Source organism: Nonomuraea sp. NPDC049695 (assembly GCF_040674955.1).
Lineage (GTDB): Bacteria > Actinomycetota > Actinomycetes > Streptosporangiales > Streptosporangiaceae > Nonomuraea > Nonomuraea helvata.
In genome coordinates this window covers 1-55,468 of the sequence record NZ_JBFANV010000067.1, presented here as the reverse complement: position 1 = coordinate 55,468, position 55,468 = coordinate 1, and the positions used below count along the sequence as shown (strand labels likewise).

The window sequence follows — 55,468 nt, the reverse complement described above, 5'->3', positions numbered from 1 at the left end:
GCCTGCACGCTGGGATGTCCACGGAGAAGGCTCGATGACATCCTGGACGATGGTGAACTCACGCAAGCTCGCCCGCCAGGAGCGCAGGCGGCGGCTCGGCCCGCTCGGGGTGCTGACGCACGTCGCGCTGCTGATCTGGACGCTGCTGGTGATCGTGCCGATCCTGTGGACGTTCCTGGCGTCGGTGAAGAGCGAGGACGAGATCTTCGGCGATGCCTGGTCCCTGCCCGCCTCGCTGCACTGGGACAACTTCGCCAGGGCCTGGGAGCAGGCGCACATCGGGCAGTACATGCTCAACAGCGTCATCGTCGTGTCGTTCAGTACGTTCGGGACGATGCTGATCGGGTCGATGGCCGCGTACGTGCTGGCCCGCTACCCCTTCCGCGGCAACCGGGCGATCTACCTGCTCTTCGTCTCGGGCCTGGCCTTCCCCGTCTACCTGGCCCTGACCCCGCTCTTCTTCGTCGTCCAGAACATGGGCAACGTGCCGGTGCTCGGCCCGTTCATCGGCCTGAACACGCACGCGGGCCTGGTCCTGGTCTACATCGCGTACTCGATGCCGTTCACGGTCTTCTTCCTGTCGGCGTTCTTCCGCACGCTTCCCACCGCCGTCGGGGAGGCCGCGATGGTGGACGGCGCGTCGCACACCAGGGTCTTCTTCCAGATCATGCTCCCGATGGCGCGGCCGGGCATCATCAGCATCACGATCTTCAACATCCTGGGCCAGTGGAACCAGTACCAGCTGCCTCTGGTGCTGCTGCAGGAGCGGGACAAGTGGGTCCTCACCCAGGGCATCGCCGACATCTCCACCGCCGCCGGATACGACCAGGACTGGTCCGCCCTCTTCGCCGCCCTGACCCTGGCCATCCTCCCGATGCTGGTGGTCTACACGGTCTTCCAGCGCCAGATCCAGAGCGGCCTGACCTCGGGAGCCCTCAAATAGCTCGCGCGCCCGGCTCGGGGGGCTTACCCTGCGGAGTGTGAACGGCGACATCCGCACGTTGCTGTCGCGCCATCTCCCCGACTACCGGGTGCGCTCCATCCGCCCGCTCGGCCAGGGCCTCGACAACATGGTGTACGAGGTCAACGACGAGCTGCTGGTACGGCGCAACAAGGCGACGACCCCGGACGAGAACCGGCAGGAGGTCGCCCGCCTGGCGGCCCTCAGGGAGCTCTCCCCGCTGCCGGTCCCCGAGGTGGTCTTCGCCGACGACGAGGCCGGCGTGATCGCGTACCACAAGCTCCCGGGCGAGCCCCTCAACCGGCACCCGGCATCTGATCTGCGGCACCCGGCCCCTGACCTGCGGCGCCTGGCAGAACCCCTGGGCGAGTTCCTCACCGCCCTCCACGGCGCGTCACCCGCCGGCATGCGAGACGTGGCACCACTGGACGTCTACCCGGCACCGACGCTCCTCCGGGACGCCGAGCTCGACTACCGCGACGTGGAGAGCCACGTCCCGGAGGAGCAGCGCCCCCTGGTGGAGCGCTTCTTCCAGGAGCCGCCGCCGGACGAGCCCCGGTCGTTACGCTTCTGCCACAACGACCTGGGCGCCGAGCACGTGCTGGTGGACGCGGAGGCCGCCACGATCACCGGCATCATCGACTGGACCGACGCCGCCATCACCGACCCGGCCCACGACTTCGCCCGGATCCACCGCGACCTGGGCCCGGAGTTCCTCGAGGCAACGCTGTCGCACTACGGCTTCGATCTGGACGACGCCGACCGGGCCAGGGTGCTGTTCTATGCGAGGTGCGCGCTCATCGAGGACCTGGCGTACGGCCTGAGCACGGGCCCCCGCCACTACGCCGACGCCGCCCTGGCCCACCTGGCCTGGACCTTCGGGTAGATCACGCGCGCTCACCCCGTTGCCCGACTGGGTGGTGAGTCTGCTGGAGCCCGCCCCGAGCGGTCCTCGCCGCGCTCGGGCTGCTCTGTCTTGCAGGCGCGCCTGGCGGCGCGCAAGGCCTTCGCCAGAGGCGCTTCGCGCTCAGCGGGCTCAGCCGTCACTCCCAGTCGGGCCCAGTCCCGACCCCTGTCGGGCTTGCCTACACTCAGACGCTCATTCCAGGACGCAGGCTACGCCTGCGCGGTTATGCTCACGTCCGGCATCGACGACATGACCAAGCTCTGCGGTGATCGAGTGTGCCTCGTGGCGGTATGGATCCCGGCGAGGGAAGCTCTCTCTGGCCCCTGACAGACGGTCTTGGCGATCGTGTTGTTCTCAGCACACGTGTCCCGTCATGGTCGTCGCCCAGCGCATGCCTGCGACCATGTGCTCCAGGTAGCCCTTGTCGCTGACCGTCACCGCGATCTCTGCATAAGGGAGCTCGGCGAAGGAGGAGTCCCTCAGCAGATGCCATACGCCATAGTCGTCCAGATCGGCGGGGCCGTCCGGCCCCTCCAGTTCCCAGGGCTCGTTCGGGTGCTCCAGCGCCGCGACCTCACTCAGGAGCGGGACGTTCCGGTAGGGGCTGATGTCGTAGGAGGTGACGATGTCAGCGGCGCGTTGTGAGAACTCCCCGGCGTCGCCGGGCGTCATGACGTAGTGCGAGATTCCGTCATATCCGCGGCCGCCGTCCAGCTGGTACACGTCTTTCGCTTTGCGCCTGGGCTCGAGCACGGTCTTGCCGTCGTCCACGAGCAGGTATCCGCCTTCGGTGACCCGTATGCGCTTGCCGAGGATGAGTTCGTAAAGTTTCCAGAACTCGCCCTTCAGGCGCATGCCTGCCGTGATGTCCTTGCCCTCCTCCTCAGTGAAGGGGTATCGGTCTCCGCCGCCCTCCTCATCGTCGTCGTTGTGCAGAAATCCGTTATCCAGGTGCCACCAGGCGTCCACCAGGAGAGACAGGGGGAAGACGGTCTCCTCCGGCACGGACGGAACGTCGGGGTTGATGATGTGCACCCTCCCACGGAGGGTGGAGTCTTCGACCGAGTCGACGGACACGGTGAAGATACTTGTCATGCTGGGGAGCCCCTTCAGTCGGAAGCGGTGGTCGCGCTTGATCACCAGTCCGTCGGAATAGTAGGCGTCCCTACTGACACTCGTTTCCGGCGTCATACGCGCGGGCCCAGAAGGCCAACCGACTTCTCGTGTACGCGTCCACTGGCGGCTGCTCTTAGTCTCACGACAATGGACACAATCTTTCCACCGAAGCTGACCAAGGGTGACGTCGTACGAGTGGTGGCGCCCGCCAGGTCCCGCGCGATGGTGACAGAGCACGATCACACCGCCATCATCGACGCCCGGTTCGCCGAGCTCGGCCTCACGCTCTCCTACGGCCGCCACGTCGACGAGCGGGACGCCTTCGACTCCTCGAGCATCGCCTCCCGGGTCGCCGACCTGCACGAGGCCTTCGCGGACCCGTCGGTAGCGGCGATCATGACGGTCATCGGCGGCTACAACTGCAACGAGCTGCTGCCGTACCTCGACTGGGAGCTGATCCGCGCCAACCCGAAGATCCTGTGCGGATACTCCGACATCACTGCCCTGCAGAACGCCATCCTCGCCCGTACCGGGCTGGTCACCTACTCGGGGCCGCACTGGTCGACGTTCGGGATGCGCGATCACTTCGAGCAGACGCTGCGATGGTTCACGGAGATCATGTTCGGCTCCGACCCGGTCGCTTGGAGTCCGGCGGCCGACTGGAGCGACGACCTCTGGTTCCTCGACCAGGACAAGCGCGACCTGTTCCCCAACGAGGGATGGTGGCCGCTCCGGCCCGGCACGGCCGAGGGGAGGATCGTCGGCGGGAACCTCTGCACCTTGAACCTGCTGCAAGGCACCCCTTACATGCCCTCGCTCGACGGCGCGATACTGATCGTCGAGGACGACCTTGAATCACCTCCGGTGGCCTTCGCCCGGAATCTGACCTCACTGCTTCAGCTTCCCGACGCCGCCGGGGTCCGGGGACTGGCGATCGGGCGTTTCCAGAGGGCGAGTCGTATGACGCGCCCGCTGCTGGAACACATCATCGCCACCCAGCCGGCCCTGGAGGGGCTCCCGGTGCTGGCCAACATCGACGTCGGCCACACCGACCCGCTGGCCGCCTTCCCGATCGGGGGGCAGGCGGAGCTCACCGTCGTGGGTGGCGAGGCGAGCCTGACGCTGCGGCGACACTGACCACTCGCCTCGGCGGATCTGCGGGAACGCCGCAATGAAGGGCGACATCGGAGGGTAAAGTAGAAGACACGGAGAGCTATAATCAAACATGTTTTCGAGGGCGAGAGCGAGGAGCTGCCGGTGATGCTTCATCCGATGCCTACACTGGACATCGTGTCGGCCCCTGTGCCCCTGAGTGGCTCTGCGGCAGCCGTCGCCTACCTGCTGGCGACTGCCCGGGCCGCCGGCGTGCGTGTGAGCCGCACCAAGCTCTCCCACCTCCTCTATCTTGCCGATCTCCGCGCCTTCGAGGGGGGATTGCCCGCGGGTTCCGGCCTCGAATGGCGCTGGAGCCGTAGCGGTCCCCATAGTTTTCGGCTGGGCGAGGTCGAGCGTGACCTTCGTGAGGCAGGAGTGATCCTCCTCGATGAGAGCGTCGATCCTTTCGCCGGTCGCCGTGAGTGGACCATCCATCTGGTCGATGTTCCTCGGACGGTGGTGAGCGTTGAGTTCGCGACAATCATGGAGGCCGTTCTGGCGGAGTTTGGGCGGCTTTCGCCGGGCCAGCTGTGTGACCTCGCCTGCCAGACGCCGCCGATGCGGGAAGCGGGCAGACAGCGTCGGGACGACGCGCGACTCGATCTTGCTGGAGGGCCGCCCCTGCCCGACCTGGGCTCCGGTCTGACCCGCCTGCGCCGGTGGGCCGAGCGCAATCCCCTGCCTGACGACGAGCCCGGCGGTGTTGACGATCTCGCCGATGAGAGTCGCTACCTCGCCGAGCACCGGGCAGAGGCGATCCGCCGTCTCTTGGGGGATTAGGTGCCGGGTCCCTACATTGTCGGAGGCGTCTATCTCGTCACCGACAAGACGCTTCGTCTCATTCCTGAGGAAGAACGAGTGGTCCACGACGAGCGCCGTCCCGTGGTTGTTGTCACCGGCGCGCAGTCCAACAGCGATCCCGAGTGGCCATTCCTCCTCGCTTGCCTCATCTCTGGCTCGACCTCGCGCCGGACGCGATTCGACGTGCAACTCGCCAAGGGCCAGGGTGGAGCTGTCAAGAAGTGCTGGATCAGGATTCCGGCCGTGCAACCCTTGCCGAAGGCCGCTCTCGAGGACCGTACCGGTGTGCTGGACGAAGACGTGTTGACCCAGGTTCAAGGGCGACTCGTCCAATATCTTGGGCTGCTCGACTGACGATCCGACATCAGGCTCAGGGCATCGCCCGGGAAGGCGAGTAAACCGCTCGCGAGGGGCCGGGGCGGTGTGGTTGGCTGCCGGGCATGACGTCGGCATGGGTAGGGGAGCGCGTACGGCTGCGGGCCATCGAGCCGGAGGACTGGGAGGCGTTCCACTCCTTCGACGAATACTCCGAGGCAGTCAGGAACGGCCACCAGCTCCACCCGCCGCAGTCGGCGGCGCGGGCCAGGAAGTGGGCCGCCGAGCTGGCCGAGCAGACGCAGGGCCTGGACGACATGCGCCTGGTCATCGCCACCCGGGACGGGAACGTCCCGGTCGGCATGGTCAACACGCACAGCGTCGACCGCGTGCACGGCACCTTCGCGTACGGGATCGGGATCGGGACGCCGCACCACCGCAAGGGCTATGCGGGCGACGCCATCGTCCTGCTCCTGAGATACATGTTCTTCGAGCGCCGCTTCCAGAAGGCCGAGGCCTGGGTCTACGGCTCCAACGAGGCGTCGCTGGCGCTGCATCGGCGGCTGGGGTTCGTGGAGGAGGGCCGCCGGCGCAGGAGTCACTACGCCAACGGCCGTTACGACGACGAGGTCCTGTTCGGCATGACGATCGAGGAGTTCACCGAACGCCACGTCCCCTGATGACGTCCGGCGGTGGTCGCGTTGCTGGGCGCGGGCCTGCTGGTGGGCCGGCAGCCGCACCGCGGCCTGATCCCCACGGCCCAGGCGTTCCCGCTGATGATGGTGCTGCGGTACGCGCTGAGCTGGGTGGGCGTCCATGTGGGCCTGGCAGTGAAGGTGTGCCGTCCGGAGACCTGGCCTGGCCGCTCGCGCACCCCGTGGCAGCCGTCCTGCTCTGGTCGGCCGCGCTGCTGGTGGTGTTCGTCCCGCTGTCGCTGCGTGCGTACATGCGCAGGGGACGGTGAAGGCGCGCGCCGCCCTACGACGTCCGGAGCTCCGTGCGCAGCCGCCGCGTGGCCGTGACCACGTTCGCCAGCGCGGCCTCCACCTCCTCATACGTCCGCGTCTTCAGCCCGCAGTCCGGATTGACCCAGACCCGCTCCGCCGGCAGCACCTCCAGCGTGCGCCGCAACAGCTCCGAGACCTCCTCCGCGCCGGGCACCCGGGGCGAGTGGATGTCGTACACCCCGGGCCCGAGCCCGCGCCCGAACGAGCTCACCGAGCCCAGGATCCGCGCACCCGAGCGGGCCGACTCGATGGTCGTGACGTCCGCGTCCAGCCCGTCGATGGCGGCCAGGATCTGGTCGGCGTCCGAATAGCAGAGATGGGTGTGGATCTGCGTGCGATCGCCGGCCCCCGACGTGGCCCGCCGGTACGCGGCCACCGCCCACTCCAGGTAGTCGGCCTGCGCGGCTCGCCGGAGCGGGAGCAGCTCGCGCAGGGCGGGCTCGTCCACCTGGATGATCGACACCCCGGCCGCCTCCAGGTCGCGGACCTCTTCCCTGACGGCGTCCGCCACCTGGAACACGACGTCGCGCAGGGGCAGGTCGTCGCGGACGAAGGACCAGGCCACGATGGTGACAGGCCCGGTGAGCATGCCCTTGACCGGCTTGTCCGTGAGCGACTGCGCGTACGTGGCCCACCGCACCGTGATCGGCGAGGGGCGGCGGATGTCCCCGTGCAGGATCGGCGGCCGGGTGCAGCGGGAGCCGTACGACTGGACCCAGCCGTTCCTGGTGACGGCGAACCCGTCGAGGTGCTCGGCGAAGTACTGGACCATGTCGTTGCGCTCCGGCTCCCCGTGGACGAGGACGTCCAGCCCAAGGCGCTCCTGGACCCGGATGACGCGCTCGATCTCGGCCTCGACCTGCCGTTCGTAGTCGGCCTGCGACAGCGTGCCCGAGGCGAGCGCGGCCCGGGCGGCGCGCAGCGAGCCGGTCTGCGGGAACGAGCCGATCGTGGTGATCGGGAGCGGGGGCAGCCGCAGGTGCCCGGCCTGCGCGGCCGCCCGGACCGCGTACGGGCCGCGCTCCTCCAGCACCACGGGACCGGGCAGCGCCACGGAGGGCTCGGCGGGAGGAGCGTCCCGCAGCGGGGAACGCGCGAGCGCCACCACCTCCGCCACCTTCTGCTCCGCGAACGCCAGCCGCTCCTTCAGCGCGGGGTTGAGCTCCGGCTCGGCCGCCACGTCGTAGGGCACGTGCAGCAGCGAGCACGACGTGCTCACCACCACCTCCGAGGCCCGCACGGCGCCCAGGGCGGCCAGCGCCCGCTCGGGCGAGGTCCGCCACACGTCGCGCCCGGACACCACGCCCGCGACCACGGTCTTGCCGGACAGGTCGAGCGCGGGCACGCCGCCCCGCACCAGGTCGATGCCGATGGCCTCCACCGGCGTCCCGGCCAGCACGGGCAGGGCCTCGCCGAGGTCGCCGAAGTAGGAGGCGACGAAGAGCCCGGGGCGCTCGCTCACGGACCCGAGGCGGGAGTAGGCGGCCCGTACGGCGGCCAGCTCGTCGGCGGTCCGGTCGCCCACCAGCGCGGGCTCGTCGAGCTGGACCCACGGGACGCCCTCGGCGGCCAGCGCGGACAGCAGCTCCTCGTAGCAGCCGAGCACGTCGTCGAGGCGGTCCAGCGCCGCCCCCAGCAGCAGGAACGTGACCGGCCCCACCACCACGGGCCGCGTCTCGAACCCCAGCGCCCGTGCCTCCCGCACCTCGGCCAGCGGCTTGCCCGCGTCCAGCTTGAACACGGTGTCGGGCCCGATCTCGGGGACGATGTAGTGGTAGTTCGTGTCGAACCACTTCGTCATCCGCAGCGGCGCCAGCCCTTCGGTGCCCCTGGCCATCGCGAAGTAGGGGTCGGTGGCCTCGCGATAGCGCGCGGGCACCGCGCCCAGCAGCACCGCCGTGTCCAGCACCTGGTCGTACAGCGAGAACGTGTTGGACGGCAGCCCCTCGAGCCCCAGCTCGGCCAGCCTGTGCCAGGTCCGCTCCCTGATCTCGGCGCCCACCCGCTCGAGCTCGGCCCGGCTCGACCGCCCGTCCCAGTACGACTCCAGCGCCCGCTTCAACTCCCTCCGCGGCCCGATCCTCGGATATCCGAGCACGGTGGACTTGGGGAATGGGGACATGTCTCTCGGCTCCCTTGACGTCGTTCGACTGATCGCAGGCATCCTCCCGAGCGCCCGGGAGCTCATGCATCATGTATTGGTGCTGCTTATGCTCAAGGAGATGCACTGCTTCGCCAGGATCGCGGAACGGCTCAGCTTTTCCCGGGCCGCCGCCGACCTGGGGATGTCCCAGCCCGCGATGAGCCAGGCCATCACCAGGCTCGAGCGCGCGGCCGGGGTCAGGCTCTTCGAGCGGACCGCCCGTGACGTGCGGCTCACGGCGGAGGGCAAGGCGCTGCTGCCGTACGCGGAGCAGGTGATCGAGTCGGTCCGGGCGTTCGAGGCGGAGTCCGCGCGACTGGCCAGGCCGACCATTCACCTCGCTTATCCACCGATCGTCGGCGCGCTGGCGGCGCGGATCGTCAGACGGCTGGCGGGCCGCACTCCCGCGATCGGCGTGGAGCTGCGCGCGGCGGGCCGCGGGACGGCGGCGCAGGCGCTGGCGGACGGCGAGGTCTCGGCCGCGATCCTGGCCACTCCGGCGCCCGCGAGGTTCGTGACGGCGGCCAGGTTTCACGTGACGGTCGACCACCTGGCCGTTCCCGTGGGCCACCGGTTGGCGGCCAGGCCCAAGGTCATCCCGGAGGAGCTGGGCGGCCAGCTGCTGCTCACACCGGGCACGCGCCCCTGGCCGGGGCTGCCGGGGCGCTCGCGCATGGTGGCCGACGACGACTTCGCCGCCGCGCTCGACCTGGTGGCCGCGGGGGCGGGGCTGCTGCCGATCCCGCAGCTCCTGGTCAGGACCGTCAGGAGGGACGACGTGCGCTTCGTGCCGCTCGACGCCGGCGACCTGCGCATCACGTACGCGCTGGCCTGGTCGAAGGAGCGCGTCACACCGGAGCTGATGGCACTCGTGCAGGCCGTGCAGGACGCCCTGTGGACTAGGTGACCGAGAGGTTCTTGAGCGCCTCGCGGCGGCTCAGGCCCGTGATGCCCTTGGCGTTGACGTAGCGGATCACCTCGGCGGGGCTGGTCTTGGCGTACTCGCGTAACGCCCACCCGATCGCCTTGCGCGCGAAGAAGTCGTTGTCCGACAGGCTCGGCTCGATGCACGCGTACAGCAGGGCCGTGTCCGTGCGCTGCTTGAACCGGTTCTGGCACAGGATGGCGGTGCGCCGCTTCCACAGGTCGCCGTCGTGCGCCCACTCCAGCATGAGGGGCCGCATCGAGTCGGGGTACGCGGCCAGCAGGCCGCCGATCCGGTGCGTGGCCAGCTCGTCCACCAGGTCCCACCAGGCCCCGGTGACGATCATCTCCTCGTACATCGGCACGGTGTAGAGGGTCTGGAAGCCCCGGTAGAGGTGGTAGCCGGACAGCTCGACGGCGGCGTAACGCTCCTCGCGGTATTCGGCCTCCCGCCACAGCTCCAGCACGGCCCGCCGCCACTCCGGCGCGCTGTCCAGCCGGTGCTCGGCGAACACCCGCCTGAGCGCCGCCCGTCTCGGCACCGCCTGCACGCCCAGGAACGGCATCGAGGACTTCATGTAGGCGCGCATGGTCTCGGCCTTGCCGGGCTCCGCGATCCCCTGCAGTGCCAGCCGTACCGCCTTGCCGAGGCTCATCCCTTTTGCGTGGTGCGCTCGCCGGTGGCGAGGCCGTCGAAGAGCACAGTGATGTAGTGCTCGGCCAGCGCGTTGGTGTTGAGCCTGCCGCCCGGGCGGAACCAGCGCACCGCCACCCAGATCGTGTCGCGGATCATGCGGTAGGTCAGCTTCGGATCGACGTCGGACCTGAACAGGCCGGCCGCCTGGCCCGCCTTGATCTGCGCGACCCAGATCTGCTCGACCTCGTCCTCGGCCTTGACCAGGTAGTTGAAGCGCTCGAACTGGCGCAGGTAGTTCCAGTCGTTCTGCATGACCGTGATCGCGGCCCGGTGGGGCTCCAGCGTGCCGAACCCGATGCGGACCATCTCCGACAGCACCGTGCGGGCGTCGGCGTTGGAGTCGACCGCCGCGCGGTAGCGCGCGATGAGGTCGTCGAGGAAGGTGGAGAGCACCTCGTCGACGATCGTCTCCTTGGAGTCGAAGTGGTGGTAGAGACTCCCGGAGAGGATGCCCGCCTCGGTGGCGATCTCGCGTACTGTCGTGGCCTGGAAGCCCTTGCGCGCGAAGATCTCCGCGGCGAGCTTGACGAGGTGGTCGCGGCGCTCGGAGGCCGATCCCGAGGCGGTCGCGCGCTGGCGCTTCGCCGGGGTGGCCGTGGTGCCGGAGTTCTTACGCGTGGTCACGACACCATTATGAGCCCTCAGGCAATCGCTTGTTCACCTAACCGCCCCAGCTCATGCGGCATTCCGCACCGTACCAAGCGCTTGCTACGATGCGAAGGTGAACGAGGCCTACATCGTCGGCGCGGTCCGCACCCCCGTCGGGCGCAGGAACGGCGGCCTGGCCGCGGCGCACCCCGCCGACCTCGGAGCGCACGTGCTCAAGGAGCTGATGGACCGGACGGGCGCCGATCCGTCGGCCGTCGAGGACGTCATCTTCGGCTGCGTGGACACGATCGGCCCGCAGGCCGGCGACGTCGCCCGCACCTGCTGGCTCGCCGCCGGGCTCCCCGAGGAGGTCCCCGGCGTCACGGTGGACCGCCAGTGCGGCTCCTCCCAGCAGGCGCTCCACTTCGCCGCCCAGGCCGTGCTGTCCGGCACGAGCGACCTGGTGGTGGGGGGCGGCGTGCAGAACATGAGCATGATCCCCATCTCGGCCGCGATGCTCGCGGGCCGCGAGTTCGGGCACGAGACCCCCTTCGGGGGCTCGAAGGGCTGGATCGAGCGGTACGGCACGCAGGAGGTCTCCCAGTTCACCGGGGCCGAGCAGATGGCCACAACCTGGGACATCTCCCGCGAGGAGATGGAGCGGTACGCGTACGAGTCGCACCGCCGGGCCGCCCACGCCATCGACGCCGGCCGTTTCGCGCGCGAGATCGCCCCCTATGAGGGCGTCGCCACCGACGAGTGCCCGCGCAGGGACACCACGATCGAGAAGATGGCCGGGCTCAAGCCGCTGGTCGAGGGCGGCCGGCTCACCGCGGCCCTGGCGTCCCAGATCTCCGACGGCGCGGCGGCCCTGCTGATCGCCTCGCCCAGGGCCGTACGGGAGCACGGCCTGACCCCGCGCGCCCGTGTGCACCACCTGTCGGCCCGCGGCGCCGATCCGATCATGATGCTCTCCGCCCCCATCCCGGCCACCGTGCACGCGCTCGGCATGACCGGCCTGGGCATCGACGACTTCGACGCGATCGAGATCAACGAGGCGTTCGCCCCGGTTGTCCTGGCCTGGATCAAGGAGACCGGCGCGGACCCCGCCAAGGTCAACCCGAACGGCGGCGCCATCGCGCTCGGCCACCCGCTCGGCGCGACCGGCGCCGTGCTGGCGGTGAAGCTGCTGCACGAGCTGGAACGCGCGGGCGGGCGGTACGGCCTGCAGACCATGTGCGAGGGAGGGGGGCAGGCGAACGTCACCGTCATCGAGCGGCTGGCCGCCGGTTGACGTCAGAAAATACCTCTAGCAAATAGGAAACTTTCCTATTAGATTTCGGGTCATGCCCTTGAGCGGTGACCTGCTTCGCCTTGCCGACTCCGTACTTTTCCCCGGTTTCGCGGGACACACGCCTCCCGACTGGCTCCGCCGCCGCCTCGGCGACGGGCTGGCCGGCGTCGTGCTGTTCTCCCGCAACCTCGCCGACCCCGCCCAGGTGGCCCGGTTGACCGCAGCGCTGCGTGCCGAGAACCCCTCGGTGCTCGTCGGCACCGACGAGGAGTCGGGGGAGGTCACCCGGCTGGAGGTGGCCACCGGGAGCAGCCGCCCCGGCGGGTACGCGCTCGGCGTCGTGGACGACGTGGACCTCACCGAGGCCCTGGCCAGGGACCTCGGCGGCGACCTGGCCGCGGCGGGCATCACGCTCGACTTCGCCCCTTCCGCCGACGTGAACTCCAACCCGGACAACCCCGTCATCGGCCTGCGGGCCTTCGGCGCGGACCCGGCCCTGGTGTCCCGGCACACCAGGGCGTTCGTACGCGGCCTGCAGTCGGCCGGCGTGGCCGCGTGCGCCAAGCACTTCCCCGGGCACGGGGACACCTCGGTGGACTCGCATCACGGCGTGCCCGTGGTGTCCGACGACGGGATCGAGGACGCGCTGCTCCCTTTCCGGGAGGCGATCAAGGAGGGGGTCAAGGCCGTCATGACCGGCCACCTCCTGGTGCCCTCGTACGACGCCGAGCTGCCCGCCACGCTCAGCCCCAAGGTGCTCACCGGGCTGCTGCGGGAGGAGCTCGGGTTCCAGGGGATGATCATCACTGACGGCATCGAGATGGCGGCGGTGGCGGGGGCGTACGGGATCGGAGGCGCCTCCGCCCGCGCCATCGCCGCGGGAGCCGACGCGATCTGCGTCGGGGGCGAGCGTGCCGACGAGGCCACCGCCGCCGGGATCCGCGACGCGATCGCCACGGCGGTGACCCAGGGACTGCTGCCCGAGGAGCGGCTGGCCGACGCCGCTCGTCGGGTCCGCGAGCTGGCCTCATGGGCCGCCTCCTCGGGCCGCCGGCCGCCCCGTGACGGCACCGTCGGCCTGGTCGCCGCGCGCCGGGCGATCAGGATCACCCGGCGGTCGGCCGCTCCCGTGCTGCCGTTGACCTCTCCGGCGTACGTGGTGGAGCTGGCGCCCGAGATGAACCTGGCCATCGACAGGAAGACGCCGTGGGGCGTCGGCGAGCCCCTCGCCCGCCTGCTGCCGGACACCGTGGTGAGGCGGCTGGCGGCGGGGGACTCGACGGGTCCGGCGCTTGAGCGCCTGCTCGGGGAGTCCGCGGGACGGCCGCTGGTGGTCGTGGTCCGGGACGTGCACCGTCATGCCTGGCAGGAGCAGGCGCTGCGGCATCTGCTCAGCGCCCGGCCCGACGCGGTGGTGGTGGAGATGGGGCTTCCCGCGCGGTCGGACCTGGGCGCCGTGCACATCGCCACGTACGGCTCCGCCCAGGTCTGCGGGCAAGCGGCCGCGGAGGTGCTCACGGGTAAGGTGTGATCCCGTGAACTTCGACGGCGAGGACCTTTCTCACAAAGCGCTGGGCGACCGCCTCTCGCCCGACGAAACACACCTCTTCCGCAATTGCGACCTCACAGAGACCGATCTGTGGGGCGCGCCGCTGGCGGGGGCCAGGTTCGAGTCGTGCGTGCTGGACCAGACCGACTTCCGCAAGGCCGACCTCGACGGGGCCTCGTTCACGGGCGGGGGCGGGATGCGGACCCGCTTCAACGACGCCGACCTCATCGACGTGACGTTCACCGACGTGGACCTGTCCTCCGCCCAGTTCGGCGGCGCTCTCCTGACAGACGTCTCGTTCACGGGCTGCCGCATGATCGGCACCTCTCTCACGGCCTCGCGCGGCACCGGCTTCAAGCTCAGCCGCTCCAACCTGACCCTGGCCAACCTGGGCGGCTGCTCGCTGCGCGGGGAGCTCATCGAGGGCGTCCGCTTCGACGACGCCGACCTGTCGGGCTGCGACTTCACGGAGGCCACGTTCAGCGAGTGCCGGCTGATCGGGACGCGCCTGCTGCAGACGAAGTTCGCCAAGGCCGATCTGCGCGGGGCCGACCTGGGCCAGCCGGACGACGCGAAGCTGCGGGCTTTCGCGGGCGCCATCATCAACCAGACCCAGGCCAACGCCATCCTCGCCGCCCGCGGCATCACCGTGGTCTGACTCCGATCGGCGTCATATGCAGATCATCGGTATATATTGATCGCATGAAGCCGATGCAGGAACCCACTTTCCTCATCCTCACCGCGCTCGCCGCCGGCCCACAGCACGGCTACGGCGTGATCACCGACGTGGAACGCATCTCCGACGGCCAGGTCCGCCTGCGCGCCGGCACTCTGTACGCCGCCTTCGACCGCCTCCAGGCAGAGGGCCTCATCGAGGCGGACCGGGAGGAGATCGTGGACGGGAGGGTGCGCCGCTACTACAAGCTGACCGGCGACGGCGCGGCCAGGCTGGCGGCGGAGGCCGAGCGGATGCGCAGGAACGCCCGGGCGGCCACCGCGCGCCTGCGCGCCGCAGGGGCGGGAGGCGCGGCATGAGCCCGCTCGAAGCCCGCTACCGCCGCCTGCTGGCCTGCTATCCGCGCGATCACCGGGCCCGGCACGAGGAGGAGATGATCGGCGTGCTGCTGGCCGGCGCGCGGCCCGGCCAGACCCGCCCGCATCCGGCCGACGCGGCCGACCTGCTCTGGGGCGCGTTACGGGTGCACGCCCGGCGGGCGTTCGGCGCGGTCTCGGCGCCCTCCTGGCGGGACGGGGTCGCGCTCGCCGCGGCGCTGTGGCCCTTGCTGATGCTGACGGCGGCACTGGCCAAGGCGCTGGTGGACGGCAGCAGAAACCTGGAGACCGCGTGGAATTTCGGCGTCGCCGTCCTGGCCGGACCCGCTACGATCCGGCACCTGGCCCAGCCGGTCGCCATCGCGGCCGTGCTCGCACTGGCCGTGCTGTCCGGCCGCAGGTGGGTCGCCGCGCTCGGCACGGTCATGCTCGTACTGGGTATCGCGGACCCCTGGAGCGGGCTGCTTCCGAGCATCAACGTCCTGTCGGTGCCGAGCGGCCGGGTCCTTCTGGTGCACTTGGCGACACCGAACGTCGGTCCGGTCCTCCTGGCGCACGTGGCGGCGGTCGTCATCGCCTTCCTGCCCGCGGCCCACCGCGCCCTCGCGGCCGTCCCCCGGCGCACCTTGCTGCTCTGGGCGCCGCTCGCGCTGGCGGGGCTGACCGCCAGCAAGGCCCTCGTGCGCTGGGTGGACGTGATCGCCCATCAGGACGTCGTGGTCTGGAAACCGGTGCCCTGGCTCGTCGTGGTCTCCCTGGCCGCCGGGTACGCGTGCCGGTCGGCGGTGGGGCGGCGGGCGGCGCTGGTGCTGTTCCTGCCCGCGGCCGCCCTCGGCGACCTTGGGGACCTGCTGTGGATCCCCACCTCCACGGCCCTCGCCCAGCTCGGCTGCGCGGCCCTGGCCTTCGCCGCCGGCGCGGCGCTCACCCGCCGCCGGAGCGGTCAGGAAGCGTTGGCGACGTAAGTGCCCGGGTCAGGTGGGAGAGGGAGCTCTCGGCCTCGGCCATGATGCGGTCGATCAGCTCCCGGCATGACGGCAGATCGTCGATCACGCCCACCACCTGGCCCGACGCCATCACCCCGAGATCAGCCCGTCCCTCCACCATGGCGGCCCGCAGCAGCACGGGCGTGTTGGCCGCCTGCAGCACCTGGGCCCACGTCAGGTCCCTGGCCTGCCGCATCCGCCTGCCCTCCCTGAGCATCTCCGCCCAGGAAAGGCCCGACAGGCGTTTGAAGCGGGCCCCGTTCAGCACCGCCCTGATCAGGCGTGACCGCTCCAGTGACGCCACGAAAGGCGTCAGGAGCACCCGGTGCGGCACCCCGTCCACCCTGGTCGTGACCACCGTCTCCCGCGTGGCCAAGTACAGCTTCTTCACCTCGTCGGGCACGGGGGAGTCGCTCGTCAGCAGGAACCTGGTCCCCATGGCGATCCCGCACGCCCCGTACGCCAGGGCCGCCACCAGCCCCCGCCCGTCGAAGAAGCCCCCGGCCGCGATGACCGGGATGTCCACCGCGTCCACGACCTGGGGCAGCAGCAAGGTGGTGGCGACGGGCCCGGTGTGGCCGCCGCCCTCGCCGCCCTGGACGATCAGCGCGTCGACGCCCCAGCCCGCCACCTTCTCCGCGTGCCGGCGGGCCCCCACCGACGGGATCGTGACCACGCCCGCGTCCTTGAGCCGGGCGATCAGGTCGCGCTCGGGCGCCATCGCGAACGACGCCACCCGCACGCCCTCCCTGATCAGCACCTCGATCCGCGCCCCGGCGTCGTCGGCGTCGGAACGGATGTTCACCCCGAAAGGCGCGTCCGTGCGCTCCTTGACCCGCCTGATCGCCGCGGTCATCTCGGCCACGGACATCGTCGCGGCGCCGATCACGCCCAGACCGCCCGCCTGCGAGGTGGCCGCCGCCAGCCGGGCCCCGGCGACGTACCCCATGCCGGTCTGCACGATCGGGTGGCGGCATCCGACCAGATCGGTCAGCGCGGTCCTCACGCCGCCACCTCGCGGTCGCGGGTCCGCTCGGGGTCGAGGCGGTCCAGGACGTCGAGCTCCTCGACGGTCGGCCCGCGCGTCCGGCTGACCTTCGCGGGGATGTGCAGCTCGAAGCCGGTCGCCGCCACCACGTCGGCCACACTCACCCCGGGATGCACCGACACCAGCCGCATGGTCCCGCCGGGGCCGCGGAAGTCCAGGACGGCCAGGTTCGTCACCACCCGGCGCAGGTCGAAGGCGCCCCGGTCCGTCCCGACGCCGCTGACCAGGTCCACCGAGGGCACGAACACCCGGGGGGAGTGCCGGGGGATCCAGTAGCTGGTCGGATCGCAGCGCGTGTTCCCCGGCGCGCCGCGCACGCCCAGCAGCTGTGCCTTGGGGCGCGACCAGTCGCCGATGCACGAGATGTTCGTGTTGCCGTACCGGTCGATCTGGCTGGCCCCGAGCATGACGTGCCGCCGCCCGTTCAGCACCAGCCACAGGTGCTCGCGGAACGGCAGCCACCCCTCCACCACCCCGGGCGCCTCGCCCAGGGTGGGCACGTCGCCGGTGAGCAGGCAGGCGCCGTCGTGCGTGAGCAGCTCCGGCTCGAACGTCAGCCGCGCCAGCCGCGCCGCCAGCACCGTGACCGCCCCGCCGATCCCCGCCGCGAGGATCTCCCCGTCGCCCCTGAACGCCTCCGCGCACGCCACCACGCACACGTCAGCCCTGCTGCTCATCGAACTCCTCCCAAGGCGTCTCCACGTAACGCCGCTGGAGCGCCTCGTCCCGCCCGTAGTCGGGCTCGCACGAGGTGAACCCCGCCCCGCCGGGCGCCTCCACCACCCCCGCCACCATCGAGCGGCTGATCAGCAACGACTGCACGGGCCCTTCCTTCATGAGGTCCTCCACCACCCGCTCGCACGACACGTAACACCGCCGCGCGGCCTTGGCGTAGAGGTCGTCGAAGTACGGGTCGGGGCCCAGGTATTGAGCGTTGCCCCGGGAGTCGGCCCGGTTCAGGTGGACCAGGGCCACGTCCATGGCCAGCGCGGGCACCGCGACCAGCTCCTCCCCGTCCGCGTACGGTGACCGGACCGTCCGCAGCCCGGGGTTGACCCGCAGCACGTCCGACCCGAGCCCGGCCCGCGTCGGCAGGAACGGCAGCCGGTGCGCCCCCGCCAGCAGCCCGAACATGAACATCCCCTCGTCGTACTCCACGAACTCGATCTCCCCGGCCTGCCTGGCCCGCCGGAAATGAGGCTCCAAGGGGATGGAATCGAGCGTGACGAAAGGGGCCACCACCCTGCGGACCTTCTTCGCCGCGCACAGCATGCCCACGTCCGGGCCGCCGTACGAGACGATCGTGAGGTCGTCGGCGGGGGAGCGGAGGAGGGCGCGTACGAGGGCCATCGGCTTGCGGCGCGAGCCCCAGCCGCCGATCCCGACCGTCATCCCGCTCTCGATCCCGCTCGCGACCTCCTCGGCCGACATCAGCTTGGTCACGTGAATCGCTCCCTGTGCCGGTCTCCGGCGCCCGTCAGGTTCAGCTCGAAGGTGAAGCCCTGCTCGAAGCGGTAGCTGCGTTTGACGTCCACGGGGTCGATGCCGTTGAGCGACTCCTTGGCGCAGCGGATCACGTACGGATCCTTCGCGGCGATCTGCCCCGCCACCTCCAGCGCCGCGTCGCGCAGCTTGTCGCGTGGCACCACCTCCAGCACCGACCCGAACGCGTGCAGCTCGGCGGCCGTCACGTTCCTGCACGTGTAGACCATGGTCCGCATCAGGTGCTGCGGCACCAGCCTGGCCAGGTGCGTGGCCGCGCCCAGCGCGCCCCTGTCCACCTCGGGCAGCCCGAAGTAGGCGTCGTCGCTCGCCACCACGATGTCGGCGTTCCCCGCCAGGCCGACGCCGCCGCCCAGGCAGAAGCCGTGCACCGCCGCGATCACCGGCACCGCGCACTCGTAGACCGCCGCGAAGGCCGCGTAACACGCCCGGTTGACCCCGACCAGCGCCTGGTGACCCTCGGCGTCCCGCAGCTCCTTGATGTCGACCCCGGCGTTGAACCCGCGTCCCTCGGCCCGCAGCACCACCACCCTGGTCTCCGGATCGTCCCCGGCCCGCCGGACGGTCTCCGCCAGCTCCTCCCAGCCCCGCACGCTCAACGCGTTCACCGGCGGCACGTTCACCACGATCTCGGCGATCGGCCCGGCCCGCAGGGTGATTCCCATCCCCGCTCCCGTCTGGTTGCACCTAACGCTTGCTTGGTACGGTAGCACCCGTGACCGTGACTTACGACTACACGGGCAAGGCCGTCCTGGTGACGGGCGGCACCCAGGGCATCGGCGCCGGGATCGCCTGCGCCTTCCGCGAAGCGGGCGCCGAGGTGACGGTCTGCGCCAGGCGCGATCCCGCCGCCCCTCTCCCGGGGCTCCGGTTCGTGCGGGCGGACGTGCGCGTGCCCGACGACGTCGAGCGGCTGATCTCCGGGTTCGACCGGCTCGACGTGGTGGTCAACAACGCGGGCGGCTCGCCGTACGCGCCGCTGGAGGGCACCTCGCCGCGCCTGCACGCCCGCGTCATCGAGCTCAACCTCACGGCCCCGCTGCTGGTCTCGCAGCAGGCGTACCCGCTGCTCGCCGCCGCCGGCGGGGCGGTCGTGATGATCGGCAGCGCCGGCGGCGCGCGCCCCTCGCCCGGCACCTCCGCGTACGGCGCCGCCAAGGCGGGGCTGCACCACCTGGCCCGCTGCCTGGCCGCGGAATGGGCCCCGCAGGTACGCGTCAACACGGTCGTCGTCGGCCTCGCCGCCACGGAGCACGCCTCCTCCCACTACGGCGGGCGCGACGACGGGATGGGGGCGGCCATCCCCGCGGGCCGGATGGCGACGCCCGCCGACGTGGCCGCCGCGTGCCTGTGGCTGGCCGCGCCCGGCTACGTCACGGGCGCGGAGGTACGGGTGGACGGCGGCGGCGAGATCCCCGCCTGGCGGCACCTGGCCTCCAGCGACGTTTCCTGATATCTCTGCATGATCCTTCTGGGAGGTCTGTGTGGGAATCTGTGCCGGCCGCGTGGTGGTCGTGACGGGTGCCGGTCGGGGCATCGGGAGGGAACACGCGCTGGAGTTCGCCAGGCAGGGCGCCCGCGTCGTGGTGAACGACCTCGGCACAGCCAGGGACGGCCAGGGCAGGTCGGGCGGCCCCGCGCTGGAGGTGGTCGAGGAGATCCGCGCCCTCGGCGGCCAGGCGGTGGCCAACAGCGACGACGTGTCCGACTGGGGCGGCGCGGCCCGGTTGGTCAAGACCGCCGTCAGCGCGTACGGCCGCCTCGACGTCCTGGTGAACAACGCGGGCTTCCTCAGGGACAGGATGCTCGTCTCCATGACCGAGCAGGACTGGGACGACGTCGTACGCGTCCACCTCAAGGGCCACTTCCTGCCGCTGCGCCACGCGGCGGCGCACTGGCGGGAGAGGTCCAAGGCAGGCGAGCGCGTCGAGGGCCGAGTGATCAACACCTCGTCCGGAGCGGGCCTGCTGGGCAGCGTCGGCCAGGCCAACTACTCGGCCGCCAAGGCGGGGATCGCCGCGCTGACGCAGGTGGCCGCCGCCGAGCTGGCGAGGTACGGCGTGACGGTGAACGCCATCGCGCCCGCCGCGCGTACCCGGATGACCGAGGAGGTGTTCGCCGCCACCATGGCCAGGCCGGAGTCCGGCTTCGACCCCATGGACCCGGCGAACGTCTCCCCGCTCGTCGTCTGGCTCGGGTCCGCGGGGTCCGGCCTGGTGACGGGGCGGGTGTTCGAGGTGGAGGGCGGGACGATCGCCCTGGCCACGGGCTGGCGGCACGGTCCCAGGGTGGACGGGGACGGGCGCTGGGACCCGGCGCGCGTCGGTGACGCGGTCACCACCCTCCTCGCCTCCGCCCCGCCCCCCGAACCTGTCTACGGGACCTGACGGTCAGCGCATGGCCGAGCGAGCGGTGGGCCGCAGCAGGATGCGCTCGGGAGCGGCCGTCAGGCGGGGCTTCAGCATGGGCAGCTCCACCTCCCGCTCGTCCTCGGCGCCCTCGAAGCGGGCGAACCACACGAACACGTTCTCCCCGGTCCGGATCGGGTGCCGGGGGAAGTTGTTCTCCGAGTGCTCGGTCTCCAGGCAGGCGATCGGCGGCACCCCCGCCTCGACCAGGACGGGCGCGACCTCGCGGGCGAAGAACGCGGAGAAGCCGTCCTCGACGTGGTAGATCGTGGCGGCGTACAGCGACGACGGCAGCTCGGTGGCCCCGATGGCAGGGCGCTCCCATTCAGGCAGCTCAGCCCCCACGGAGTGCAGGAGCAGCACGTCGTCGGTGTCCTTCATGGTGTCCCTGGCGGCGTCGCGGTGGGCCTCCCACACCGGCCCGTCGTAGAAGGCCTCCAGGGACGCCTGTCGCGCGGGCATGGAGGGGTAGGAGCGCAGCCAGACGAACCGGTCGGGCGCGCCCTCGACGCGGAAGGTGCCGTGGACGCGCATGCCCACCGCCTCCTGCGTCTCGACGAATTCGCGCTCGAACAGCTCGATCAGCGTGTCCCGTCGTCCGGGAAGCAGGGTGTACTGCCGCAGGTCATAGATCACGCGATGGACGGTAGGCCGGGGTAACTGACACCTCCTGTCAGCGAATTGATTGAACAATATTCTGGTAACGTATTGCCACCTAACGGCAACGCACAGTTATATGCTCGCACTGGCCTTGATCTCCTCCGGTCAAGGAAGGAGCAGAAGTGATCAGAAGAGTGTGCGCCGTCGTGGCCGTGGTGGGAGCGGCCGTCGGCGGCGCACTGTCGGCTCCCCCCGCTCACGCCGACGACGCCTGGAGCAGCGACAGCTGGTACGGCAACTGGAGCGACAACAGCGGCTCGTCCCAGTCCGGGAACAACTTCGGCGACGTCACCGCCGTCAACCGCGCCGGGGGCGGCTCCACCAATGTCAACAACATCAACGGCATCGCCCCGACCGCCACCGACGGTGGGGTCACGGTGACCTACATCTTCTACTGACCGGCTGACGTCCGAAAGCCAAGACGATCCGAGAGGACAACGACCAACATGATGAAGAAGCTCTGCGTGACCGGTCTTATCGCCGCGGCGGCCACAGGTGTGGCGCTGCTGTCGGCACCGGCGTACGCGGACGTCAACGCCGGAAACACCAGCTCCAACCGGAGTTCGTCGCAGTCGGGCAACAACTTCGGCAACGTGGTCAGCAGCAACCGGAGCGGCACCACCGCCACCAGCCTCAACAATGTCAACGGCAACGCCGCGACCGCCGCCAACCGCGGCACCGTGACCGTCCACGACATCCGGTAGTCCGGTAGCCCGGTGGGAGGCGCAGCGACGCGAGCCGGGCCGGAAAAGGCCTGGCTCGCGCCGTAATAGCATCCCTGGATGGCTATTTGTGCATATGTAACGTTTGAGGACCCCGAGGGCGGCGACGACGAGCGCGACCTCGCCCTGTCGGCCTGGCGGGAAGCGGGCATCGACGGGCGCGTCGAGCGCTGGGACGATGCCGCCGTCGACTGGAGCGCGTACGACGCCGTGGTCGTCCGATCGGTCTGGGACTACATCCTCAGGCGGGAGGAGTTCCTGGCGTGGACGCGCCGCGTGGAGTCCGTCACCAGGCTGCTCAACCCGTCCTCGGTCCTCGAGACCAACACCGACAAGACCTACCTGCGGGAGCTCGGGGTGCCGACCGTGCCGACGCACTGGTCGTCGGAGGGGCTGCCGGACTGGCCGGAGTACGTGGTCAAGCCGGCGATCTCCGCCGGTGCCCGCGACACCACCAGGACGGCCGACTGCGACCAGGCCAGGGCGCTGGCCGCGGCGCTGGAGGCCGACGGGCGCACCCCGATGGTGCAGCCGTACCTCGACATGGTGGAGTCGGAGGGCGAGACCTCGCTGCTCTACTTCAACGGCCGTTTCAGCCACGCCGTACGCCGCCTGCCCATGCTGGCACCGGGGATGACGTACGACGACAACGCGCGGGCACAGCTCCGCACACCAGCCCCGGACCAGGTCGATCTCGCGGAGAAGGTGCTCACCGCCGTACCCCAGCCCCTGCTCTACGCCAGGATCGACCTGGTCCGGCTACCCGGCGGCGAGCCCGCCGTCATCGAGGTGGAGCTGACGGAGCCGTACCTCTTCCTGCGCTATGAGCCGCGCGCGGCGGCCAACCTCGCCACGGCGCTGCGCGAGCTGCTCTAGGACTCCTTCACCCAGAGCCGCAGCAGCCCGCGGAAGTGCTCGACGAAGCGGTCGCGCTCGTGGGCCGGGTACGTGGCGGTCACGGTGTCCACCAGTAACCGGTCGAACTCGGCCCCGGCCACCCACTCCAGCACCACCTCGTCGATGTGCGCCAGGTGCTCCTGGCAGAACTCGTGGTAGCGGTCGGTCTCGAAGTACTTGTCCGCCAGCCGCCGGTACTCGGCCAGCCGCTCCTCGTACGTCCCCTCGACGGCGAAGTAGTCGTGCGTCTCCAGGTCGATCCGCGGCCTGCGCCGGGTGGCCACGCAGAACACGCTCCACTTCACCAGCGTCTTGATCGCCCAGGGGAAGTAGTAGTGCAGGCTGGTCAGCGCCACGTCGGGGCAGGCGTTGGCGTAGTCGATGGGGTGCACGTCCGAGCCCTTGACCAGGGTCTCGCAGGAGTTGAACTCCCACCGGAAGAACGCGTTCACGAGCTTGCCGATGGTCACCACCTCCTCGCCCACGGACGGCGACAGGAACTCGTGGTCCACGGCGTAGCGGGCGTGCATCGGCTCATCGGGCCTGAACCGCATCACCATCGTCTCCGCCCCGATCGACAGCGACCTGGCGAACGCGTCGTACCCCTGGATGGCCTGCTGGAGGTGCATGAGCATCTCGCCGCTCTGGTCGTAGGCCCGGTGCAGCTCGTCCCGGTCGCGCACCAGCGACACGCCGCGCCAGGCCCCGCCGTCGTACGGCTTCATGAAGAGCGGGTAGCCGACCCGCTCCGCCACCTCGTCCAGGTCGAAGGGCTTGTTGTAGCGGGCCGCGGTGTAGGCGTACCGCGTGTTGTCGAGCGGGTTCTTGTACGGCACGAGCGCCGTCTCCGGGACCTTGAGCCCGAGCCGCATCATCGCGCAGTACGCCGTGTGCTTCTCCATCGACTGGAACGTGAACGGGCTGTTCAGCAGGTAGACGTCGTCCATCATGGAGATCTTCTTGAGCCACTCGCGCGGGTGGTAGTACCAGTACGCCAGCCGGTCGATCACCAGCTGGTGACGCGGCTTGGCGCGCAGGTCGAACGGCTCGATCGTGATGCGCTCCACGTCGAACTCGCCCACCCCCTTGATCGGGCCGAGCCGCCGCAGCACGGTCTCGAACGCCGACGGCCAGTCCTCCTCCGTCCCCAGCAGCAGCCCGATCAGATGTCGCACGACGCCCCTCCTCCCGCCCGCGCGGTCGCAGCGTCAAGCACCTGGGGGTCAGACGCCAGGGAGGCGGCCGTTGCGGAACAGGTCGACGAACCTTTGATGGTCTTCCCGGGCCTGTGCCCCATACCGGTGGGCAAAATCCACCAGCATCCCGATAAATCCGGGCTTGTCGTCACCGATCACCGCCACGATCGCCTCCTCCGTCGAGAAGTCGACGAGGTCATGGCTGGACTCGTCATCGGCCACCGAGTGCATGCGCGCCACCGCCCGCCCCAGGTCCTGCATGATCGAGCGGAGCTCCTCCGGCTCGTTGACGTCGTCCCAGTCGAGGTCGGCGGAGTACGGCGAGACCTCGGCCACGAGCTGGCCCACCCCGTTCAGCGTCGTGTAGCCGAGCCACGGATCGGCGTACGCCTGCAGGGCCCGCTGCGACTCCGCCGTGCGATGTCCCTGGTGCAGGAAGTAGGAGGCCACCTTCTCGTCGGTGACGTACCGTGCCACCGCGGGCACCGCGGCCTGCTTCATGTAGAGGATGACGTCGTTCTCCAGCGCCTGCGAGCGCCCTTCGAGCAGCAGGTTGTACGAGGGCAGCCCCGCCGATCCGATGCCCACGCCCTTGCGCAGCGCCACGTCCTTGATGACGTGCTCGACGCCGTCGCTCTGCCCCGGCAACGTGGTCAGATAGTCGCGGAACGCGGCCAGCACGGCCTTCCTGGTCGCCGCGTCCACGCTCTCCCGGCCCTCCATGAGCGCGAACCGCCGGTCGTAGCCGTCGATCGCGGTCTCGACGTCCAGCAGCGCCACCCGCGTGCTGAGCCGCGCCGTCTGCAGGACCCGGTGCAGCACGCCGGTCGTGGTGTCCAGCGTGAGCGAGCCGATCGCGTCGTCCCCGCCGGCCGCGATGGCGGCCAGCTCGACCAGGTACGCGCCGGCGAAGTCGGTCACGAGCACGCTGATCGCGTCGTCGGACAGCGCCTTGGCGTACCCGAGGAGCGCCACGCTGGCGGCGAAGCGCTTGAGGTCCCAGACGTACGGGCCCACGTACGCCTCGTCGAAGTCGTTGACGTTGAAGACCAGGACGCCGGAGGCGTTCATGTACGTGCCGAAGTTCTCCGCGTGGAGGTCGCCGTGGATCCAGACCCGGCTGGTCGGCTCGTCAAGGTAGGACCCGTCCACGTACGTGCCGGTCATGTCGGCGTAGAACAGGCAGGCGCTGCCCCGGTAGAAGGCGAAGGGAGAAGCCGCCATTTTCCGAAATTTCCGCCTGAAAGCGGCGGGGTCTCGCTGGATTGACTCGCCGAACTCTGCCATGAGGACATCGAGCAGGAAGGAGGAGCGTTCGCCCATACCCCGGACCCTAGATCCCGATCCCCCTTGCCGCCTACCCCGGTCTTTCCCTGACAGGGCCTGGTCAGGGGTGCTGCGAGGAGACCGAGACCACCTCTCCCGTCATGTACGAGGAGTAGTCGCTGGCCAGGAAGACGATGACATTCGCCACCTCCCACGGCTCGGCCGACCGCCCGAACGCCTCCTTGGCCGCCAGCTCCGCCAGCAGCTCCTCACTGGTCACCTTCGCCAGGAACGGGTGCACCGCCAGCGAGGGTGCCACCGCGTTGACCCGTACGCCGTGCTCGGCGGCCTCCAGCGCCACGCACCTGGTCAGCGCCATCACGCCGGCCTTGGCGGCCGCGTAGTGTGACTGGCCCCGCTGGGCCCGCCAGCCGATCACGGAGGCGTTGTTCACGATGACGCCGGAGCCCTGGGCGATCATCTGCCTGAGTGCCGCCCTGGTGCAGCGCATGGTGCCGTTCAGGGTGACGTCGATGACCGCGTGCCACTGGTCGTCGGACATCTCGGCCAGCGGGGCCGTACCGCCCAGACCGGCGTTGTTGACGACCACGTCGAGCCTGCCGTGCGCCTCCACCACCGCGTCGAACAGCGCCAGCACCTGCGGCTCCGACGTCACGTCGCACGGCACGGCGAGCGGCTTGACGCCGGTGAGCTCGGTCAGCGCGTCGGCGGCCTCCGACAGGCGGCGCTCGTGCCGGTCCGACAGGACGATCGTCGCGCCCTCCTCGGCGCAGCGCCGCGCGGTCGCGTAGCCGATGCCCGCTCCGGCGGCGGCCGTCACGAGCGTCACCTTGCCGTCGAGCAGTCCATGCGCCTTCGGGTAGGGAGGAGGCATCGTGCTCCAATCAGCGGGGGAGTCCCAGGGTGCGCTCGGCGATGATGTTCCGCTGGATCTCGCTGGATCCGGCATAGATCGTGTCCGCGCGGCTGAACAGGTAGAGCCGCTGCAGCTCGTTGAGCTCGCCCTCTTCGGTCCTGGCCACCAGCCCGGCTCTGCCCTGCACGGCCTGCGCCAGCTCGCCCAGCCTCCGGTGCCACTCCGACCAGTAGAGCTTGGCGATCGACACCTCGGGCGACGCCTCGGGACCCGGGTCGGGGCGCAGCATCCTGAGCGCGTTGAGCCGCATGACCTCCAGCTCCAGCCACGACCGGACGAGCCGGTCGCGCAGCACGGGATCGTCGATGGCGCCGGTGCTCCGGGCCGTCTCGATCACCTTGGCCAGCTCGCGCCTGAACCCGATCTGCTGCCCGAGCGTCGAGGCCCCCCGCTCGTGGCCGAGCGTGGCCATCGCGACCCGCCAGCCGTCGCCCGGTGCCCCCAGGATGTTCCCCGCAGCCGTGCGCGCGCCGTCGAAGAAGACCTCGTTGAACTCGGATGTCCCGGTCAGCTGCACGATCGGCCGTACGACGACGCCGGGCTGCTCCATGGGGACGAGCAGGTACGACAGGCCTCGATGCCGCTGCGAGCCCGGCTCCGTGCGGCAGAGCACGAAGCACCAGTCGGCCACGTGCGCCAGCGAGGTCCACACCTTCTGGCCGGTGATGACCCATTCGCCGCCTTCGAGGTGTGCCTTCGTCTGGACGTTGGCGAGGTCGGAGCCGGCCTCGGGCTCGGAGTAGCCCTGGCACCACAGCTCCTCGCCACGCTGGATGGGCGGTAGGAAGCGGTCCTTCTGCTCGTCGGTGCCGAATTCGAGGATGGTCGGGCCGATCAGCCCCTCGCCGATGTGGCCCACCCTGGCGGGGGCGTCGGCCCTGGCGTACTCCTCGTAGAAGGCCACCTGGTCCTCCAGGGAGGCGGCGCGGCCGCCGTACCGCTCGGGCCAGCCCAGGCAGGTCCAGCCGGCCTTGCCGAGATGGCGCTCCCACGCCTGGCGCAGCTCGTGGCCCTCGTGCTCGCGCCCCGGCCCGCCGAGCCCCCTGGCGTGGGCGAACTCGCCGCTCAGCGCCTCCTCCAGCCAGGCCCTGGCCTCCTCGCGGAGCCCCGCCGGGTCAGGCAGGCTCAACGAAGCCGCCGTACCCGCCGCGGAAGAACACCAGCGGGCCGCCTTCGGCGTGCGTGTCGAGCTGGAGCACCCTGGCCACCACGATCACGTGGTCACCGGCCGGGTGCTCGGCCTCGACCACGCAGTCCATCCAGGCCAGCGCGCCTTCGAGCACCGGGTTGCCGCCGGGGGAGCCGGTCCACTCCAGGCCCGCGAACTTGTCGCCGCCCTTGGTCGCCATCTGGGCGCACACGTCCTGCTGGTGCTCGGCCAGCACGTTGACGGTGACGACCTTCGCGCCGCGCACCCTGGGCCAGCTCGTGCTCGTGTACGCCACGCAGAACGCCACGAGAGGCGGCGTGAGTGAGACGGAGGTGAAGGAGTTGGCCGCCAGCCCGCACGGCTGCCCGCTCGCCGGGTCCACCGCCGTGATCGCCACCACGCCGGTCGCGAACCTGCCGAGCACCTGCCGGAAGAGGCGGCTGTCGAGGTGGCCGTTCGCGCTTTGATAGGAAGGGCCGGTCGGCATGGCGGCTCCATTGCGATTTCTGCGCTGCTGGGGCGTCGGAAGGCCGCGACAGCCGTCCGGCGCCACGAGCCGGGCAGCGTGTGTGCTCATGGTCCGCCTCCTAGTCCACCGGCTGCGCCCTATCTTACCAAGCGCTTGCTTGGACGGTAGGTGAAGCGGCGAAACCATGTCAAGTTCGCATGTCGCGTGGGGTAAGGCGCGTTGACATGGGAGAAATGTCCGGCTTAGTGTGACGAATGTGTCCAAGCGCTTGCTTGACTTCCGGGACCGCACCGCCATAGCCGGGGTGGGTTACACCCCGTTCACCAAGGACTCGGGCGTCAGCACGCTCACCCTGGCCTGTCGTGCCGTGCTGGCCGCGGTGGAGGACGCGGGGCTCTCGGTGGACGACGTGGACGGGCTGGCCACGCACCGCGTGGGGGACTCGGCCGCGCCCACGCTGGTCGGGCCGGCGCTGGGCCTGACGGACCTCGCCTGGCACCTGGACCAGTTCGGCGGCGGGAGCGTGTCGCATGCGGTCGTCGGTCAGGCGGCGCTCGCGGTGGCGGCGGGGATGGCCGAGACGGTCGTCTGCTACCGGGCCATCAACGCCCGCTCGGAGTTCCGCATGGGCGGCACGGGCCGGGGCGTTCCGGTGAGTCCTGAGGTGCAGTACCAGGCTCCGTACGGGTATGTGGCGCCGCCGCAGCAGTACGCCATGTACGCCAGAGCCCACATGTCGAAATATGGGACGAAAGCCGAGCACTTCGGGCAACTGGCGGTCACCCAGCGCGCCAACGCCGCCAAGAACCCCCGGGCGTTGATGCGTACCCCGATCACGCTGGACGACTATCTGGCGAGCAGGTGGATCGCGGAGCCGTTCCGGCTGCTGGACTGCTGCCTGGAGACGGACGGCGCCTGCGCCGTGGTCGTCACCACGGCCGAACGCGCCCGCTCGCTCCGCCGCACTCCGGTGCTGGTCTCGGCCGCCGCCTGGGGTGGCGGCACCACACACCTGTCGGACCCGTCCGCCGACCCCACGGTGACGGCGGCCGCCGCCCTGGCCCCGCGCCTCTACGCGCAGGCCGGGCTCGGGCCGGGCGACATCGACGTGGCCGAGCTGTACGACTGCTTCACGTACTCGGTGGTCGTCCAGCTCGAGGACTACGGGTTCTGCGGCAAGGGCGAGGGCGGCCCGTACGTGGCCTCCGGCGCGACCGCACTGGACGGCCCGCTCCCGGTCAACACGCACGGGGGCTTCCTGTCGGAGGGTTACGTCCACGGCATGAACCACATCGCCGAGGCGGTCTCCCAGCTCAGGGGCGACGCCGGGGACCGCCAGGTGGTGGGCGCCGAGGTCGCGCTCTCCACCGCCCAGCCCGGCTACATCCTCCCGGCCACCTCCGCCCTGATCCTGAGGAGGCCGTGATGACGGCGTACCGGCCCGCGTTCGACCGGGACTCGAGGCAGTGGTGGGAGCGTGTCGGCAGGCGGGAGTTCGCCGTGCAGGAGTGCGACGGCTGCGGAGCGGCGCGCTTCCCGGCGCGGGCCTTCTGCCCCGCGTGCCGGACGGAGGCGTGGCACTGGCGGGAGGTGGAGCCCGAGGGAGTCGTGGAGAGCTGGATCGTCAACCATCAGCCGTTCATGCCGGGGTTGGCGGAGCCGTACGTGGTGGTGATGGTCAGGCTGGCGGCGGTGCCGGGGTGCTTCGTGTACGGGAACTGGCGCGGCGATCGGCCCCCGGAGCCCGGCGAGCGGGTCCGGGCCGCCTACCGCCGGATCGACGAGGAGCTGACGCTGGTGGACTGGGAGCCTGCGGAGGATGGCGGGAATCTGGATACTCATCCGGCCCGGCGTACATCCTCCCGCTAGTTGACCTTGGTCCGGAAATTGGATTGGTACCGGAAAATCCCACCAGTCCCACCATCACGAAGCGGCCCCCTGGTTGGGCTCCGAGGGTTGATGATGTGGCAGTAGGCGTCAACGCGGACGGCTCGGACTTGGCGGCAAGCGATGACTGGTTCGGACTCGGTGACAGGCATGGCCCGGAGGTCGCGGGTCACGATCATGCCTGTCCGCCGGTCACTCGGCCGGTCGTGCCGTGCGCGCCTGAGGAGCGTCCCCCTGGACAGGGCCCGGCCATGGTCGGAAGGTGGGGCCGGCCGTGCCCGCTGGGCACTGTCCGTCATGGCGGGAAAGCGGGCGGCGGGGGCGCGCGGTCCGCCTGGTCATCGCAAGGAAGCGGCGCGGTCCCCTGGATCGGGAAGAGCGGCGCGCCATCGGGTTCCCCGCGGAGGATAGCGCGCCCTGGCGGGCGTGGGGGACCCGCCAGGACGCGCTTCCTGCCCCGTGAGCGGCGGCGCCAGGACTCCGGCGAGGGATGGAGTCCTAGACCGTTGAATCGCGCACGGAGTCGATGGGGGAGTGTGAAAGCTCCTGGTGCCGGTAACGTGCGGCGATGCGTCGAGCTGCACCGACCGGGTCATCGATGGGGTGCGTGACGGGGGCGCCACCCTCCTCGTTCCAGACAAAGGATCCGTCGTCGCACCACACGGTCAGCTCAGTCAACACCGATTGCTCGGATGCGCCGTTGCTCTGGTAGGTGTGGGTGAATCCCGCGCGAGGCAACACGTAACGCAGTAAACGTGTTGCTTCACAAGGGTCATGCCAGGGCAGGTACGGCGTACCCGTGCGGACCGGCAACACTGGCCTTCACCCCCTCACCGGCCTTTAGATGGATTTGTACCAACGAATGGATGATGGGCCGCTGGAGGGGGTTCGGTCAAGGGGTTGTGGCCTGCTAGAACCAGATCGTCTAAATTGTTGGAACAAAAGGGGTGAAAGTGGCAAGGTCGGTGCTGTATCAGCAGGTGGCTGCGGAATTGCGTCGAGCCATCTACTCGGGTGTCCTCGGCCCGGGGGCACAGCTACCGACCGAGGCGCAGCTCATGGAAGACCATGGGGTGAGCAGGAACACCGTAAGGCTGGCCCTGGGAGAGCTCGTCAATGAGGGGCTCGTCACGCGCACGCCGCGGCGCGGGACGGTGGTCAGGGATCGCAGACCGCTGCTGATCTATCCGCAGCGGGAGCTGGAGCCGCAACCTTCAGGCGAACTGCGGGAAGCCTTCGCCTACGCCGTTGCGCAAGAAGGCCGCGCGCCGAGTCAGTACATCGAGGTGCTGACGGTGTCTCCCGTCGAGGAGATCGCCAGCAGGCTGGAGCTGGCGGATGGGGAATTGGCGGTGGTGAGACGCCGTCTGCGTTTCGTGGACGGGCAGCCGTACAACACCAACGATTCCTACTTCCCGCGTGATCTCGTCGCAGACTCCGAGATCGCCAGGCCCGGGGACATCGGGCGAGGGGCGAACCGGGTATTGGAGGAACTGGGCCACGCACAGGTGCGCGTCGTGGACGACATCTGGGCCCGCATGCCCAACCAGGAGGAGGCCGAGCGCCTCCAACTAGAGCTCGGCACGCCCGTCATGGTCTACGTCCGCGTCGGATTCGACGCGGCGGACATGCCGGTACGTGTCGCGGTGTCGGTGCTGCCCGCCGACAAACATCTGATCAGGTACGAGCTCGACCGCCGCTAACGGGCTCGGGGTGAAGGGGTGATTCAGCCGGCCGGGCGCAGCGAGAAATAGCCGCCTCGCTGGCCATGGGGAGTCGTGCATACTCCCCTAAATCGCCATTTATCCATATATATCGGGTTGAGGCCCCATTTCGGGCCTGCGCGACATTGCGTCATCACGCTCTGTGTTTACGCGCGCACCCAACGCAACGGGAGTTGTATTATGCACACAAACACCCTGCTTCACCCGCTCGCTCTCCGGAGAGCCGAGCCTGAGGACCTTCCCGGCGTACTCACCCTGCTCGCGGACACCGCCGAGTGGCTCTACACGCAAGGAGTGCGGCAGTGGCCGCGCGGGGGCTTCGGCCCTGAGCGGATCGAGCCGCTCATTGAGGAGCGGGTGCTGTTCCTGCTCGACGACGAGCTCAGATACCTCGACCCCGACGAATCGGCCCCGCCGGTGGCCACCATAGCCCTCGACGGCCACGCGGATCCGGAGTTCTGGACACTGGACGACGACCCCGGGGCGGCCCTTTACGTCCACAAGCTCGCCGTGGCCCGCCCCTGGTCCGGCAGCGGCCTCGGCGACGCCCTCCTGGACTGGGCCGGCGCCTCGGCCCACGCGGCCGGGCTGCCCTGGCTGCGGCTGGACTGCTCCAAGGGGAACCGGCGGCTCCAGGAGTACTACCGCCTCCACGGTTTCCGTCACGTCCGCACGGTGGACCTTCCCCACCGCGCCTCGGGGGCCCTTTTTGAACGGGCCTCGGAAGACCTGTTCACCACGGCCTTCCGCGACCTCACGATGGCCGAACTGATCACCGCCTGACGCCCCCATGCCCGGCCAGGGCCCGACCCGGCCGGGCTCCCGGCGCATGCGGCCACCGACCCCGCCCCCAACATCACGGGGCCAGGGGCCGCATGCGACGGGCCTCTCGCGCCATGCGCCCGTGTGCCGTGCGCCCGTGCGGCGGGACAATTTGCCGTGATCTGCGGCGGAATGGTGCAGAGCACCATATAACCTCTCCTCCATGACCGGATCGCTGCTAGAGGTCATCGCGCTGAACGTGCGCGACGCCGTGGCCGCTGAACAGGGTGGAGCCGACCGGCTGGAGGTCGTCGCCGACATGGCGGCCGACGGGTTGACCCCGTCACCGGAGACGGTCGCCGCGATCGCCGCCGAGTGCCCGCTTCCTCAGATGGTCATGCTCCGCTGCGACGCCCACTTCACCGCCGACTCCGACGTGCTCGAGCGCCTGAGCCGGGACGCCAAGGCGCTGGCGCAGGCAGGGGCGGCGGGGTTCGTGTTCGGGTTCCTCGACGGCTCGGGGAAGGTCGATCTCGCGGCCACGGAGGCGCTCATCCACGCCGTCTCGCCGCTGCCCTGGACGTTCCACCGGGCCGTCGACCACGCGGCGGATGTGCAGGCGTCCTGGCGGGCCGTGCGGCTGCTGCCCAACCTCGCCACCGTGCTCACTTCGGGCTCGCCCAACGGCGTAGGGGAGGGGCTGCCGGTGCTGAAGGCGCGCGCCGAGGCGGGTGACGGCTCGATCATCCTGGCCGGCGGCGGGCTCAAGCCGACGCACGTACCGGCGCTGCTCGACTACGGCATCCGCGCCTTCCACGTCGGCTCCGCCGTGCGGGCGAGCTGGTCCGACCCCGTCGAGTGGCGGCTCGTACGCCAGTGGCGGGCCATGGTCGAGCGCGACTGAGACCCGGCCCCTCTCACGGCAGGGCCGCGTCCGCGCGCCTCAGAGCGGCCACCAGCGTCCGGATGGTGGCAGGCTCGTCCATGACGCCACCCCCCGCCTCCCGCTGCTCCTCCCAAGCTCTCACGCGCTCCTGGTACGCGTCGTACCGGGCGAGGTGGAAGGCGTAGACGGTGGCGAACCGGCTCACCAGGTGAGAAGGGTGCATGTCCCACCCCTGATAGAAGCCGTGCCGCAGGGAATGCCTGACCAGTTCGGCATGGCGCCGCCACAGCGCGTGCACGTCCGGCGCGAGGTCGGAGGCGGGCGAGGCGGCCAGCGATCCGTCCGACAACTCCACCCCCGTGCCCGCGAACGCGGTCTGCATCACGTGCCGGGCATGGTCGCACGCGGGATGGTCGAGCCGCTGCTCGTGGGGCGGCAGCCCGATCGCGGCCGTGTAGTCGAACACGCCGAAATGCGCCGCGGCCAGCCGCCCGCCCAGCGACTCCGCCAGGTCCCCGCGCAGGAAGTGCAGCGTCTGCGGCGCCTCCACCTGCATCTCGAACCGCAGCCGTACGTCCAGCTCCGCCTCGAGCCGCTCCAGCACGTCCGCGAAGTGGCCGAGGTACGGCTCCATCAGGACCTTGGGAAAGGTGACCGTGAATCCGGGCGGCAGCTCGCCGGCCCGCTCGACGACTCCCGTGAGGAGCAGCTCGAGCGTGCGCACCGACCGCGCGGGATCACCGTCGGCGAACGACTTGACCCGCGGCCCCCACCGCCTCGGCAGCGCCCCCGCCGCGTGCATCGTGGCCACCGCCTCGACGGCCTGCGCCACGTGCTCGTCCTCCACCAGGTCGGGACGTACGCCGTACCCGTCCTCGAAGTCGATCCGCAGATCCTCGACGGGCTCGGACGAGAGCTTCCGCACCAGCTTGGCGTGCACGGAGGAGCCCAGCCCGGAGGGCACCCCGAAGACCTCCGCCAGCGAGCCCGGATCGGCCAGATGCGCCTTGACCAGGGAGAGCGCCTGATCGCCCCACTCGGAGACGGTACGGGCCGAGACGCGGTCGGCAGGGACGTAGACGGTGTGGACCGGCTGCCAGCCCACGTCGGCGGACGGGAAATAGCGGGCCCGCTGGACCCGGTAGGTCTCCTCGAACCCCTCAGGGACGGCAGGCACGGAGCATTGCCTCCAGGCCGACGAGCTTGACGCGTTCGCCCCGGCCCAGGGACCTGGCCAGCTCGGCCTCGGCGGCCTCGATCACCAGCCACTCCTCGTACGTCACCGGACGCACCCCCCGGGCGGCCAGCAGCTCGTCGATGGAGCCCCGGCTCACCGGCACGCGGCCCGCGAGGTCGGCCAGGAGCGTGCGGACCGTCTCCGCCGCGTCGGACTTGTTCGTGCCGATCACCCCGGTGGGACCGCGTTTGAGCCAGCCCGCCACGTATTCGCGGTCACGCACCCGTCCGGCGTCGTTCGGCACGGTCATGGTCTTCTCGGAGAACGGCACCCCGGGCAGCGGCACGCTCTGGTAGCCGACCGAGCGCAGCACCATGCCGACCGGGAGCGTCTCGAACTCGCCCATGCCCACGACGCGCCCGTCCTCCGACAGGCGGGTGCGTTCGAGCTTGAGCCCCTCCACGCGTTCGGTGCCGAGGATCTCCACGGGCCGCAGCCAGAAGCGCACGTCGAGGCGGCGCGGGCGGCCCACCGGCTCGCGGGCGGCCCATGACTGCAGGACCTTGATGTTGCCCTGGATCTGGCGCGGGAAGTCGGCACCCAGGACGACGGCCTCGTCGGGGCGCACGCAGACGTCGGCGTTGGCCAGCTCGCCCAGCTCGCGCAGCTCCTTGAGGGTGAACTTGGCGTGTTCTGGGCCGCGGCGGCCGATCATGTGGATGGCCTTGACCTGGCTCTCCTCGAGGCGCTCGAGCACGTCGTGCGGTACGTCCGTGGAACGCAGCTCCTCGTGGGTCTTGGCGAGGACGCGTACGACGTCCACGGCCACGTTGCCGACGCCGATCACCGCCACCTCGGGGCTGTCGAGCGTGAACCGATCGGGATCGACGTCGGGGTGCCCGCAGTACCAGTTGACGAAGTCCGTCGCCGCCACACTGCCCGGCAGGTCCTCGCCGGGGATGCCGAGCTTCCTGTCGACCATCGCGCCCGTGCAGTAGACCACCGCGTCGTACGTGCTCAGCAGGTCCTCGACGGACACGTGCTCGCCCAGCGTGACGCCGCCGAGGAAGCGGACCTGAGGAAGCTCGAGCACCCTCCGCAGGTAGTTGGCGATCGACTTGATCGACGTGTGGTCGGGTGCGACGCCGTACCTGACCAGCCCGTACGGGGTCGGCAGGCGTTCGAGGACGTCGACCTCGACGGGCTCCGCCGACTGCTTCACCAGAGCCTCGGCCGTGTAGATCCCGGCGGGGCCCGACCCGATGACCGCCACGTGCAACGCCACGCTGCCTCCTAAGACTCGGTTACACCTGTCCCACCCGATGTAACCGGTCGGTGTGATCGATGTATCCCCGGTCGCCGGTCCGCATGAACCCGTCCCCGGCGCGTACCGCATGATCGCTGCTGCCAACGTAGCCGCTCAGCACCGCCACGGAGCGGAGGAACACCCACCTTGTTCCTCGCCTGGCAGCGCGCGTCCCGGATGTGTCGACCAACAGGCGCGGCATGACGGCTCCCGGGGCATATGGCGCTAATTCGACACTACTCCGCCCAGGCCGCCCCGGAGAGACCTCAGTTCTCCCGCAGAAGGGCCTCGGCCGACGTGCGGAGGGCCAGCTTGTCGATCTTCCCGTTCACGTTCGTCGGAAGGGAGTCCACGACGACCAACCGCTTGGGCACCTTGTAGTTCGACATGTTCGCCCGAGCCCAGGCGAGCAGCGCCTCGGGATCGACGGAGACCCCCGGGCGCGGCACGACGTACGCCAGGCCCGACTCCCCGGTGCTCGCGTCCGGCACGCCCACGACGGCCGCCTGCGCCAGCGACCCCTCCCTGAGCAGCAGCGACTCCACCTCGGCCGGCGAGACGTTGAACCCGTTGACGATGTAGAGCTCCTTCTTGCGGTCCACGATGGCGAGGTTCCCGTACGGGTCCAGCACCCCGATGTCCCCCGTGTGCAGCCACCCGTCCCGGTCGACGGCCTCGGCGGTCCTGGCGGGCTCGCCCCAGTAGCCCCGCATCACCCCGTAGCCCCGCTGCAGGATCTCCCCCCGCTCCCCGGCGGCGACCTCCTTGCCGTCGTCGTCCACGATCTTGACCTCGATCCCCGGCACGGGCCGCCCCGTGGTGTCGGCGATCACGCCGATCGGGTCCCCGGCCCTGGTCATGGAGACGACCGTGCCCTCCATCAGCCCGTACGCGTTGATCATCCGCTCCAGCCCCACCCGCTCCACCAGCCGCGTGATGAGGCTGGGCGGCACGGCGGCGGCTCCGCAGATGGCCACGCGCAGCGACGACACGTCCCAGGAGCCGCGGTCCAGCTCGTCCAGGATCCGGTGGAACAGGGTCGGCGGCCCGGCCAGTACGGTGATCCGCTCGGACGAGATCAGCGACATGAGCGCGTCAGGCGTGAAGATGGGGATCGGCACCATCGTGGCCCGGCGCAGGACAGAGGCGATGAGCCCGGCGTTCAGCCCGAAGCCGTGACTGAACGGGGCGATGATCGGATAGCGGTCGCGGTCGTCGAGGGTGACGATCTCGGACCAGTCCCAGTAGCTGCGCAGGACCTGGGCGTGGTCGAGCATGACGCCCTTGGGCACGCCGGTGGTGCCCGACGTGGACATGATCTCGCACAGGTCGTCCGGGCGGACGGCGAGCGCCCGTTCCTCGGCCTCCCCGGCAGAGACCCGCGCGCCCCGCGCGCGTAAGCCGGATGCGTGGTGCAGGCCGGGGATCGGCGGCAGGAGGTCGGCGAGCGGGGTCGCCGACGGCCCCGCGCCGGTGATCAGCACCTTGGCGCCGGTCTTCTCGATCATCTGGGCGGCCTCGATGCCCTTGTAGCGGGACGAGAGCGGCACGATCACCGCGCCCGCGTCCCAGATGCCGAACGCGTGCCGCACCCAGTGCGCCGAGTTCAGCCCCCACAACGCCACCCGGTCCCCGGGAGCGACGCCGAGGGCGATGAGGCCACGGGCGATCTTGGCGGCCGCGGCCCTCAGCTCGGACAGCGTCATCCGCGTGCCGCCGTCGGCGACCACGGTGGCGTCGGGATGGTCGGCTGCCTGGTCGCGCAGCATGCGGGGGAGCGTTCCCCAGTCCGGCATCGGTGCCATCGATTGCCCCTAGGTGATGAGAGCGCGGTCCCTTCCGAGGTGGTGGCCGCGCAGGTCGTTCACCGTGCCCGGCGCGGGGGTCTCGGAGACGTCCTGGGCGATCTCCACGTTGATCGAGATGGGGGTCAGCGCGTGGACGGCCTGCTGGATCCTCGACTTCCACATGGGGTTCCGGACCAGGCTCGCCCGGCTGAACGTGACCGTCAACGTCGCCGTGTCCAGCGTCCCCTGCCGGCTGATCGCAAGGTCCCAGCCGGCCACCCCGTCGATCTTCGACAGCGCCTTCTCGATGCGCGGCAGCGCCAGCCACACGCCTCTGACCAGCACGTGGTCGCCCACCGTGTGGGCGGGCGCGGGTATGCCGTGCTCACGACCGGTGCCGCCGAGCCGGGTGACCAGGCCGGTCCTGAGCACGGCGTCGCCGGGCGGCGGGGTGATGATCAGTTCGGCGAGCTCGGCGGCGGGATCGGGGGCGTCGTCCTTGGTCAGCGACGCCACGCGCAGGACGCCGTCCGCGAGAGGCGTGAGCGGGTCCTCCTCCGAGGCGCGCCACGCCAGGGCGCCGCCGGTGAACGGACCGGCGAACACCTCCGTCACACTCGACTCGAACTCGCCCGCCAGATGGCCCATCGTCCGCGTGGAGGCGATCTCCCCGGTCAGGATGATGTTCCGGAGCCCGAGGTCCAGCGGGTCCAGCAGGAACTCCAGGTGCAGCCTGGCCAGGAAGTCCATCGCACCTGTGGGGGTGATGACCAGGGTGGTCGCCTTCAGCGCGGTCAGCGCGTGGTGCAGGCGCATCCGGCCGCGCGGGCCCACGTCCGCGGCGGCGCTCGCCACGTCCGCGGCGGCGGCCGCCCAGAGCGCCCCCGCGGGCTCGGCGAGGGCCACCACGACGCGGTCGCGCTCGCCCACACCCGCCTCGCGCAGCGCCTGCACGGTCAGACTGTGGTCCTGCGGCTCCAGCCGGACGGCGCTCGACACGTCGGGGGAGACGAGCAGGAGCCCGGTGGCGGCGTGCGCGGCGGCCCCGAGATCGTCACGGGTGAGCCAGAGGGTCATCAGACCACCACTTCCGTCATGAACAGGGTCATGGAGTCGCACACCTGGTCATGGGCCAGGCCGCCGACCTGCGCCTGGATGATGAGGTCCGTCGCGCCCGCCTCGGCGATCCTGGCCACGGCCTTGCGCGAGCCCTCCACGTCGTCCACCACCACCATCAGGTTCTCGCGCAGCGTGGCCATGGACTCCTCGGGCGGCAGCCCGGCCGCCAGCTGCCCCAGCACCCGGTGCGTGGCGTGGCGGGCGTCGTAGTAGTCGGGCGGGGTGACCAGGTTGACCTGGCGGCGGATGTACCACAGGACGGCGTCGGCGGCCGTGGCCGTCGCCTCGTCGCGGGTCGGGGCGACGTACCAGGGGATCATCAGCGCGACGCGCCGGCTCGCCGGGTCGAAGCCATGCTCAGCCAGACATTCCCGATATTTCGCGATGTCGGAGGCCACGTCGTCGATGCCCTTGAGCATCGTCATGCCGAGCAGGTTGTACCCGTGCCTGGCTGCCGCCAGGTATCCCTCCAAAGAGGTCGACGCCACCCATACCGGGGGATGCGGCCGCTGGACCGGGCGCGGGTAGACGGCCACGTCGGGGATCTCGAAGAACTCGTTCGACCGGCTGACCGGCTCGCCGTCGGCCTGCCAGATGGCCAGCGTCGCCTCCAGGGAGTCCTCCCAGATCTGCCGCGACTTCTCGAACGGCCGCTGGAACGCCTGGTACTCCAGCGGGGAGGCGCCCCGCCCCGTCCCGAACTCGACCCGGCCGCCGCTCAGCACGTCCAGCGTGGCGACGCGCTCGGCCGTGCGGATGGGGGACTGGAACGGCAGCAGCACCACGCCCAGCCCGAGGTGGATGCGCTCCGTGCGCTGTGAGATGGCGGCCAGGACCAGGTCAGGCGCGGAGGAGTGGGAGAAGCCTCTGGTGAAGTGGTGCTCCACGAACCAGGCGGTGTCGAAGCCCAGGCGGTCGCCGAGCGCGACCTGCTCGACCACGTTCCTGAACGCCTGCTGCTCCACTTCGCGGGTGCGGCCGCGGACCTCCAACTCATACCCCAGGCTGATCCGTAGGGACGTCATCGCGCCTCCGGCGAAATAGTGAACCAAGCGCTCGCTTGGTAGAGCGTATCAGCAGCGAACACTTGCGGGAAGGGCGGGCACCCGATCAGAGTGGATGCCTGTGAAGCGAAAGCACGTGCTGCGGCGGCCGAAGGACGGCTTGAATCCGGACGCCGACGACGACTTCTCGCTCACCAGCGCCCGCAGATATGAGGCGTTCGGCCGGGTGATGGCCGCGCTCGCCACCGAGGCCGACTTCATCGAGTCGTGCCGCGATCTGACCTGGTGGCGCGGGTCCGACCACAGCTGGCACATCGAGTGGCGCGACGGCCCGTACGCGTCCGAGGTCGCCGCCCTGCTCACCGACCAGGTGCGTGACCCCGAGCACGACGGCCCCCTCGTCACCGAGGCCGGCCCGGGGAACGGCGGGTCGGCCGTGCTCGACGTGATGGGGGTGCGGTTCGAGCTGCGGGCGATCGACCCGATGGGGCGGGCCACCGTACGGGCACGCCCCGGGCTCTGGCGCCTGGCCGAGGCGCTCGACACCACGCGCCGCACCAACACCCGCCACCCATGGGAGGAACTCCTCGGCGGCTAGCGTCTTCGCCGCCTTGAGTGCGGCGGTGCGGCCACTTCGCGTGCCGTTCCCCCTTCTCCTACGGCGGTGGCGACGTGCAGGTCGTTCGCGACCGGCGGTGCTAGCCGAGGGCGTGGGCCGCCAGCCGGGCGCGGTGGGACTGCGGCGGCCCGAACAGCTGCGCGTCCGAGGTCGCCCGTTTGAGATAACGGTGCGCGGGATGCTCCCACGTGATGCCGATCCCGCCGTGAATCTGGATGTTCTCGCCCGCCGCCGCCAGATACGCCTCTGTGCAGTACGAGCCGGCGATCGCCGCGAACACCTCGTCGCGGGCCGCCGCCCCGGCCGCCGACCGGGCCGACTCCACCAGCAGCAGCAGGTCGGCGAGCTTGTGCTTGATCGCCTGGAAGGACCCGATCGGCCGCCCGAACTGCCGCCGCCCCTTCGCGTGCTCCACCGCCGTCTCCAGGCACCGCCGCGCCCCGCCCACCTGCTCGGCGGCCAGCGCCGCGATCCCGAGGTCGCGCACGCGGGCCCACGACGCGCCGTCGCCGAGCCGCCGTACCGGGGTGCCCTGGAAGGAGAGCTCCTGCAGCGGCCGGCTCTCGTCCATGGTCCGGTACGTCCTGCGCCGCGCCGGCACGGCCTCCACCAGCAGCCCGTCCACGTAGAGCAGCACCAGCTCGCCTGCCATCGCGTACGGGACGATGCCCGTGAGCAGGCCGGACTCCAGCCGGAGTGCCCCGTCGCCCGGCAGCACCACGGTCGCCGTCACCGAGCCGTCGGCCAGGGCCGGGAGCAGGTGGAACGCCTCGCACGACATGAGCGCCTCGACCGCCATCACCGCTGTCTGCAGGAACGGATGGGGCGACAGGACCCGGCCCAGCTCCTCGGCCACCGCGGCCATTTCGGCTGGGCCGCATCCCGCCCCGCCGTGCTCTTCGGGCACGAGCAGCCCCGCGATCCCCACGTCGCGCGCGAACGTCCGCCACGGCGCGTCCGGCCGGTCGGCGAGGTAGTCGCGGACGACGGCGGCGAGCTCATCGGGGAGTGCCATGAAGGTCATGCTAACCAAGCGATTGCTTGATTTGGCATTGGGATGACCGAAATTTGCCTTTTCTGTACGGTCACATAATCTGACAGAGGTCAACCCAAAGAGCGGCCAGGGGTACGGCCGACCAGGGAACTCTCAGATGAACGACACCAGCATCGACTATGCCGACCTCGCCGAGTACGACCGGCGGCAGCTCTGCATCGAACGCCATCTCCTGACAGCCTTCCTCGGAGGACTCGCTGTCGGGCTTGTCGGCATGTTCCTCGCCGGCAAGGGTCCCGGATGGATCGGCCAGATCTATGATCCGTACGTCTATCTCGCCCTGTCGCTGGCCGTGGGCGCGACGGCGTCCGGGTTCGGCTGGGCGCTGCTGACGACGTTCCTGGCGGCCGCCTCCACGCTGGTCGCCGCCATGGGCGCGGGCGCGCTCAGCGGCGGCCTGGCCTTCGACGTCATCGGCGGCAGCGCCGCCGGGCTCAACTGGACGATCGTCCTGCTCGTCGGCCTGGGCCTGCTGGCCTACGCCACCCGCAGGCATGACGTCTGGGGCGACCTCGCGGCGGGCGCGGTCGGCGTCGCGCTGATCGCGGACGTGATGGACCGGGCGACCCCGGGGTTCATCGACAGCGACCGGTCGTTCTGGCCCGGTCCCGCGGTGGTGGTCGGTCTGCTCTCCGTCGCGCTGGTGTTCCTGCTGCGCAGGAAGGCGCGGGGACGGGCGCGGGCGCTCGCGCTGTCGGCGGTGTTCGCCGGGGTGTTCGCGGCCTGTCTGGCCGCCATCCTGTCCGGCTGGATTCCCCTGACCGTCTGAGTGCGGCGGATAAGCCCGAGCGCTGTGCCGCTCCGAGTCGATAGCCTGTAATCCTTCACATCCAGGTTCGAGCAAGGAGTAGCCGTGTTGCTGCGCATGTCGTCGTTGTTTCTTCGCACCCTGCGGGACGACCCGGCAGACGCGGAAGTGCCGAGCCACAAGCTCCTGGTCCGCGCCGGCTACGTCCGCCGCGTGGCGCCCGGCATCTACTCCTGGCTGCCCCTCGGCAAGATGGTGCTGGAGAACGTCACCAGGATCGTCCGCGAGGAGATGAACCGGATGGGCGGCCAGGAAGTGCTCTTCCCCGCCTTGCTGCCCCGCGAATACTACGAGGCCACCGGCCGCTGGACCGAGTACGGCGACAACATCTTCCGGCTCCAGGATCGCAAGGGCGCCGACTACCTCCTCGGTCCCACCCACGAGGAGCTCTTCACCGACATGGTCAAGGGCGAATACTCCTCGTACAAGGACTATCCGGTCACCCTCTACCAGATCCAGACGAAGTACCGCGACGAGGCCCGGCCGCGCGCGGGGATCCTGCGCGGGCGCGAGTTCCTCATGAAGGACTCGTACTCGTTCGACCTCGACGACGACGGGCTCAAGCACTCCTACGAGCAGCACCGCGACGCGTACATCCGCACCTTCGACCGGCTCGGCATCAACTACAAGATCGTGTTCGCCCAGTCGGGGGCGATGGGCGGGTCGGCGTCGGAGGAGTTCCTGGCGCCCACGCCCACGGGCGAGGACGCGTTCGTGGCCTGCCACGCGTGCGGCTACGCGGCCAACGCCGAGGCCGTCGTCACGCCCGCGCCCGCCGCCCGCTCGTTCGACGACGCGGCGCCGCTGCAGGTCCTCGACACGCCCGACACACCGACCATCGAGACGCTGGTGTCGTACGTCAACGAGCACCACGGCCTGTCCGTCACCGCCGCCGACACGCTCAAGAACGTCGTCGTCAAGGTCTCCACGCCGGGCTCCGACAAGGTCGAGACCCTGGTCATCGGCGTGCCCGGTGACCGCGAGGTCGACTTCAAGCGCCTGGAGGCCGCGCTGTCGCCCGGCGAGCCCGCCATCTTCGAGGCCGCCGACTTCGCCAAGCACCCCGGCCTCGTACGCGGCTACATCGGGCCGCAGGTCCTGCGCTCGCTCGGCATCCGCTACCTCGTCGACCCCCGGGTCGTCACCGGCACCTCCTGGGTGACCGGGGCCAACGAGCCCGGCAAGCACGCCGCCAACGTGGTGGCGGGGCGCGACTTCATCCCCGACGGCACGATCGAGGCCGCCGAGGTGCGCGCCGGCGACCCCTGCCCCCGCTGCGGCTCCGAGCTCTCCATCGACCGCGGCATCGAGATCGGCCACATCTTCCAGCTCGGCCGCAAGTACGCCGACGCCGCCGGCCTCGACGCGCTGGGCCCCGACGGCAAGCCGATCCGGATCACGATGGGCTCCTACGGCATCGGCGTCTCCCGCGCCGTGGCGGTCATCGCCGAGCAGGCCCACGACTCGCTCGGGCTGGTGTGGCCGCGCGAGGTGGCGCCCGCCGACGTGCACATCGTCGGGACCGGCAAGGAGAACCAGGTGGAGGCCGCCCTGGAGCTGGGCGCTTCGCTGGAGTCGCGCGGGCTGCGGGTCCTGGTGGACGACCGGCCGTCGGTCTCGCCCGGGGTGAAGTTCAAGGACGCGGAGCTGCTGGGAGTGCCCACGATCGTGGTGGTCGGACGCGGGCTGTCGCAGGGGGTCGTGGAGCTTCGGGACCGGGTTTCCGGGGAGAAGTCGGAGATTCCGCTCGCTGAGGCCGCCGACCGCATCCTGGCCGCCATCGGCTGACACACCGCCCACGGGGCCCGGCCGGCGCACTCGACGCCGGCCGGGCCCTGCGGGTTTGCAGGGCTCCCCGGCCCTTTTCGGCGTACTCGACACCGGGCCGGCGCTGCGGACTTGCACGGCTCCCGAACCTTCTCGGTGCGCTCGACGCAGCCGAGCCTTCCCGGTGTTTCACCCTGGCGGGTCTTTCAGCGCCGCGTTGGGGGTGCCGCGCGCCGTTGATGGCGGGCCGCCGTGCGATGGCGCCGGGCTCCGCCGCACCACGTCTCGCCGACGCGGCGCACTTGAGGCGGCGGCGCGCTGCCGCGCCGTCGCGTGGTGTCGCCACGTTGTGTTGCGCGCGCTGCCGTGTCGCATGAGGCGCCGATCTATGCCGCCGCCAGGTCGTGCCATGCCGCCACGTCACGTCGCGTCGCCACCTCGGGCCGCCCCATCGCGTGGGACCGCGCCGCGCCTGCGCCGCGCAGCGCCGCGTCCGTGCTGCCCCCGCGCCGCCTCCGTGCTGCGCCCGTGCCGTGCCCGCGCCGCCTCCGTGCTGCGCCCGTGCCGTGCCCGCGCCGTGCCGCGCCTGCGTTCGCGCCGCGCCCGCGCCCGTGGCCGTGGACCGTGTGCTGGGCCGTGCCGGGGTGCGGCATGACACGTACCGCCGAGTGGGCGTCAGGGGAAGGCCCCGGCCCCCAGGCCGTCAGGCCGTGGGGAGGGGGGTCTTGGTGCGGCGCCGGAGCAGCGCGGGGCCGACGAGGCAGGCGGCCGCGATGAGGAGGATCGCCAGCGACACCGGCCGGGTGACGAAGACCGAGGGGTCGCCCTCGCTGAAGGCCAGGGCCCGGCGGAACTGGACCTCCATCAACGGCCCCAGCACCGCCCCCAGGATCAGCGGCGCCACCGGGTACCGGGCCCGGTGCAGCACCCAGCCCAGCAGCCCGAACCCGTACGCCACCAGCACCTCGAAGACGCTCTGCGAGATCGAGTAGACCCCCAGCGTGGCGAAGGTCAGGATGGCGGCCGTGAGGAGGGCGGCGGGGACGGAGAGGAGCTTCACCCAGACCCGGATCAGCGGCAGGTTGAGCACCAGGAGCATCACGTTCCCGATGTAGAGGCTGGCGATCAGCGTCCACACCAGCACCGGCTGCTGGTCGAAGAGCTGCGGCCCCGGTTGCACGTTGTAGATCTGGAACGCGATCAGCAGCATGCTCGCCGTGGCCGACGTCGGGATGCCCAGCGTCAGCAGGGGCACCAGCACGCCCGAGAACGCCGCGTTGTTGGCCGCCTCGGGCCCCGCCACGCCCTCGATGGCGCCCTGCCCGAACTCCTCCTTGTGCTTGGACAGCCGCTTCTCGACGTTGTAGCTGAGGAAGGTCGGCAGCTCGGCGCCGCCGGCGGGCAGCGAGCCGATCGGCAGGCCGAACAGGGTGCCGCGCAGCCACGGCTTCCATGACCTGCGCCAGTCGTCGCGGGTCATCCCCACCTTCCCGTCCACGGTGACGGGAGGCTGGCTGGGACGGTGCCGCGAGGCGGCCGTGGAGACCGCCTCCGCCACCGCGAACAACCCCACCGCGACCGCCACCACCGACAGCCCCTCGTAGAGCTCGGGCACGCCGAAGGCGAAGCGCGGCTGGCCGGTCATCTGGTCGATCCCGACCATCCCGATGGTCAGGCCGAGGAACAGGCTCGACAGCCCGCGTACGATCGAGTCCCCCATCAGCGAGGTCACCGTCACGAACGCCAGCACCATGATCGAGAAGTATTCGGCCGGCTGGATCAGCTTGGCGATGTTCGACATGCCGGGGGCCAGGAAGGTGATGACGACCGTGGAGATCGTGCCGGCCACGAAGGATCCGATGGCCGCCGTCGCCAGCGCCGCCCCCGCCCGGCCGCGCCTGGCCATCGGATAGCCCTCGAGCGTGGTGGGGATCGAGGCCGTCTCGCCCGGGATGTTGAGCAGGATCGCGGTCGTCGAGCCGCCGTACATGCCGCCGTAGTAGATCCCGGCGAACATCACGAACGCGCCGACCGAGTCGAACACGAACGTCAGCGGCAGCAGCAACGCGATCGTCGTGGCGGGACCGAGCCCGGGCAGCACGCCCACCAGCGTGCCGACGGTGACGCCGAGCAGGGCGAGCAGCAGGTTCTGCAGACTCAGCGCGTGGCCGAAGCCGTCCAGCAGGTTGCCGAGGACGTCCATCTCAGATCGCCAATCTCACCAGGCCGGGCGGCAGCGAGATGCCGAGGAGCCGGTCGAACAGGAAGTACGTGGCCAGCGCCAGCACCAGCCCCACGAGCACGTCGCGCAGCAGCCGCCTGCTGCCCAGCACCCGGGCGACCGCCACGAAGAAGGCGGTGGTCGCCTGCCAGTAGCCCGCGGGGACCAGGATCAGCGCGTACGCGACCAGGCTGCCGATCAGGAGCAGCACCGAAGGCCAGTGCGTCTCCTCCGGCTCCTCGGAGTCGCCCGTGGCGGCGCTCGGCGTACCGGGCCTGAACGCCTGGACGACCCCGATGAAGGACACCACCGCGAGCCCGGCCCCGACCAGCAGCGGGAAGGCGCGCGGCCCCACCGCCTGGTAGCCCTCGCCCTGCGGGATCGCGAACGCCTGGGCCAGCACCACCACGGCGGCGGCGAGGAAGCCGAGCGAGACGAGACGCTGTGTCACTTGCCCAGTCCCAGCTCGCCCAGGATGGTGGTGACCTGCGTCCGCTGCTCGGACAGCACCTGGCCGAACTGGTCGCCGGGACGCCAGTCCTCGATCCAGTTGTTGCGCTCGAGCACCTTCTTCCAGCAGGAGGTCTGGCGCACCTTGTCCAGCAGGCCGATGACCTCCTGCTGCTGCTCCTTGGTCAGGCCCGCGGGAGCGAGCACGCCGGCCAGCGTGGAGATCGCCGCGTTGCCCAGGCCCAGCTCCTTGAGCGTGGGCGCCTCGACGCCCGCGACCCGCTGCTCCGAGTCCACAGCCAGCACCCGCAGCTCGCCCGCGGAGATCTGCGCGCGCAGCTCGGCGACGGTGTCGATGCCGGCCGTCGCGGCGCCGCTGAGCAGCAGGTTCATGGACTCGCCGCCGCCCGCCGTGGGCACGAAGTTGACCTCCTTGGCGGCGACGTCGCGGTCCTTGGCCAGCCCCGCCACCGTCATCTGGCCGGGCCCGCCGAGCGAGCCGCCCGTCCACTTGACGCTGTGCGGCTTGGCCTGCATCGCGTCCAGCAGCGACTTCAGGTCCTTGTACGGAGACTTCTTCGCCACCACGATCGCGCTCGGCCCCCGGCTCAGCCCGGCCACGGGGGTCAGCGTGGACAGGTCGACCGGCGACTTGTTGTTCACGATGCCGCCCAGCATGGTCACGCTGTCCATGACCATGAGCTGGTACGGGTCGCCCTTCTTCTTGGCGAACTGGGCCAGCCCGATCGTGCCGCCCGCGCCCGGAACGTTCGTGACCGTGGCGTCCACGTCGGCCACCTTGCACTCGCTGAGCGTGCTGGCGATGCCGCGCGCCCGCGTGTCCCAGCCGCCGCCGGGGCTGCCCGGCGCCATGATCGACAGGGGCTTGTCGGGGTAGCCGCCGCCCGATTCGGTGGCCTCGCCCACGGCGCAGCCGGTGAGGGTTACGGCCGCCGCGACGGCGGCCAACAGCTTGGTCTTCATGATGACTCCCGGGGGGTGAGGATCGATGCGAAGAAGTCCTTGACCGGCTCGAGCACGAGCATCGGGTCGTGCCCCACGCCGGGCACGACGTCGAACCGCACGGCGATGCCGTGGGCCTCGAAGTTGTCGCGCAGCGCCCTGAGCCGCTCGATGCGGGTGGTCCCGTAGGCGTCGGCGCCGTCCATCCAGTTGGAGTCGCCCTGGTTGTTGATCTCCCAGGTCTCCACGTCCGCGCTGCCCACCACCATCTGCACCGGTACGTCGCGCAGCTCCTCCACCCTGGGAGCGCTGCCGAACTCCTCCTCGAACCCCTTGAGCCCGATCCACCACGGGCTGTTGCGATCGATGTACGTTATCCGCCCTGGTGCGCCGATTGACAATCCGGCGAGCCGGTCGGGGTGCAGGTAGGCGAACCGGTGCACGAACTGGCCGCCGCCGGAGAACCCGTGCAGCAGGAACCGTTCGGCCCGAACGTTGAAGCGCTCGCTCACCTCGTCGACCATGGCCAGCAGCGCGTGGTCGAAGCGGATGTCGCCGTACTTGAGGAACTTGAAGTTGTGCAGGTCGTGGGGGTCGTCGCCGATACCGGCGGGGAAGAGCGGGGCAAGGACGAGGCTGCCGTGCTCCTCGGCCCACTCGGCGAAGTTGTCCCGGTACTGCGGTCCGCGCCGTCCGGTGCCGTGCTGCAGGACGACCAGGGGCACGGGAGCGCCGTCCGGGTCGTGCGCGGACGGCACGTACAAGCAGTAGGAGAACCGCTGGTCGTATCTCGACGCGAAGAGGGTCGTCGCGCCCGCCGAATAGAAGCCGGTCGGATGCTTGACCACGTGCAGTGCCTCAGCCATGAGCCGACAGCCTGGGCAAACACCAAGTGACTCTCAAGAAGATTGACGCGAACGCGGTAATGTGCAGGGTGGCCGTCACGCTCCTCCTCGACTCCTCCGGCACGGGATCCGTCACCGTCCAGCGCTCTCCGCTGGCCGAGCTCTGCGCCTGTCTGCACGTCCTCGACGAGCCCGGCCACCACCCCGGCAGCGCCGCCTGGCTGGCCAGGGCGCACGCCGAGCTGGACGGCGGGCTGCTGACCATGGCCGCCGCCTGGGCGCCGCTCTGGGGCGCCTTCCGCGCCCGCTACCTGCTGCCGCTGTCCGCCGGCTCGGGGCGTACGCTGGCGGACGAGCTGCAGGAGGTGGCCGAGCTGCCCATCGGCGACTTCGTGGCCATGACCGCGCAGGCGCTGATCGGCAAGAACGACACCGATCTGGCGCCCCGGCTCAGTGACGAGGTGCTGCAGCGGCTGCGGCTGATCTCCACCAGCCGCATGGAGATCGGCGCCCGGCTGCGCGCCGATCCCGAGGCGTTCCGCCGGGAGCTCCTCGACTTCCTCGCGGCCTTCGCCGCGGCCTCCTTCGACGCCGAATGGCCCGCGCTGCGCCAGGCCCTCGACCGTGACCGCGCCGAACGCGTGCGCGACCTGCACCGACGCGGCCCGCTCGTGCTGGCCGACCTCCCGACCACGTCCACCGCGTCCACCGCGTCCACCACGTCCACCGTGTCGAGCACGCGCAAGCCGCTACGGATCGTGTTCGACAAGCTCTACAACGCCACCGCCCGCGTGGACGAGGGACGGCCCTGCCTGCTCGTGCCGACCGTCCACGGCAGGCCGCACTTCGTGATCAAGCACTATCCCGGCTACCCGGTCGTCATCCAGTACAGCGCCGACGGGGCCGCCACGCCGACGCTGGAGACGGCCAGGCGACGGCTCGCCGCGCTCCAGGACCCGACGCGGCTGCGGCTCGCGTACGCGATCCTGCGCAACCCCGTCGCCACGTCCGAGCTGGCCACTCAGCTCGGCATGAGCGCGCCCCAGGTCTCACGCCACCTGCGCAGGCTGAGGGAGGCGCAGCTCGTGCACACGCACAGGCGCGGCTCGGTGGTCTACTACCAGCTGGACGCCGCCGCCATCGAGCGCCTCGGCCCCGACCTGCTCTCCGTCCTCTACCGGTGAAGAACCCCCGGCTCCCGGCCTGGCCTCCAAAGGAGGGTCTATCCGCCGCTCGATGTCGCCGAGGGCGAGGCCGCCGGCGGCGGGGCGGCCGCCGACGGCATGCCGGGGAAGGCCGCGGGCTGGGCCGGGCGGAAGGCGTACGAGCGGGTCACGGCCTCCTGCATGGCCAGTGCGGCATAGCGCCGCAGCGTGACGTCCTGCGCGGCGGCCAGCTCGAGATAGGCGGCCGTGACGCCGCTCTCCAGGTGCACCGCCAGCTTGACGGCCAGCGACTGGTCGGCGGGGAAGAACGGCAGCGCGTAGGAGGCGTCGGGCTCGGCCGGCCGGCCGCCCCGCGCCGTGATGAACCCGCGCAGCTGGTCGCGGCGCACCCGGTGGGCGTCGAAGGCCGCGCTCATCCTGGCCCGCAGCGACCCCGACGTGCGCGCGCCCAGCAGCCCGTACGCGAACAGGACCGCGTGCTCGGCCGCCAGCGCCTTGCGTAGTTTCTCGATGTCGTCGGGGCTCACAGCGACCTCGGCAGGGCGACGACGTGGGCGGCCTCGCAGGCCCCGATGCTGGCGATCAGCTGCGCCACCCCGGGCGAGACGCCGGCGAGCTGCCGGACCCGCAGGGCGGCGGCCTTGCGTTCCAGATCGCGCAGCCCCGACAGCGACGGCTTGGGAGTGGCGGCGGCCGAGGGGGTGACCGGCGGCGAGGACGAGGCCACGGTGACGTATTTGCGCAGCTCGTTCACATGGGCCTGGTGGCGGTCACGGAACGGGACCAGCTTCTGCGCCCCGCCCGAGATCAGCGAGGAGTAGAGCGCGATCGTCCGCTCCTTCTCCGCGATCAGGCCTTTCAGCAGGACGGTCTCCGGGGAGTCGGGGGCCTTCGCGGACGGCTGAGGCGGGCCGGACGTGCTGCAGGCGGTGAGAGCGGCCGCTCCGCCCGCCAGCAAGACTCGCCGGGAGAGGTGACGCGGGCGCACGGCGCTAGGACCTCCAGTGACTGTGGCGCAGACCGACAAGAAAGCCGCACATGGACCGCCGCCCTACTGCCGCGCCTCAGGCATGCCGCAGCGGCAGGCCATTCGGCGGCTTTCTCATCGGTAGCATCGTACGGGCTAGTGCCCGGGATCGCTGTCAGGTGACGCTCCGCCATTCGACCACGACGAGTGGCGCTCTTTCCGTGCCCTCATACAGATAGGGTGTCAACTGTCGTCGCTGGCTGGGCAGCCGGACGGCGGGAGCCAGAGGCGAGGTCCGCCCGGCTGAGACATGACAATAGGGGAGGTCGATATGGGCAGCGCATCACCCCGCGACCACCTGATAAAGCTCCTTGAGCCCGTGGTCAGCGCGGAGGGCCTCGACCTGGAGGACATCACGGTCACCCAGGCGGGCAAAAGGCGGTTGCTACGCGTGATCGTCGATCGCGACGGCGGCGTGAGCCTCGACGACGTGGCCGAGGTGAGCCAGGCCGTCTCCACGGCCCTGGACGGCGACGACTCGATGGGCCAGTCGGCTTACACGCTGGAGGTCTCCTCTCCGGGCGTCGACCGCCCGTTGACCGAGCCGCGCCACTGGCGCCGGGCGGCCAAGCGGCTGGTGAAGGCGGAGACGAAAGACGGCGCCGTGGTGGAGGGCCGCATCGTGGCCACGGACGAGGCCGGTGTCGACCTCGATGTCGAGGGCAGCGTACGCAGGCTTGATTACGAGGACCTGACCCGGGGACGGGTACAGGTGGAGTTCCGCCGGATCGACGACGTCGACGGCGACGAAGGCTAGGGGGGAGCCGTCGTGGACATCGACATGAGCGTCCTGCGCAGCCTGGAGCGGGAAAAGGACATCTCCTTCGACCTGGTCGTCAAGGCGATCGAGGACGCGTTGCTGATCGCCTACTTCCGCACCGAGGGCGCCGCGTCCAAGGCGCGCGCCGAGCTCGACAGGAGCAGCGGACACGTCACGATCTGGGCGGCCGAGCTCGACGAGGACGGCGAGGTCGCCAGGGAGTTCGACGACACGCCTAACAACTTCAGCAGGATCGCCGCCACCACCGCCAAGCAGGTCATCCTGCAGCAGCTGCGCGACGCCGAGGACGAGATCAACTTCGGTGAGTTCGCCAGCCGCGAGGGCGAGCTGGTCTCCGGCGTCATCCAGCAGGGCAAGGACCCGCGCGTGGTGCTGGTCGACCTCGGCAAGATCGAGGCGGTGCTGCCGCACGCCGAGCAGGTCCCCGGCGAGGAGTACGTGCACGGCGAGCGCATCCGCGCCTACGTCGTCCAGGTGAAGAAGGGCCACAAGGGCCCCTCGGTCACCCTCTCGCGCACGCACCCCGGGCTGGTGAAGAAGCTGTTCGCGCTGGAGGTGCCCGAGATCGCCGACGGCACCGTGGAGATCGCGGCGGTGGCGCGCGAGGCGGGCCACCGTACGAAGATCGCGGTCAGGTCGCGCAAGCCTGGCGTCAACGCCAAGGGCGCCTGCATCGGGCCGATGGGCTCGCGCGTCCGCAACGTGATGACCGAGCTGCACGGCGAGAAGATCGACATCATCGACTGGTCGGAGGACCCGGGCGAGTTCGTGGGGAATGCGCTGTCGCCGGCCCGTGTTTCCCATGTCGAGGTGCTCGATCTCGAGGGACGCGTCGCGCGGGTGATCGTGCCCGACTACCAGCTCTCGCTGGCCATCGGGAAAGAGGGGCAGAACGCCCGGCTTGCCGCGAGACTCACCGGGTGGCGGATCGACATCCGGCCGGACACACAAGCCGAAGATGCCGCCGGTTCCGTAGATGCGTCAACACGGTAAGCTGGAATATGGTGGCCAAGCGGTCCCACAGCGCACCTGTGTGGGCTGCAGGGTTCGCACGGCTAAGTCCGAGCTGCTCCGCCTGGTTCGGGTCGAGGATCATGTGGTCCCTGACCTGCGAGGACGGCTTTCTGGCCGCGGTGCATCGCTGCATCCGTCCGTGAGCTGTCTGGAGCTTGCCGAGCGGCGCCGAGCGTTCCCGCGCGCTTTTCGCGTGCCGGGGCCGCTTGACGTCTCGCGTGTGCGAGCGCACCTGGAAGGAGACACCGAAATGTCATGTAGGACGCCGAGTTGATGGGCGGAGTCAGATTGCTATGAGCGCCTGATGAGCACGCGGCGATGAAGACGTCAAGGTAGCGACGGTCCGGACGGCATAGCCAGCCTCCCGGGCCGAGTAAGGGAGTGCAGTGGCGAAGGTCCGGGTATACGAGCTCGCTAAGGAGTTCGGCGTAGAGAGCAAGGTCGTCATGGCCAAGCTCCAAGAGATGGGAGAGTTCGTCCGCTCGGCGTCCTCGACCATCGAGGCGCCGGTGGTCCGCAGGCTCACCGAAGCTCTGGGCGCATCGAAGGGTGGGCCCTCCAGGGGCGGCGGACAGCCGTCCAACAAGCCGCAGCCGCCGAAGGCTGCGCCCCGGCCGGCGGAAAGCCAGGCCGGTAACGGCGCCGCGCAGGCGCCGGTCCCCTCAGCCCCACGTCCGGGTCCGGGTCCCAAGCCCGGTCCGCGGCCCGGCCCCGCGGGCGGCGGTCAGCCGCGCCCGCCGGTGCCCATGCCGCACCAGCCGCAGCAGCAGCCTGAGGCCGCTCGCGGTGAGACTTCCGGGGCTCCGCAAGCACGATTCGAGAGCGGCGCGCCCGCGCGCCCGACTCCCGGTCCGCGTCCCGGCCCCGCCGGCGCCCGTCCCGGCCCCAGGCCGGGTCCCGCGGCCCGTCCCGGGCCCGCAGGCGGCGACCGGAGTGACCGCGGCGACCGTGGCGACCGGGGTGACCGGCAGGCGCCGCGTCCCGGCGCGCCCACCGGTGGTGGCCCGCGTCCCGGCCCGGGTCCCAAGCCCGGCCCGCGCGGTCCGCGTCCCGGCAACAACCCGTTCTCCTCGACCGCCAGCGGCATGGGCCAGTCCCGTCCGCCGCGTCCGGGCGGCCCGCGTGACGGAGGCGGTCCCGGCCAGCGCGAGCGTCGCGACGGCCCGCCGCGTGACCGTGAGGGCGCAGGTCCCCGCCCGCCGCAGGGCCGTAGCGACGCCGGGCCCAGGCCCGGTCCGCGTCCCGGCCCGCCCGGTGCCGGTGGTCCGCGTCCTGGTCCCGGTGCGGGCGGTCCCCGTCCCGGCGGTCCGCGTCCCAACCCGATGATGATGCCGCAGGGTCGTCCTGCCGGCCCCGGCGGCGGTGGCCGTCCGGGTGGCGGTGGCGGCGGTGGCGGTCGTCCCGGCGGTGGCGGCGGTGGCCGTCCCGGCGGCGGCGGCGGCGGTCGTCCCGGTGGCGGCGGCGGCTTCGCCGGCCGTCCCGGTGGTGGCGGCGGCACCGGTCAGCGCACCGGCACCGGCGGTCCCGGTGGTGGCGGCGGTGGCTTCGGCGGCCGTCCCGGCCCCGGCGGCCGTGGCCGTGGCGGCGGCACCGCGGGTGCCTTCGGGCGTCCCGGCGGCCGTCCGGCTCGCGGGCGCAAGTCGAAGCGGCAGAGGCGCCAGGAGTTCGACAACATGTCGGCGCCGGCGATCGGCGGCGTGCAGGTCGCTCGTGGCAACGGTGCGACGATCCGCCTTCCGCGCGGCGCGTCGCTGTCCGACTTCGCCGACCGCATCGGCGCGAACCCGGCCTCGCTCGTGCAGATCATGCTGCACCTCGGCGAGATGGTGACCGCGACGCAGTCGGTGAGCGAGGACACGCTGCAGATCCTCGGCGGCGAGCTGGACTACAACATCCAGGTCGTCAGCCCCGAGGAGGAGGACCGCGAGCTTCTCGAGGCCTTCGACATCGAGTTCGGCGAGGACGAGGGCGACGAGGCCGACCTGGCCGCGCGTCCGCCGGTCGTGACCGTCATGGGTCACGTCGACCACGGTAAGACCAAGCTGCTCGACGCCATCCGCAAGACCAACGTGGTGGCGCGCGAGGCGGGTGGCATCACCCAGCACATCGGCGCTTACCAGGTCTCCGCGGAGCACGAGGGCGAAGACCGGAAGATCACCTTCATCGACACCCCGGGTCACGAGGCGTTCACCGCCATGCGTGCCCGAGGCGCCAAGTCCACCGACATCGCGGTGCTGGTGGTCGCGGCCGACGACGGTGTGAAGCCGCAGACGATCGAGGCTCTCAACCACGCCCAGGCGGCCGACGTGCCGATCGTGGTCGCGGTCAACAAGATCGACAAGGAGGGCGCCGACCCCAACAAGGTCCGTGCCCAGCTCACCGAGTACGGTCTGGTGGCCGAGGAGTACGGTGGCTCGACCCTGTTCGTCGACATCTCGGCGAAGAACGGCACGGGCATCGACAACCTCCTCGAGGCCATCCTGCTGACCGCGGACGCCGAGCTCGACCTGCGGGCCAACCCGACGATGGACGCCCAGGGCATCGCGATCGAGGCGCACCTCGACAAGGGCCGCGGCCCTGTCGCGACCGTCCTGGTCCAGCGCGGCACGCTGCGCGTCGGCGACTCGATCGTGTGTGGCGAGGCCTTCGGCCGCGTCCGCGCGATGCTCGACGACAACGGCGACGCGGTCGAGGAGGCCACGCCGTCCCGTCCGGTCCTGGTGATGGGTCTGACGGCCGTGCCGAGCGCCGGTGACAACTTCATCGTGGTCACCGACGACCGGATGGCCCGGCAGATCGCCCAGCAGCGCGCGGCGCGCAAGCGCAGCGCCGACATGGCGAAGTCGAGCCGTCGCCGCACCCTCGAAGAGCTGTTCAGCGACCTCGAGAAGGGCCGCGTCGACGAGCTCAAGCTCATCATCAAGGGTGACGTGTCCGGTTCGGTGGAGGCTCTGGAAGACGCCCTGCTCAAGATCGACGTCGGCGACGAGGTCAGGCTCCGTGTCCTGCACCGCGCGGTCGGCGCGATCACCGAGTACGACGTCAACCTGGCCGTCGCCGACGACAACGCGGTCATCATCGGCTTCAACGTCCGCCCCGAACCCCGGGCGCGCGACCTGGCCGAGCGCGAGGGCGTCGACATCCGCTACTACTCGGTCATCTACCAGGCGATCGAGGAGATCGAAGCGGCGCTCAAGGGCATGCTCAAGCCCGAGTTCGAAGAGGTCCAGATGGGCACCGCCGAAGTCCGCGAGGTCCCGCAAACTCACCACCACAGTCATGACGTCTTCTTCTCCTTGGAAACGGCCTCGCAGTGGTCCAGCCAGCGCTGCTCCGCCTCGGCCTTGAA

The 55,468-nt window shown here is 70.6% G+C and carries 57 protein-coding genes and 1 pseudogene; 31 read left to right on the top strand and 27 right to left on the bottom strand.

Features of this window, described 5'->3' with window-relative positions:
• Positions 1–34 precede the first annotated feature (34 nt).
• Together AB0J64_RS40520 and AB0J64_RS40515 are read left to right on the top strand one after the other, a co-directional pair.
• Positions 35–943, top strand: a complete 909-nt coding sequence (locus AB0J64_RS40520) for a carbohydrate ABC transporter permease (RefSeq protein WP_364039877.1) — start codon at positions 35–37, stop codon at positions 941–943.
• Positions 944–980: 37 nt separating this feature from the next.
• A complete protein-coding gene (locus AB0J64_RS40515) occupies positions 981–1,847 on the top strand; it encodes an aminoglycoside phosphotransferase family protein (protein ID WP_364039874.1) in 867 nt (288 codons plus the stop codon).
• A 375-nt stretch (positions 1,848–2,222) separates the two neighbouring features.
• Here the strand turns inward: AB0J64_RS40515 and AB0J64_RS40510 are convergent, their stop codons facing one another.
• On the bottom strand, positions 2,223–2,963 hold the full coding sequence (locus AB0J64_RS40510) for a hypothetical protein (RefSeq protein WP_364039871.1): 741 nt from the start codon (positions 2,961–2,963) through the stop codon (positions 2,223–2,225).
• Positions 2,964–3,131: 168 nt separating this feature from the next.
• Between AB0J64_RS40510 and AB0J64_RS40505 the strand changes: the two genes are divergently transcribed.
• The 5 genes from AB0J64_RS40505 to AB0J64_RS40485 all read left to right on the top strand — a co-directional run bounded on the left by AB0J64_RS40505 (position 3,132) and on the right by AB0J64_RS40485 (position 6,219).
• Complete coding sequence (locus AB0J64_RS40505) at positions 3,132–4,121, top strand: S66 peptidase family protein (protein ID WP_364039868.1); 990 nt, start codon at positions 3,132–3,134, stop codon at positions 4,119–4,121.
• A gap of 135 nt (positions 4,122–4,256) precedes the next feature.
• Positions 4,257–4,919: a hypothetical protein gene (locus AB0J64_RS40500; protein ID WP_364039865.1), complete on the top strand. Its 663-nt coding sequence runs from the start codon at positions 4,257–4,259 to the stop codon at positions 4,917–4,919.
• Complete coding sequence (locus tag AB0J64_RS40495; RefSeq protein ID WP_364039862.1) at positions 4,920–5,294, top strand: type II toxin-antitoxin system PemK/MazF family toxin; 375 nt, start codon at positions 4,920–4,922, stop codon at positions 5,292–5,294.
• An 86-nt stretch (positions 5,295–5,380) separates the two neighbouring features.
• Positions 5,381–5,935: a GNAT family protein gene (locus tag AB0J64_RS40490; protein ID WP_364039859.1), complete on the top strand. Its 555-nt coding sequence runs from the start codon at positions 5,381–5,383 to the stop codon at positions 5,933–5,935.
• Positions 5,936–6,093: 158 nt separating this feature from the next.
• The gene (locus tag AB0J64_RS40485) at positions 6,094–6,219 is read left to right on the top strand and encodes a hypothetical protein (RefSeq protein WP_364039856.1); all 126 of its coding nucleotides are present in this window, start codon (positions 6,094–6,096) and stop codon (positions 6,217–6,219) included.
• A 14-nt stretch (positions 6,220–6,233) separates the two neighbouring features.
• Here AB0J64_RS40485 and metE read toward each other — a convergent pair whose 3' ends face one another.
• Positions 6,234–8,384 carry a 5-methyltetrahydropteroyltriglutamate--homocysteine S-methyltransferase gene (metE, locus tag AB0J64_RS40480; protein WP_364039853.1) on the bottom strand — a complete coding sequence of 717 codons (2,151 nt, stop codon included), beginning with the start codon at positions 8,382–8,384 and terminating at the stop codon, positions 6,234–6,236.
• A gap of 88 nt (positions 8,385–8,472) precedes the next feature.
• Between metE and AB0J64_RS40475 the strand changes: the two genes are divergently transcribed.
• Positions 8,473–9,312, top strand: coding sequence for a LysR family transcriptional regulator (locus AB0J64_RS40475; RefSeq protein ID WP_364039902.1), 840 nt, complete (start codon positions 8,473–8,475; stop codon positions 9,310–9,312).
• Here the strand turns inward: AB0J64_RS40475 and AB0J64_RS40470 are convergent.
• The gene (locus AB0J64_RS40470; RefSeq protein ID WP_364039850.1) at positions 9,305–9,985 is read right to left on the bottom strand and encodes a DNA alkylation repair protein; all 681 of its coding nucleotides are present in this window, start codon (positions 9,983–9,985) and stop codon (positions 9,305–9,307) included. The genes AB0J64_RS40475 and AB0J64_RS40470 overlap by 8 nt on opposite strands.
• The gene (locus AB0J64_RS40465) at positions 9,982–10,650 is read right to left on the bottom strand and encodes a TetR family transcriptional regulator (protein ID WP_364039847.1); all 669 of its coding nucleotides are present in this window, start codon (positions 10,648–10,650) and stop codon (positions 9,982–9,984) included. Before AB0J64_RS40465 ends, AB0J64_RS40470 begins: the two co-directional genes overlap by 4 nt.
• A gap of 97 nt (positions 10,651–10,747) precedes the next feature.
• Here AB0J64_RS40465 and AB0J64_RS40460 point away from each other — a divergent pair, with 97 nt between their 5' ends.
• From AB0J64_RS40460 to AB0J64_RS40440, 5 genes are read left to right on the top strand one after another with little or no spacing between them, the layout of a single operon-like run.
• Complete coding sequence (locus AB0J64_RS40460) at positions 10,748–11,908, top strand: acetyl-CoA C-acetyltransferase (protein ID WP_364039844.1); 1,161 nt, start codon at positions 10,748–10,750, stop codon at positions 11,906–11,908.
• A 52-nt stretch (positions 11,909–11,960) separates the two neighbouring features.
• Positions 11,961–13,439, top strand: a complete 1,479-nt coding sequence (locus tag AB0J64_RS40455) for a glycoside hydrolase family 3 N-terminal domain-containing protein (RefSeq protein ID WP_364039841.1) — start codon at positions 11,961–11,963, stop codon at positions 13,437–13,439.
• Positions 13,440–13,443: 4 nt separating this feature from the next.
• Positions 13,444–14,115, top strand: a complete 672-nt coding sequence (locus tag AB0J64_RS40450) for a pentapeptide repeat-containing protein (protein WP_364039838.1) — start codon at positions 13,444–13,446, stop codon at positions 14,113–14,115.
• Positions 14,116–14,159: 44 nt separating this feature from the next.
• Positions 14,160–14,492, top strand: a complete 333-nt coding sequence (locus AB0J64_RS40445) for a helix-turn-helix transcriptional regulator (RefSeq protein ID WP_364039835.1) — start codon at positions 14,160–14,162, stop codon at positions 14,490–14,492.
• Positions 14,489–15,475: a hypothetical protein gene (locus AB0J64_RS40440; protein ID WP_364039832.1), complete on the top strand. Its 987-nt coding sequence runs from the start codon at positions 14,489–14,491 to the stop codon at positions 15,473–15,475. The genes AB0J64_RS40445 and AB0J64_RS40440 overlap by 4 nt, the downstream gene beginning before the upstream one ends.
• Here AB0J64_RS40440 and AB0J64_RS40435 read toward each other — a convergent pair.
• The 4 genes from AB0J64_RS40435 to AB0J64_RS40420 are packed head-to-tail and all read right to left on the bottom strand — an operon-like array spanning position 15,435 to position 18,712.
• Positions 15,435–16,502, bottom strand: a complete 1,068-nt coding sequence (locus tag AB0J64_RS40435) for a nitronate monooxygenase (RefSeq protein ID WP_364039829.1) — start codon at positions 16,500–16,502, stop codon at positions 15,435–15,437. The two genes, AB0J64_RS40440 and AB0J64_RS40435, sit on opposite strands and share 41 nt — an antisense overlap.
• Complete coding sequence (locus AB0J64_RS40430; RefSeq protein ID WP_364039827.1) at positions 16,499–17,221, bottom strand: CoA-transferase; 723 nt, start codon at positions 17,219–17,221, stop codon at positions 16,499–16,501. The genes AB0J64_RS40435 and AB0J64_RS40430 overlap by 4 nt, the downstream gene beginning before the upstream one ends.
• Positions 17,205–17,975: a CoA-transferase gene (locus tag AB0J64_RS40425; RefSeq protein WP_344987664.1), complete on the bottom strand. Its 771-nt coding sequence runs from the start codon at positions 17,973–17,975 to the stop codon at positions 17,205–17,207. The genes AB0J64_RS40430 and AB0J64_RS40425 overlap by 17 nt, the downstream gene beginning before the upstream one ends.
• An 8-nt stretch (positions 17,976–17,983) precedes the next feature.
• Complete coding sequence (locus AB0J64_RS40420; protein WP_364039825.1) at positions 17,984–18,712, bottom strand: enoyl-CoA hydratase family protein; 729 nt, start codon at positions 18,710–18,712, stop codon at positions 17,984–17,986.
• Between the two features lie 50 nt (positions 18,713–18,762).
• Between AB0J64_RS40420 and AB0J64_RS40415 the strand changes: the two genes are divergently transcribed.
• Entirely contained in the window at positions 18,763–19,500 is a 738-nt protein-coding gene (locus tag AB0J64_RS40415) for an SDR family oxidoreductase (RefSeq protein ID WP_364039823.1), read from the top strand.
• 31 nt (positions 19,501–19,531) lie between these two features.
• Entirely contained in the window at positions 19,532–20,434 is a 903-nt protein-coding gene (locus tag AB0J64_RS40410; protein ID WP_364039820.1) for an SDR family oxidoreductase, read from the top strand.
• 3 nt (positions 20,435–20,437) lie between these two features.
• Here the strand turns inward: AB0J64_RS40410 and AB0J64_RS40405 are convergent, their stop codons facing one another.
• Positions 20,438–21,091 carry an NIPSNAP family protein gene (locus AB0J64_RS40405; protein WP_364039817.1) on the bottom strand — a complete coding sequence of 218 codons (654 nt, stop codon included), beginning with the start codon at positions 21,089–21,091 and terminating at the stop codon, positions 20,438–20,440.
• 146 nt (positions 21,092–21,237) lie between these two features.
• Here AB0J64_RS40405 and AB0J64_RS40400 point away from each other — a divergent pair, with 146 nt between their 5' ends.
• The 3 genes from AB0J64_RS40400 to AB0J64_RS40390 all read left to right on the top strand — a co-directional run bounded on the left by AB0J64_RS40400 (position 21,238) and on the right by AB0J64_RS40390 (position 22,713).
• Entirely contained in the window at positions 21,238–21,513 is a 276-nt protein-coding gene (locus AB0J64_RS40400; protein WP_364039814.1) for a hypothetical protein, read from the top strand.
• Between the two features lie 48 nt (positions 21,514–21,561).
• A complete protein-coding gene (locus AB0J64_RS40395) occupies positions 21,562–21,819 on the top strand; it encodes a hypothetical protein (RefSeq protein ID WP_364039811.1) in 258 nt (85 codons plus the stop codon).
• Positions 21,820–21,897: 78 nt separating this feature from the next.
• A complete protein-coding gene (locus AB0J64_RS40390) occupies positions 21,898–22,713 on the top strand; it encodes a hypothetical protein (RefSeq protein ID WP_364039808.1) in 816 nt (271 codons plus the stop codon).
• Here AB0J64_RS40390 and AB0J64_RS40385 read toward each other — a convergent pair.
• The 5 genes from AB0J64_RS40385 to AB0J64_RS40365 all read right to left on the bottom strand — a co-directional run bounded on the left by AB0J64_RS40385 (position 22,710) and on the right by AB0J64_RS40365 (position 27,770).
• Positions 22,710–23,909, bottom strand: coding sequence for a hypothetical protein (locus tag AB0J64_RS40385; protein WP_364039805.1), 1,200 nt, complete (start codon positions 23,907–23,909; stop codon positions 22,710–22,712). The genes AB0J64_RS40390 and AB0J64_RS40385 overlap by 4 nt on opposite strands.
• A gap of 48 nt (positions 23,910–23,957) precedes the next feature.
• A complete protein-coding gene (locus tag AB0J64_RS40380; RefSeq protein WP_364039898.1) occupies positions 23,958–25,217 on the bottom strand; it encodes a DUF2252 domain-containing protein in 1,260 nt (419 codons plus the stop codon).
• Positions 25,218–25,317: 100 nt separating this feature from the next.
• Positions 25,318–26,091, bottom strand: coding sequence for an SDR family oxidoreductase (locus AB0J64_RS40375; RefSeq protein WP_344986576.1), 774 nt, complete (start codon positions 26,089–26,091; stop codon positions 25,318–25,320).
• A 10-nt stretch (positions 26,092–26,101) separates the two neighbouring features.
• Positions 26,102–27,262, bottom strand: a complete 1,161-nt coding sequence (locus AB0J64_RS40370; protein ID WP_364039802.1) for an acyl-CoA dehydrogenase family protein — start codon at positions 27,260–27,262, stop codon at positions 26,102–26,104.
• On the bottom strand, positions 27,249–27,770 hold the full coding sequence (locus tag AB0J64_RS40365) for a flavin reductase family protein (RefSeq protein WP_344986574.1): 522 nt from the start codon (positions 27,768–27,770) through the stop codon (positions 27,249–27,251). Before AB0J64_RS40365 ends, AB0J64_RS40370 begins: the two co-directional genes overlap by 14 nt.
• A gap of 238 nt (positions 27,771–28,008) precedes the next feature.
• On the opposite strand from AB0J64_RS40365, the gene AB0J64_RS40360 reads away from it, so the two are divergent.
• The 5 genes from AB0J64_RS40360 (at position 28,009) to AB0J64_RS40340 (ending at position 33,029) form a co-directional block, all read left to right on the top strand.
• Complete coding sequence (locus AB0J64_RS40360) at positions 28,009–29,178, top strand: acetyl-CoA acetyltransferase (protein WP_364039799.1); 1,170 nt, start codon at positions 28,009–28,011, stop codon at positions 29,176–29,178.
• A complete protein-coding gene (locus AB0J64_RS40355; RefSeq protein WP_364039796.1) occupies positions 29,178–29,621 on the top strand; it encodes an OB-fold domain-containing protein in 444 nt (147 codons plus the stop codon). The genes AB0J64_RS40360 and AB0J64_RS40355 overlap by 1 nt, the downstream gene beginning before the upstream one ends.
• 983 nt (positions 29,622–30,604) lie before the next feature.
• The gene (locus tag AB0J64_RS40350) at positions 30,605–31,342 is read left to right on the top strand and encodes a GntR family transcriptional regulator (RefSeq protein WP_364039793.1); all 738 of its coding nucleotides are present in this window, start codon (positions 30,605–30,607) and stop codon (positions 31,340–31,342) included.
• 201 nt (positions 31,343–31,543) lie between these two features.
• A complete protein-coding gene (locus AB0J64_RS40345) occupies positions 31,544–32,146 on the top strand; it encodes a GNAT family N-acetyltransferase (protein ID WP_364039790.1) in 603 nt (200 codons plus the stop codon).
• A gap of 202 nt (positions 32,147–32,348) precedes the next feature.
• Positions 32,349–33,029, top strand: a complete 681-nt coding sequence (locus tag AB0J64_RS40340; RefSeq protein ID WP_364039788.1) for a copper homeostasis protein CutC — start codon at positions 32,349–32,351, stop codon at positions 33,027–33,029.
• Positions 33,030–33,042: 13 nt separating this feature from the next.
• Here the strand turns inward: AB0J64_RS40340 and AB0J64_RS40335 are convergent, their stop codons facing one another.
• From AB0J64_RS40335 to AB0J64_RS40315, 5 genes are all read right to left on the bottom strand, one after another.
• Entirely contained in the window at positions 33,043–34,188 is a 1,146-nt protein-coding gene (locus AB0J64_RS40335; RefSeq protein ID WP_364039786.1) for an aldolase, read from the bottom strand.
• Positions 34,172–35,473 carry an FAD-dependent oxidoreductase gene (locus AB0J64_RS40330; RefSeq protein WP_364039783.1) on the bottom strand — a complete coding sequence of 434 codons (1,302 nt, stop codon included), beginning with the start codon at positions 35,471–35,473 and terminating at the stop codon, positions 34,172–34,174. Before AB0J64_RS40330 ends, AB0J64_RS40335 begins: the two co-directional genes overlap by 17 nt.
• A 287-nt stretch (positions 35,474–35,760) precedes the next feature.
• Positions 35,761–37,299, bottom strand: a complete 1,539-nt coding sequence (locus AB0J64_RS40325; protein ID WP_364039780.1) for an AMP-binding protein — start codon at positions 37,297–37,299, stop codon at positions 35,761–35,763.
• Between the two features lie 9 nt (positions 37,300–37,308).
• Positions 37,309–38,358 carry a hypothetical protein gene (locus AB0J64_RS40320; RefSeq protein ID WP_364039777.1) on the bottom strand — a complete coding sequence of 350 codons (1,050 nt, stop codon included), beginning with the start codon at positions 38,356–38,358 and terminating at the stop codon, positions 37,309–37,311.
• Positions 38,358–39,425: an LLM class flavin-dependent oxidoreductase gene (locus AB0J64_RS40315; protein ID WP_364039774.1), complete on the bottom strand. Its 1,068-nt coding sequence runs from the start codon at positions 39,423–39,425 to the stop codon at positions 38,358–38,360. The genes AB0J64_RS40320 and AB0J64_RS40315 overlap by 1 nt, the downstream gene beginning before the upstream one ends.
• 94 nt (positions 39,426–39,519) lie before the next feature.
• Here AB0J64_RS40315 and AB0J64_RS40310 point away from each other — a divergent pair, with 94 nt between their 5' ends.
• The gene (locus AB0J64_RS40310; protein ID WP_364039771.1) at positions 39,520–40,002 is read left to right on the top strand and encodes a hypothetical protein; all 483 of its coding nucleotides are present in this window, start codon (positions 39,520–39,522) and stop codon (positions 40,000–40,002) included.
• A 100-nt stretch (positions 40,003–40,102) separates the two neighbouring features.
• Here AB0J64_RS40310 and AB0J64_RS40305 read toward each other — a convergent pair whose 3' ends face one another.
• Positions 40,103–41,038, bottom strand: coding sequence for an acyl-CoA dehydrogenase family protein (locus AB0J64_RS40305; RefSeq protein ID WP_364039769.1), 936 nt, complete (start codon positions 41,036–41,038; stop codon positions 40,103–40,105).
• 136 nt (positions 41,039–41,174) lie between these two features.
• Here AB0J64_RS40305 and AB0J64_RS40300 point away from each other — a divergent pair, with 136 nt between their 5' ends.
• Positions 41,175–41,846 carry a hypothetical protein gene (locus AB0J64_RS40300; protein ID WP_364039766.1) on the top strand — a complete coding sequence of 224 codons (672 nt, stop codon included), beginning with the start codon at positions 41,175–41,177 and terminating at the stop codon, positions 41,844–41,846.
• An 84-nt stretch (positions 41,847–41,930) separates the two neighbouring features.
• Entirely contained in the window at positions 41,931–43,673 is a 1,743-nt protein-coding gene (locus AB0J64_RS40295; RefSeq protein WP_364039763.1) for a proline--tRNA ligase, read from the top strand.
• 365 nt (positions 43,674–44,038) lie between these two features.
• Here the strand turns inward: AB0J64_RS40295 and AB0J64_RS40290 are convergent, their stop codons facing one another.
• From AB0J64_RS40290 to AB0J64_RS40270, 5 genes are read right to left on the bottom strand one after another with little or no spacing between them, the layout of a single operon-like run.
• A complete protein-coding gene (locus AB0J64_RS40290; RefSeq protein ID WP_364039760.1) occupies positions 44,039–44,305 on the bottom strand; it encodes a hypothetical protein in 267 nt (88 codons plus the stop codon).
• A gap of 50 nt (positions 44,306–44,355) precedes the next feature.
• The gene (locus AB0J64_RS40285) at positions 44,356–45,855 is read right to left on the bottom strand and encodes a tripartite tricarboxylate transporter permease (RefSeq protein WP_364039757.1); all 1,500 of its coding nucleotides are present in this window, start codon (positions 45,853–45,855) and stop codon (positions 44,356–44,358) included.
• Position 45,856: 1 nt separating this feature from the next.
• Positions 45,857–46,324 carry a tripartite tricarboxylate transporter TctB family protein gene (locus tag AB0J64_RS40280; RefSeq protein ID WP_364039754.1) on the bottom strand — a complete coding sequence of 156 codons (468 nt, stop codon included), beginning with the start codon at positions 46,322–46,324 and terminating at the stop codon, positions 45,857–45,859.
• Positions 46,321–47,307 carry a tripartite tricarboxylate transporter substrate binding protein gene (locus AB0J64_RS40275; RefSeq protein WP_364039751.1) on the bottom strand — a complete coding sequence of 329 codons (987 nt, stop codon included), beginning with the start codon at positions 47,305–47,307 and terminating at the stop codon, positions 46,321–46,323. Before AB0J64_RS40275 ends, AB0J64_RS40280 begins: the two co-directional genes overlap by 4 nt.
• A complete protein-coding gene (locus AB0J64_RS40270) occupies positions 47,304–48,152 on the bottom strand; it encodes a hypothetical protein (RefSeq protein WP_364039748.1) in 849 nt (282 codons plus the stop codon). The genes AB0J64_RS40275 and AB0J64_RS40270 overlap by 4 nt, the downstream gene beginning before the upstream one ends.
• Before the next feature lie 68 nt (positions 48,153–48,220).
• Here AB0J64_RS40270 and AB0J64_RS40265 point away from each other — a divergent pair, with 68 nt between their 5' ends.
• The gene (locus AB0J64_RS40265; RefSeq protein ID WP_364039745.1) at positions 48,221–49,315 is read left to right on the top strand and encodes a DUF5937 family protein; all 1,095 of its coding nucleotides are present in this window, start codon (positions 48,221–48,223) and stop codon (positions 49,313–49,315) included.
• Positions 49,316–49,353: 38 nt separating this feature from the next.
• On the opposite strand, the gene AB0J64_RS40260 is transcribed toward AB0J64_RS40265, so the two are convergent.
• Together AB0J64_RS40260 and AB0J64_RS40255 are read right to left on the bottom strand one after the other, a co-directional pair.
• Positions 49,354–49,824: a ferritin-like domain-containing protein gene (locus AB0J64_RS40260; protein WP_364039742.1), complete on the bottom strand. Its 471-nt coding sequence runs from the start codon at positions 49,822–49,824 to the stop codon at positions 49,354–49,356.
• Entirely contained in the window at positions 49,821–50,285 is a 465-nt protein-coding gene (locus AB0J64_RS40255; protein WP_364039739.1) for a hypothetical protein, read from the bottom strand. Before AB0J64_RS40255 ends, AB0J64_RS40260 begins: the two co-directional genes overlap by 4 nt.
• A gap of 310 nt (positions 50,286–50,595) precedes the next feature.
• Between AB0J64_RS40255 and rimP the strand changes: the two genes are divergently transcribed.
• The 4 genes and pseudogenes from rimP to infB all read left to right on the top strand — a co-directional run.
• The gene (gene rimP, locus AB0J64_RS40250; RefSeq protein ID WP_364039736.1) at positions 50,596–51,081 is read left to right on the top strand and encodes a ribosome maturation factor RimP; all 486 of its coding nucleotides are present in this window, start codon (positions 50,596–50,598) and stop codon (positions 51,079–51,081) included.
• Positions 51,082–51,093: 12 nt separating this feature from the next.
• Complete coding sequence (gene nusA, locus AB0J64_RS40245; protein ID WP_364039733.1) at positions 51,094–52,098, top strand: transcription termination factor NusA; 1,005 nt, start codon at positions 51,094–51,096, stop codon at positions 52,096–52,098.
• A complete protein-coding gene (locus tag AB0J64_RS40240; protein WP_344986547.1) occupies positions 52,082–52,393 on the top strand; it encodes a YlxR family protein in 312 nt (103 codons plus the stop codon). Before nusA ends, AB0J64_RS40240 begins: the two co-directional genes overlap by 17 nt.
• A 112-nt stretch (positions 52,394–52,505) precedes the next feature.
• Positions 52,506–55,373 (top strand): annotated as a pseudogene (infB, locus tag AB0J64_RS40235) (translation initiation factor IF-2); the annotation flags it as partial.
• Positions 55,374–55,468: the final 95 nt, after the last annotated feature.

Bases quoted from the DNA above. Each gene is read 5' to 3' on its own strand.
- AB0J64_RS40520 (WP_364039877.1), top strand. From the start codon at position 35: ATGACATCCTGGACGATGGTGAACTCACGCAAGCTCGCCCGCCAGGAG.
- AB0J64_RS40510 (WP_364039871.1), bottom strand. From the start codon at position 2,963: ATGACAAGTATCTTCACCGTGTCCGTCGACTCGGTCGAAGACTCCACC.
- AB0J64_RS40505 (WP_364039868.1), top strand. From the start codon at position 3,132: ATGGACACAATCTTTCCACCGAAGCTGACCAAGGGTGACGTCGTACGA.
- AB0J64_RS40500 (WP_364039865.1), top strand. From the start codon at position 4,257: ATGCCTACACTGGACATCGTGTCGGCCCCTGTGCCCCTGAGTGGCTCT.
- AB0J64_RS40490 (WP_364039859.1), top strand. From the start codon at position 5,381: ATGACGTCGGCATGGGTAGGGGAGCGCGTACGGCTGCGGGCCATCGAG.
- metE (WP_364039853.1), bottom strand. From the start codon at position 8,384: ATGTCCCCATTCCCCAAGTCCACCGTGCTCGGATATCCGAGGATCGGG.
- AB0J64_RS40475 (WP_364039902.1), top strand. From the start codon at position 8,473: ATGCTCAAGGAGATGCACTGCTTCGCCAGGATCGCGGAACGGCTCAGC.
- AB0J64_RS40470 (WP_364039850.1), bottom strand. From the start codon at position 9,985: ATGAGCCTCGGCAAGGCGGTACGGCTGGCACTGCAGGGGATCGCGGAG.
- AB0J64_RS40455 (WP_364039841.1), top strand. From the start codon at position 11,961: ATGCCCTTGAGCGGTGACCTGCTTCGCCTTGCCGACTCCGTACTTTTC.
- AB0J64_RS40445 (WP_364039835.1), top strand. From the start codon at position 14,160: ATGAAGCCGATGCAGGAACCCACTTTCCTCATCCTCACCGCGCTCGCC.
- AB0J64_RS40440 (WP_364039832.1), top strand. From the start codon at position 14,489: ATGAGCCCGCTCGAAGCCCGCTACCGCCGCCTGCTGGCCTGCTATCCG.
- AB0J64_RS40430 (WP_364039827.1), bottom strand. From the start codon at position 17,221: ATGAGCAGCAGGGCTGACGTGTGCGTGGTGGCGTGCGCGGAGGCGTTC.
- AB0J64_RS40425 (WP_344987664.1), bottom strand. From the start codon at position 17,975: ATGTCGGCCGAGGAGGTCGCGAGCGGGATCGAGAGCGGGATGACGGTC.
- AB0J64_RS40420 (WP_364039825.1), bottom strand. From the start codon at position 18,712: ATGGGAATCACCCTGCGGGCCGGGCCGATCGCCGAGATCGTGGTGAAC.
- AB0J64_RS40395 (WP_364039811.1), top strand. From the start codon at position 21,562: ATGATGAAGAAGCTCTGCGTGACCGGTCTTATCGCCGCGGCGGCCACA.
- AB0J64_RS40390 (WP_364039808.1), top strand. From the start codon at position 21,898: ATGGCTATTTGTGCATATGTAACGTTTGAGGACCCCGAGGGCGGCGAC.
- AB0J64_RS40380 (WP_364039898.1), bottom strand. From the start codon at position 25,217: ATGGCAGAGTTCGGCGAGTCAATCCAGCGAGACCCCGCCGCTTTCAGG.
- AB0J64_RS40375 (WP_344986576.1), bottom strand. From the start codon at position 26,091: ATGCCTCCTCCCTACCCGAAGGCGCATGGACTGCTCGACGGCAAGGTG.
- AB0J64_RS40365 (WP_344986574.1), bottom strand. From the start codon at position 27,770: ATGCCGACCGGCCCTTCCTATCAAAGCGCGAACGGCCACCTCGACAGC.
- AB0J64_RS40355 (WP_364039796.1), top strand. From the start codon at position 29,178: ATGACGGCGTACCGGCCCGCGTTCGACCGGGACTCGAGGCAGTGGTGG.
- AB0J64_RS40345 (WP_364039790.1), top strand. From the start codon at position 31,544: ATGCACACAAACACCCTGCTTCACCCGCTCGCTCTCCGGAGAGCCGAG.
- AB0J64_RS40340 (WP_364039788.1), top strand. From the start codon at position 32,349: ATGACCGGATCGCTGCTAGAGGTCATCGCGCTGAACGTGCGCGACGCC.
- AB0J64_RS40325 (WP_364039780.1), bottom strand. From the start codon at position 37,299: ATGGCACCGATGCCGGACTGGGGAACGCTCCCCCGCATGCTGCGCGAC.
- AB0J64_RS40320 (WP_364039777.1), bottom strand. From the start codon at position 38,358: ATGACCCTCTGGCTCACCCGTGACGATCTCGGGGCCGCCGCGCACGCC.
- AB0J64_RS40315 (WP_364039774.1), bottom strand. From the start codon at position 39,425: ATGACGTCCCTACGGATCAGCCTGGGGTATGAGTTGGAGGTCCGCGGC.
- AB0J64_RS40310 (WP_364039771.1), top strand. From the start codon at position 39,520: ATGCCTGTGAAGCGAAAGCACGTGCTGCGGCGGCCGAAGGACGGCTTG.
- AB0J64_RS40305 (WP_364039769.1), bottom strand. From the start codon at position 41,038: ATGGCACTCCCCGATGAGCTCGCCGCCGTCGTCCGCGACTACCTCGCC.
- AB0J64_RS40300 (WP_364039766.1), top strand. From the start codon at position 41,175: ATGAACGACACCAGCATCGACTATGCCGACCTCGCCGAGTACGACCGG.
- AB0J64_RS40290 (WP_364039760.1), bottom strand. From the start codon at position 44,305: ATGCCGCACCCCGGCACGGCCCAGCACACGGTCCACGGCCACGGGCGC.
- AB0J64_RS40285 (WP_364039757.1), bottom strand. From the start codon at position 45,855: ATGGACGTCCTCGGCAACCTGCTGGACGGCTTCGGCCACGCGCTGAGT.
- AB0J64_RS40275 (WP_364039751.1), bottom strand. From the start codon at position 47,307: ATGAAGACCAAGCTGTTGGCCGCCGTCGCGGCGGCCGTAACCCTCACC.
- AB0J64_RS40270 (WP_364039748.1), bottom strand. From the start codon at position 48,152: ATGGCTGAGGCACTGCACGTGGTCAAGCATCCGACCGGCTTCTATTCG.
- rimP (WP_364039736.1), top strand. From the start codon at position 50,596: ATGGGCAGCGCATCACCCCGCGACCACCTGATAAAGCTCCTTGAGCCC.
- AB0J64_RS40240 (WP_344986547.1), top strand. From the start codon at position 52,082: ATGCGTCAACACGGTAAGCTGGAATATGGTGGCCAAGCGGTCCCACAG.